42 protein-coding genes, 2 tRNA genes and 1 riboswitch are annotated in these 42,809 nt (G+C 70.7%); of the genes, 23 read left to right on the top strand and 21 right to left on the bottom strand.

Annotation, left to right across the window (positions count from 1 at the left end):
* The first annotated feature begins 106 nt into the window (after positions 1-106).
* Entirely contained in the window at positions 107-748 is a 642-nt protein-coding gene (locus tag DEJ25_RS15790) for a hypothetical protein (protein ID WP_110905029.1), read from the top strand.
* Positions 749-802: 54 nt separating this feature from the next.
* Here the strand turns inward: DEJ25_RS15790 and DEJ25_RS15785 are convergent, their stop codons facing one another.
* Positions 803-2,209, bottom strand: a complete 1,407-nt coding sequence (locus tag DEJ25_RS15785) for a serine hydrolase (protein WP_111045277.1) — start codon at positions 2,207-2,209, stop codon at positions 803-805.
* A gap of 33 nt (positions 2,210-2,242) precedes the next feature.
* Here DEJ25_RS15785 and DEJ25_RS15780 point away from each other — a divergent pair, with 33 nt between their 5' ends.
* Together DEJ25_RS15780 and DEJ25_RS15775 are read left to right on the top strand one after the other, a co-directional pair.
* A complete protein-coding gene (locus DEJ25_RS15780) occupies positions 2,243-2,896 on the top strand; it encodes an FMN-binding negative transcriptional regulator (RefSeq protein ID WP_111045276.1) in 654 nt (217 codons plus the stop codon).
* The gene (locus tag DEJ25_RS15775) at positions 2,893-4,371 is read left to right on the top strand and encodes an amidohydrolase (RefSeq protein WP_111045275.1); all 1,479 of its coding nucleotides are present in this window, start codon (positions 2,893-2,895) and stop codon (positions 4,369-4,371) included. The genes DEJ25_RS15780 and DEJ25_RS15775 overlap by 4 nt, the downstream gene beginning before the upstream one ends.
* Positions 4,372-4,452: 81 nt before the next feature.
* On the opposite strand, the gene DEJ25_RS15770 is transcribed toward DEJ25_RS15775, so the two are convergent.
* The 3 genes from DEJ25_RS15770 to DEJ25_RS15760 form a co-directional block, all read right to left on the bottom strand.
* Complete coding sequence (locus DEJ25_RS15770; protein WP_110905032.1) at positions 4,453-5,484, bottom strand: Fpg/Nei family DNA glycosylase; 1,032 nt, start codon at positions 5,482-5,484, stop codon at positions 4,453-4,455.
* Positions 5,485-5,503: 19 nt separating this feature from the next.
* The gene (locus DEJ25_RS15765) at positions 5,504-5,992 is read right to left on the bottom strand and encodes a ribose-5-phosphate isomerase (protein WP_110905033.1); all 489 of its coding nucleotides are present in this window, start codon (positions 5,990-5,992) and stop codon (positions 5,504-5,506) included.
* An 86-nt stretch (positions 5,993-6,078) separates the two neighbouring features.
* Positions 6,079-6,783, bottom strand: coding sequence for an XRE family transcriptional regulator (locus DEJ25_RS15760; RefSeq protein ID WP_111045274.1), 705 nt, complete (start codon positions 6,781-6,783; stop codon positions 6,079-6,081).
* On the opposite strand from DEJ25_RS15760, the gene DEJ25_RS15755 reads away from it, so the two are divergent.
* A complete protein-coding gene (locus DEJ25_RS15755) occupies positions 6,782-7,300 on the top strand; it encodes a GNAT family N-acetyltransferase (protein WP_110905035.1) in 519 nt (172 codons plus the stop codon). The genes DEJ25_RS15760 and DEJ25_RS15755 overlap by 2 nt on opposite strands.
* 255 nt (positions 7,301-7,555) lie before the next feature.
* On the opposite strand, the gene DEJ25_RS15750 is transcribed toward DEJ25_RS15755, so the two are convergent.
* Complete coding sequence (locus tag DEJ25_RS15750; RefSeq protein ID WP_258366113.1) at positions 7,556-8,206, bottom strand: DsbA family protein; 651 nt, start codon at positions 8,204-8,206, stop codon at positions 7,556-7,558.
* 124 nt (positions 8,207-8,330) lie between these two features.
* Here DEJ25_RS15750 and pepN point away from each other — a divergent pair, with 124 nt between their 5' ends.
* The 3 genes from pepN (at position 8,331) to DEJ25_RS15735 (ending at position 12,585) form a co-directional block, all read left to right on the top strand.
* The gene (gene pepN / locus DEJ25_RS15745) at positions 8,331-10,910 is read left to right on the top strand and encodes an aminopeptidase N (RefSeq protein WP_111045273.1); all 2,580 of its coding nucleotides are present in this window, start codon (positions 8,331-8,333) and stop codon (positions 10,908-10,910) included.
* A gap of 77 nt (positions 10,911-10,987) precedes the next feature.
* Positions 10,988-12,058 carry a mechanosensitive ion channel family protein gene (locus DEJ25_RS15740; RefSeq protein WP_258366114.1) on the top strand — a complete coding sequence of 357 codons (1,071 nt, stop codon included), beginning with the start codon at positions 10,988-10,990 and terminating at the stop codon, positions 12,056-12,058.
* Positions 12,055-12,585: a globin gene (locus tag DEJ25_RS15735; RefSeq protein ID WP_111045272.1), complete on the top strand. Its 531-nt coding sequence runs from the start codon at positions 12,055-12,057 to the stop codon at positions 12,583-12,585. The genes DEJ25_RS15740 and DEJ25_RS15735 overlap by 4 nt, the downstream gene beginning before the upstream one ends.
* 161 nt (positions 12,586-12,746) lie before the next feature.
* Here DEJ25_RS15735 and DEJ25_RS15730 read toward each other — a convergent pair whose 3' ends face one another.
* Complete coding sequence (locus DEJ25_RS15730) at positions 12,747-13,448, bottom strand: hypothetical protein (protein WP_110905039.1); 702 nt, start codon at positions 13,446-13,448, stop codon at positions 12,747-12,749.
* A 163-nt stretch (positions 13,449-13,611) separates the two neighbouring features.
* Between DEJ25_RS15730 and DEJ25_RS15725 the strand changes: the two genes are divergently transcribed.
* The 3 genes from DEJ25_RS15725 to DEJ25_RS15715 all read left to right on the top strand — a co-directional run bounded on the left by DEJ25_RS15725 (position 13,612) and on the right by DEJ25_RS15715 (position 15,374).
* Positions 13,612-14,058 (top strand): Hsp20/alpha crystallin family protein, encoded by a 447-nt coding sequence (locus DEJ25_RS15725; RefSeq protein ID WP_110905040.1) that lies wholly within the window; start codon positions 13,612-13,614, stop codon positions 14,056-14,058.
* Between the two features lie 105 nt (positions 14,059-14,163).
* Positions 14,164-14,445, top strand: a complete 282-nt coding sequence (locus DEJ25_RS15720; RefSeq protein ID WP_110905041.1) for a hypothetical protein — start codon at positions 14,164-14,166, stop codon at positions 14,443-14,445.
* Positions 14,446-14,516: 71 nt separating this feature from the next.
* Positions 14,517-15,374, top strand: coding sequence for an acyl-CoA thioesterase (locus DEJ25_RS15715; RefSeq protein WP_375334569.1), 858 nt, complete (start codon positions 14,517-14,519; stop codon positions 15,372-15,374).
* A 159-nt stretch (positions 15,375-15,533) separates the two neighbouring features.
* On the opposite strand, the gene DEJ25_RS15710 is transcribed toward DEJ25_RS15715, so the two are convergent.
* The 5 genes from DEJ25_RS15710 to msrA all read right to left on the bottom strand — a co-directional run bounded on the left by DEJ25_RS15710 (position 15,534) and on the right by msrA (position 19,246).
* Entirely contained in the window at positions 15,534-16,016 is a 483-nt protein-coding gene (locus DEJ25_RS15710) for a thioesterase family protein (RefSeq protein ID WP_110905043.1), read from the bottom strand.
* Between the two features lie 5 nt (positions 16,017-16,021).
* Positions 16,022-17,707: an energy-dependent translational throttle protein EttA gene (ettA, locus tag DEJ25_RS15705; RefSeq protein ID WP_110905044.1), complete on the bottom strand. Its 1,686-nt coding sequence runs from the start codon at positions 17,705-17,707 to the stop codon at positions 16,022-16,024.
* 53 nt (positions 17,708-17,760) lie between these two features.
* Positions 17,761-18,339, bottom strand: coding sequence for a single-stranded DNA-binding protein (locus DEJ25_RS15700; protein WP_111045270.1), 579 nt, complete (start codon positions 18,337-18,339; stop codon positions 17,761-17,763).
* Positions 18,340-18,452: 113 nt separating this feature from the next.
* On the bottom strand, positions 18,453-18,680 hold the full coding sequence (locus tag DEJ25_RS15695; protein WP_110905046.1) for a methyltransferase: 228 nt from the start codon (positions 18,678-18,680) through the stop codon (positions 18,453-18,455).
* A gap of 38 nt (positions 18,681-18,718) precedes the next feature.
* A complete protein-coding gene (gene msrA, locus DEJ25_RS15690) occupies positions 18,719-19,246 on the bottom strand; it encodes a peptide-methionine (S)-S-oxide reductase MsrA (RefSeq protein WP_110905047.1) in 528 nt (175 codons plus the stop codon).
* Between the two features lie 159 nt (positions 19,247-19,405).
* Here msrA and DEJ25_RS15685 point away from each other — a divergent pair, with 159 nt between their 5' ends.
* Together DEJ25_RS15685 and DEJ25_RS15680 are read left to right on the top strand one after the other, a co-directional pair.
* Entirely contained in the window at positions 19,406-19,672 is a 267-nt protein-coding gene (locus DEJ25_RS15685) for a hypothetical protein (protein ID WP_110905048.1), read from the top strand.
* Positions 19,673-19,764: 92 nt separating this feature from the next.
* On the top strand, positions 19,765-20,967 hold the full coding sequence (locus DEJ25_RS15680; protein ID WP_111045269.1) for a hypothetical protein: 1,203 nt from the start codon (positions 19,765-19,767) through the stop codon (positions 20,965-20,967).
* A gap of 59 nt (positions 20,968-21,026) precedes the next feature.
* On the opposite strand, the gene DEJ25_RS15675 is transcribed toward DEJ25_RS15680, so the two are convergent.
* A tRNA-Arg gene (locus DEJ25_RS15675) sits at positions 21,027-21,099 on the bottom strand.
* Positions 21,100-21,113: 14 nt separating this feature from the next.
* Positions 21,114-21,674: an AAA family ATPase gene (locus DEJ25_RS15670; protein WP_111045268.1), complete on the bottom strand. Its 561-nt coding sequence runs from the start codon at positions 21,672-21,674 to the stop codon at positions 21,114-21,116.
* A gap of 536 nt (positions 21,675-22,210) precedes the next feature.
* Here DEJ25_RS15670 and DEJ25_RS15665 point away from each other — a divergent pair.
* From DEJ25_RS15665 to DEJ25_RS15655, 3 genes are read left to right on the top strand one after another with little or no spacing between them, the layout of a single operon-like run.
* Complete coding sequence (locus tag DEJ25_RS15665) at positions 22,211-23,152, top strand: cytidylyltransferase domain-containing protein (protein ID WP_258366534.1); 942 nt, start codon at positions 22,211-22,213, stop codon at positions 23,150-23,152.
* Positions 23,149-24,027 (top strand): N-acetylneuraminate synthase family protein, encoded by an 879-nt coding sequence (locus tag DEJ25_RS15660; RefSeq protein WP_111045267.1) that lies wholly within the window; start codon positions 23,149-23,151, stop codon positions 24,025-24,027. The genes DEJ25_RS15665 and DEJ25_RS15660 overlap by 4 nt, the downstream gene beginning before the upstream one ends.
* A complete protein-coding gene (locus tag DEJ25_RS15655) occupies positions 24,024-25,454 on the top strand; it encodes a DUF6716 putative glycosyltransferase (protein WP_146240710.1) in 1,431 nt (476 codons plus the stop codon). The genes DEJ25_RS15660 and DEJ25_RS15655 overlap by 4 nt, the downstream gene beginning before the upstream one ends.
* On the opposite strand, the gene DEJ25_RS15650 is transcribed toward DEJ25_RS15655, so the two are convergent.
* Positions 25,395-25,658, bottom strand: a complete 264-nt coding sequence (locus DEJ25_RS15650; RefSeq protein ID WP_110905066.1) for a thioredoxin family protein — start codon at positions 25,656-25,658, stop codon at positions 25,395-25,397. The genes DEJ25_RS15655 and DEJ25_RS15650 overlap by 60 nt on opposite strands.
* Positions 25,659-25,753: 95 nt before the next feature.
* Positions 25,754-26,044, bottom strand: a complete 291-nt coding sequence (locus DEJ25_RS15645; RefSeq protein ID WP_110905054.1) for a hypothetical protein — start codon at positions 26,042-26,044, stop codon at positions 25,754-25,756.
* A 129-nt stretch (positions 26,045-26,173) separates the two neighbouring features.
* Here DEJ25_RS15645 and DEJ25_RS15640 point away from each other — a divergent pair, with 129 nt between their 5' ends.
* From DEJ25_RS15640 to DEJ25_RS15620, 5 genes are all read left to right on the top strand, one after another.
* A complete protein-coding gene (locus tag DEJ25_RS15640; protein ID WP_110905055.1) occupies positions 26,174-26,608 on the top strand; it encodes a MarR family winged helix-turn-helix transcriptional regulator in 435 nt (144 codons plus the stop codon).
* On the top strand, positions 26,605-27,864 hold the full coding sequence (locus DEJ25_RS15635; RefSeq protein WP_111045265.1) for an MFS transporter: 1,260 nt from the start codon (positions 26,605-26,607) through the stop codon (positions 27,862-27,864). The genes DEJ25_RS15640 and DEJ25_RS15635 overlap by 4 nt, the downstream gene beginning before the upstream one ends.
* Positions 27,865-28,738: 874 nt before the next feature.
* On the top strand, positions 28,739-29,413 hold the full coding sequence (gene orn / locus DEJ25_RS15630) for an oligoribonuclease (protein WP_111045264.1): 675 nt from the start codon (positions 28,739-28,741) through the stop codon (positions 29,411-29,413).
* Positions 29,414-29,486: 73 nt separating this feature from the next.
* Positions 29,487-29,562: transfer RNA gene (locus DEJ25_RS15625), tRNA-His, on the top strand.
* A 125-nt stretch (positions 29,563-29,687) separates the two neighbouring features.
* Positions 29,688-30,032, top strand: coding sequence for a metallopeptidase family protein (locus tag DEJ25_RS15620; RefSeq protein ID WP_110905059.1), 345 nt, complete (start codon positions 29,688-29,690; stop codon positions 30,030-30,032).
* An 8-nt stretch (positions 30,033-30,040) separates the two neighbouring features.
* On the opposite strand, the gene DEJ25_RS15615 is transcribed toward DEJ25_RS15620, so the two are convergent.
* From DEJ25_RS15615 to DEJ25_RS15590, 5 genes are all read right to left on the bottom strand, one after another.
* Positions 30,041-30,649, bottom strand: coding sequence for an ATP-binding protein (locus tag DEJ25_RS15615; protein ID WP_258366117.1), 609 nt, complete (start codon positions 30,647-30,649; stop codon positions 30,041-30,043).
* Complete coding sequence (locus tag DEJ25_RS15610) at positions 30,642-31,361, bottom strand: energy-coupling factor transporter transmembrane protein EcfT (RefSeq protein ID WP_258366533.1); 720 nt, start codon at positions 31,359-31,361, stop codon at positions 30,642-30,644. Before DEJ25_RS15610 ends, DEJ25_RS15615 begins: the two co-directional genes overlap by 8 nt.
* An 83-nt stretch (positions 31,362-31,444) precedes the next feature.
* Entirely contained in the window at positions 31,445-33,397 is a 1,953-nt protein-coding gene (locus DEJ25_RS17180) for an ATP-binding cassette domain-containing protein (RefSeq protein WP_309146923.1), read from the bottom strand.
* Positions 33,394-34,041 carry an ECF transporter S component gene (locus tag DEJ25_RS15595; RefSeq protein WP_110905070.1) on the bottom strand — a complete coding sequence of 216 codons (648 nt, stop codon included), beginning with the start codon at positions 34,039-34,041 and terminating at the stop codon, positions 33,394-33,396. Before DEJ25_RS15595 ends, DEJ25_RS17180 begins: the two co-directional genes overlap by 4 nt.
* Positions 34,036-34,146: riboswitch (TPP riboswitch) on the bottom strand. Its footprint overlaps the gene before it by 6 nt.
* A gap of 64 nt (positions 34,147-34,210) precedes the next feature.
* Positions 34,211-34,540 (bottom strand): hypothetical protein, encoded by a 330-nt coding sequence (locus DEJ25_RS15590; protein ID WP_110905060.1) that lies wholly within the window; start codon positions 34,538-34,540, stop codon positions 34,211-34,213.
* 213 nt (positions 34,541-34,753) lie between these two features.
* Between DEJ25_RS15590 and glgX the strand changes: the two genes are divergently transcribed.
* Genes glgX through treZ form a run of 3 tightly spaced genes read left to right on the top strand, consistent with a single transcriptional unit; the run spans position 34,754 to position 41,435 of the window.
* Complete coding sequence (gene glgX / locus DEJ25_RS15585) at positions 34,754-37,159, top strand: glycogen debranching protein GlgX (protein ID WP_258366119.1); 2,406 nt, start codon at positions 34,754-34,756, stop codon at positions 37,157-37,159.
* Positions 37,156-39,684, top strand: a complete 2,529-nt coding sequence (gene treY / locus DEJ25_RS15580; RefSeq protein ID WP_111045263.1) for a malto-oligosyltrehalose synthase — start codon at positions 37,156-37,158, stop codon at positions 39,682-39,684. The genes glgX and treY overlap by 4 nt, the downstream gene beginning before the upstream one ends.
* A complete protein-coding gene (gene treZ, locus DEJ25_RS15575; RefSeq protein ID WP_110905062.1) occupies positions 39,681-41,435 on the top strand; it encodes a malto-oligosyltrehalose trehalohydrolase in 1,755 nt (584 codons plus the stop codon). Before treY ends, treZ begins: the two co-directional genes overlap by 4 nt.
* Before the next feature lie 97 nt (positions 41,436-41,532).
* On the opposite strand, the gene DEJ25_RS15570 is transcribed toward treZ, so the two are convergent.
* Entirely contained in the window at positions 41,533-42,537 is a 1,005-nt protein-coding gene (locus DEJ25_RS15570) for an aldo/keto reductase family protein (RefSeq protein ID WP_111045262.1), read from the bottom strand.
* Between the last annotated feature and the right edge of the window lie 272 nt (positions 42,538-42,809).

The raw sequence follows: 42,809 nt of genomic DNA, 5'->3' as shown, positions 1-42,809 counted from the left end.
CCCCACCCCGTCCTCCCCACCCCGTCCTCCCGACCCTTCCCCGCCGCGGCCGGTGATGTGTAGAGTGCCGACACTGCACGGATGCAGGACAGCGCGAGGGGGAACCATGCACGACACCACACGCGACCGACTGACGGCACTCGCCGCGGTCATCGCCGCACTCGTCCCGGCGCTCGCCGTCGTCGCCAGCTGGCTGCAACTCGCCCTCGCCTGGCCGGAGCAGTACGCGGTCGGCTTCCGCGCCGTCATGGGCATCGGCCTCGTCGCGGCGATCGTGGTGACGGTCCGGGCGCTCCGCAGTCGTGACCACGTCCTGCTCGCCTTCGCCCTGGCCGTGCTGGCCTACGCGCTCGCCGGACTCGTGCCCAGTGCCGTGTGGGCGGTCGGAACCGTGCTGTTCATCGCGGCCCGAGTGCTGCTGTTCGTCTTCGGGGTGCTGCTCGTCCTGCGCACCAGGCCCAGCACCACAGCAGACACCACCGCCGGCGCTGCGAGCGGTCCGTTGCACCGCGTCGCTGCCTGGGCTGTGCTGGTCGGCGCCGCGGTGTGGCTCGCGTGGACGGTCGTCGAGCCGGTCCTGTTCGGGTTCTGGATGCCGCCGCAGGACGCGCTGACCACCCTGTTCGCGGTCCCGCTGACCGGACTGTTCGTCGCGTGCGTCGGTGCCGAGCTGGTGTTCGCGCCGCCGCTCCTCCGCCCGGTCGGCGACGGTGCCCGGCGGTTGTGGGAGACGGCCGACGTCCGCTGACGTCGACCGCCCGAGCCCCGGCCGCAGGGCTGCGTGTGCTGACGAGCGCAGTGATCAGACGAGCGCGGCCGCGACCTCGGGTGACTCCTCCGGCACGGACCACGGACGCTGCGTCATCCCGCTGTCGCCCCGGACGGACACGATCGCGCCGGAGTCGTCGCGCGTGAACACGATGTCCTCGTCGATCGACCCGAACCGGTTGCCGGACGCCATCCGCAGCGTGTCCGCGTCGACGACCTCCAGGCGGACGGGCGACTCGGTCGGCACCGGCTGCGTCGGGTCGATCGCCAGCAGCCGCTCCCCCACGCGGGCGATGTCGGTGATCCCCTCGAAGGTGGTGAAGCGCCCGGTGTAGCGGTCGGTGTCGACGTCAGCCGGCACCGGCGCCCCGGGGGCGTGCTCGTCGGCGGCGGCATCGAGCAGGTGGACGATGCCGTAGGCCAGCATCGTCGCGGGACCCGTGGCGCTGCTCGTCAGCACCGACACGACCAACGAGGACGCGGGGTCGAACACCGACTGCGTGATCTGCCCGGGGAACCCGCCGGAGTGGCCACGGACCTCCCGGCCGTTGATCCGGTCGACGACGAACCCGGCGCCGTAACCGCGGGCGGCGGGGTCGCTGTCGAGCGCGCTCCACGCCTTCCGCTGGGCCAGCCGCTCGGCATGGTCGGAGAGCAGCGTGCCGCGGCCGGGCACGTGTGCCGAGAAGTACCGGACCAGGTCCGAGGCGGTGCCGTGGAACCCGGTGGCCGCGGCGAGCGCCCCCGTCGTCACGTGCGGAACGCGCTGCCGGGTGCGGGCGGTGTGCAGGCCGGTGTAGCCGATGACGTACTCGTCCTCCCGCGCCGGGTCGAACTCGGCGCCGGTGCCGGTGAGCCCGAGCGGCTCGGTGATCGCCGTGCGGACGTGGTCGGCGTAGCGGGTGCCGGTGACCGCCTCGATGACGAGGCCGAGCAGGCCGTAGCCCAGGTTCGAGTAGTTGAAGGCCGACCCGACGGGCACCTTCGCGCCGCCCGCGACGACGAGCGCGACGAGTTCCGCGGCGTCCGGGAACGGGTGTGCCAGCGCCCAGTGGTCGCCGTCGGCGCCGTCGCGGACGACTCCGGCGCCCATCTCCATGAGCTCGCGGACGGTGGCGTCGGCGATCGGTGAACCGGCCTCGACCAGGGCGGGGACGAACGTGCCGACGGTGTCGTCGAGGCGCAGGGCGCCCTGGTCGGCGAGCTGGAGCAGCGCCGTCGCGGTGAACGTCTTCGAGTGCGAGGCGATCCGGAACAGGTCGGAGGTGGTCAGGCGACGCCCGGCCTCGACGTCCGCGTAACCGAAAGCGTCGGCGAACAGTTCCTGCCCCTCGAACCCGACGGCGACCTGCACGCCGGGCAACCGCAGCTGCCACACCTTGTAGGCGATCCACTCCCGGACGTAGGGCAGGACGGACTCGTAGGCAGCGCGCTTCTCCATGCCGACCAGCCTGGCATGTGCCACGCTCGTCGGATGCGGCACACACCATCCTTCCTGATGACCGAGGTCGACGAGGTCCGACGACTCGTCGACGGGAACCCCTGGGCGACGATCGTGTCGCACACGGCCACCGGGCTAGTGGCGTCGCACTACCCGTTCCTGCTCGAAGCGAGCGCTGACGACGAACTCGTCCTGGTGTCGCACGTCGGCCGTCCGGACGAGGTCGCGCACGAGCTCGGCCAGCACGAGGTCCTGGTCATCGTGCAGGGCCCACACGGCTACGTCTCCCCCGCCTGGTACCCGCCGGAGCAGTTCGTCCCGACCTGGAACCACACCACCGCGCATCTGTGGGGCACGCCGGAGATCCTGTCCGACGACGAGAACTTCCGCGTCCTCGGGGACCTCGTCGACCACTTCGAACGGGAGATGCCGTCCCCGGTGTCGCTCGACGTCGACCAGGACACCGCCCGCCGCATCGCCCGTGGCACCGTCGGCATCCGGCTGCGCGTCACCCGGTTCGACGCGCGCGCGAAGCTCAGTCAGAACAAGGCACCCGAGGTCGTCGACCGGGTGATCGAGGGTCTCCGCGCCGACGGGCCCTACGCGGCGCCGGCGCTGGCGGACGAGATGGAGCGCGTGCGCGCGCGTCGTGAGGACCTGGGCGACGCCGGACGGGAGGCACGATGACATCTGTCCTGCTCCGCACCGTCCGCCGTGTGGGCACGTCCGGCGCCCCCTCCGACGTCCTGGTCATCGACGGACGGGTCGCCGCGATCGGACCAGCCGGGACGATCGACGCGCCCTCCGGCAGCGAGGTCACCACCGAGGTCGTCGAGGCGGACGGCGCCTGGCTCGGACCGGGGCTCCGTGACCACCACGTGCACTTCGACCAGTGGGCACTCATGCGGCAGCGCATCGACGTGCAGGACTGCGCCTCCGCCGAGGAGACCGCCGACCGCCTCGCCGAGGCCGCCCGCACTGCGCTCCCGGACCGCGTCCTGGTCGGGCACGGCTACCGGGACGGACTCTGGCCGGCCCCGGCGCGACGCGAGTTGCTCGACCGAGCCGCCCCCGGCCTCCCGGTCGTCGTCGTGGCCGCGGACCTGCACGCCGTCTGGTGCAACACCCGCGCCCTCGCGCACTTCGCAGCTGCGCTCGGCCGTGCCCTGCCGGCGGGCGAGGACGGCGTCCTCCGCGAACAGGATGCCTTCGACGTCACCGGTGCGCTGTCCCGGGTGCCCGACGAACTGCTCGACGCCGCCGTCGAGGAAGCGGTCGACGCCGCTACCCGACGCGGGGTGACAGGCGTCGTCGACCTCGAGATGGTGTTCGGACTCGACCGATGGGCGCGCCGGATCGCCGCCGGCACGGGCGCCATCCGCGTGGCGTCCGGCGTCTACCCGGGCGAGCTCGACGGCGTGCTCGCCCGCGGCCTCCGCACCGGCGACGTCGTGGCGGGCACCCGCGGCCTGCTGACGATGGGGCCGTTCAAGGTGATCACCGACGGGTCCCTCGGCACCCGGACCGCCGCGACCTCGGACGGCGAAGGGCTGCTCACCTGGACGCCGGAGGACCTCGTCCCGGTCCTCCGCCGTGCCGTCGCCGCCGGACTCGTCCCCGCCGTCCACGCCATCGGCGACCGCGCCGTCACGCTGGCACTCGACGCGTTCGAGACCGTCGGCACCCGCGGCACCATCGAGCACGCCCAACTGCTGCAGCCCGACGACGTCCCACGGTTCGCGCGGCTCGGCGTCATCGCCTCCGTCCAGCCCGAGCACGCCATGGACGACCGCGACATCGCCGACCACCACTGGGCGGGCCGCACCGACCGGGCCTTCCCGTTCGCCGCACTCGAGCGAGCCGGAGCGCGAATGCAACTCGGATCGGACGCCCCCGTCGCGCCACTCGACCCGTGGGTGGCGCTGGCCGCCGCCGTCGGCCGGGACCGCGACGGACGGGATCCGTGGCACCCGGAGCAGCGGATGTCGGCACTCGCCGCGTGGCGGGGCAGCACCGACGGCCGCGTCGGCGTGGCCGTCGGCGACGTGGCCGACCTGGTCCTCGTGCCGTCCGACCCGCTCACCGCCTCGTCGGCCGCACTCCGCACCATGCCGGTCCTGGCCACCGCCGTCGCCGGCCGCTGGACCCACCGGGCTCTGTGAGGCCTCGGAACGCAACGGTCGCGCCGTCGCGGAAGGCAGTATCCCTGCGGAGCGCCACCACCGTTGCGTGTTGCGGGAAGGCTACTTCTGGTCCTTCGGGCACCAGTAGAGCTTCCGACCGGCCATGTCGGCGACGCGGATCTCCGTCCCGCAGACCCGGCACGGCTCCCCCGCGCGGTGGTACACCCAGTGCCGGTCGGCGCGGGAGCGCATCGCCTTCTCGTACTCCGCGTCGGTCAGGCCGTCCATCGTCATCATCTGGCCGATACGGACGCCGTCGTGCAGGAGCTTCGACCAGTCCTGCCACAGCGCCTTCGCCTGCTTGACGGTGATCTTCTTCCCGGGCTTGTACGGGTCGATCCGCTGCCGGAACAGCAGCTCCGCCCGGTACACGTTGCCGATGCCGCTCACCACGGACTGGTCCATCAACAGCTGCCCGATCGCCACGTTGCGCTTCCGGACGTTGTCCACGAACGCCTTCTCGGCCTCGGGCCCGTCGTCGTTCATCGGGTCCGGGCCGAGCTTGTCGAGCGCACGCTGCACGCCGGCCGGGTCCTCGACCACACACGCCGTCGGCCCGCGGAGGTCTGCCACGGCGGTCTCGGTGAGGATCCGCACCCGCACCTGGCCGACCGGGTCCGGCGGGAACGCCTCGATCGGGTCCTCGACCTTCTCCTGCTCGGCCATCCGGTAGCGGGAGCGTCGCGGGGCACCGATGGACCGGAGCGAGTCCTCGCCGGCATCGTCCGGGACATGGGCGTCGGTGCCGGTCGTGGTGGTCTCGTCGGCGTCACCCGTGTCGTCGGTGACCGTGCCGCGCTGGTTCGTCTGGCCGATCCGCCCGTTCGCGCTCCGCATCGTCGCGTCGGTCGAGATCTCACCCGCGAAGTCCCAAGCGCCGTACAGGCCCAGGTGGACGCGGAGGAACAGGTCGCCCTCGAACTCGAGGAACATCTGCTTCGCCACGGCTCGTGCGGCGATCATCCTCCGGCCGTCGAGCTGCGCGGCTCCGGCAGCGAACCGCCCCTGCGGGCTCGAGACCTCGCAGACCTGGCCGACGAAGTGCAGCTCGAACTGGCGGGCGATGCGGTGGACGGAGTGACCCTCGGGCATTGCTCTTGTCTACTCGGCCCTACTGGTCGATCTGCTTGCCGGCGATGTGCCCCGTGGTCTCGTACTCGGCGAGCTGGGCGATCCGACGGGCGTGACGCTCCTCACCGGAGAACGGCTCGGCGATGAACAGGTCGACGAAACGGATGGCTTCGTCCTCGGTGTGCTGACGGGCACCGATCGAGATGACGTTGGCGTCGTTGTGCTGGCGGGCGAGGACCGCGGTCGACTCGTTCCACACCAGCGCCGCCCGGATGCCCTCGACCTTGTTCGCGGCGATCTGCTCGCCGTTGCCCGAACCGCCGAAGACGACGCCGAGGGCCTGGACCCCCGCGCGCTGGTCCTGCACCACGGCGTGCGCCGCGTTGATGCAGAACGAGGGGTAGTCGTCCAGCGGCTCGTACTCGGTCGGACCGTGGTCCACGACCTCGTGGCCGGCTTCGGTCAGGTGCCTGGCGAGGGTCTTGTTGAACTCGAGGCCGGCGTGGTCCGTTCCGAGGTGGATGCGCATGGACCGATCCTATTCCTGCACCCGCAGCGGGCCTCCCGTCCGCTCCGGCTGGGAGGCGCGGTGCCGGACCCGGGGCGGGCCTCCCGTCAGCGCTGGCGAACCACCACGACGACGTACCGGCACGGCTCGGCGCCGGCGTTGCGGTAGACGACGTCGGCCGGTTCGCCGAGTTCGATCCGGTCCCCCGCACCGAGGCGCGTCGTGGTCGCACCCACCTGCAGTTCGAGGGCCCCGTCGACGACCCAGATGCAGTGCCGCAGGAAGGCGTACGCGCTGGCGGGGTAGGCGACCTCGCGGCCGGCGGGCAGGCGCACCTCGGTCACGTCGGCGGGGAAGTCAGCGCTCGACAGGGGGCGGCGGCGGTACCCGGTCTCCGGGTCGGTCCACGAGTCGGCCGAGGCGGCACGCTGCACCCCGCGGGCCTCGTCCGGATCGCTGGTCCGGGGCGCCTCGTGCTCGAGGGCCTCGTCGAGGAGCTGCGAGACGGTGAGCCCGAACGCGCCGGAGAGGCGGCCGAGGATCGTCGCGGTCGGGCTCGAGACACCCCGCTCGACGCGGTTGATCATGGCGCGGGAGACGCCGGACTCCTCGGCGAGTTCCGTGAGGCTCCAGCGGCGCTCGGTGCGGAGGCGCTGCAACCGCTCCCCCAGCCGGCGCTGGTCGGCGTCGTCCGGGTGATCGCTGTCCCCGCGCTCACTGTCCCCGCGCTCGCTGACCTTCCGCTCGTGGTCCGTCCGCTCCCGGTCTGGGGTTGCATCGGTGCCCTCGGGCTCGTCTACGATGTGAGACATGGCGACAGCATATGCGACGGATGCGGTTCGGGTCCGCGACTGCACTCCCGCGGACCTCGACGTCGTGCACGCACTCCACGTCGACGCGGTCCTGCACTCGACGGCGATCTGGCAAGAGGTCCCGCACCCCCGCGCCTGGTTCGACACGTGGCTGGCAGAGCGGCAGGGCGACGGCTGGCCCGTCCTGGTCGCCGAGGTCGACGGGGTCGTCGCCGGGTACGCGACCTACTCGCAGTGGCGGCCCCACCAGGGCTACCGGCTCACCGTCGAGCACAGCGTCTACGTCGTCGAGTCGTTCCGCGGGCGGGGTGTCGCCTCGACGCTCATGCGCGCCCTCGTCGCCCGCGCCACCGAGGAGGGACGGCACGTGATGATCGCCGGCATCTGCAGCACCAACACGGGTTCGATCGCGCTCCACGAGCGACTCGGGTTCGCGACGGTCGCGGTCGTCCCGGAGGTCGGCCGCAAGTTCGACCGATGGCTCGACCTGACGCTGATGCGGTTGCCGCTGGCCTGATCTGGCCTGGTCTCGGCCGTGCTGCACCCCCGCACGGACATCGCGGCCCGTCAGAACGGGGCGCAGTGCAAGCGGCGGTGCGCGGACCGGGAGGCCCGTGGCGGGGCCGACCCACGCCTCCCGTCCGCCCCGCACCACGCGAGCCCGCGGGACCGCGACGGCATCGGATGTGCTGGGCCCCCGCACCGACACCGCGCCCGTCAGGACGGGGCGCGGTGCACGCGGCCCGGCACGACCGTCGTGGTCGCGCCGGGGTCAGTCCTCGACCGTGTCGAAGACCGGACCGGTCGTGCGCGAGCGCTTGAGCTCGAAGAAGCCCGGGTAGCGGGCCGCGGCGACGACGCCGTCCCAGAGGTCGAGTGCCTGCTGGCCCTTCGGCGCCGGCGAGATGACCGGTCCGAAGAAGGCGACACCGTCGACGGCGATGACGGGCGTGCCGACGTCCTGGCCGACCCGCTCGATGCCGTCTCGGTGACTCTCACGCATCGCGACATCGGTCTCGTCGGTCCATGCGGCGTCGGCGAGGTCGGCCTCGAGGCCGAGCTGCTCGAGGACGGCCGGTACGACCTGCTGCGGGTCCTTCTGCTGGCGGTGGTGGATCTGCTCGCCGAGCGCGTCGTAGAGGCGCTTCACGACCTCCTGGCCGTGTCGGGCCTTCGCAGCCGTCACCAGGCGCGAGTACACCTGGTTCCGCTCCATCGCCTCGCGGTACTCCGCGGGCATGCCCTCGTTGTGCTCGTTGAGGACGAAGAGGCTCATCACGTTCCAGGTGACGTCGAGGTCGCGGTGCTGCTCGACCTCACCCACCCAGCGGCTCGTCATCCACGCCCAGGGGCAGGTCGGGTCGAACCAGAACTCCACAGCAGTCCGGGTCGCAGGGGTGTTCTCCACAGTGGTGTCAGTCACAGGTCGTGAGCGTACGCCCGCTCGCTAGGCTGGTCACGAGCCGTCCCGCCGGCGCACGACGCCGAGCGGGACCACCGACACGCGGACATCGATCGTCCGCGTCCGCAGCGAAGATGGAGCGTCCGTGCCCGGAGAGAACCTCACCAGAACCGAAGCCCAGGAACGTGCCGGCATCGTCAGTGTCCAGACGTACGACGTCGAACTCGACCTGACCCGCGGCGCCGAGAGCTTCGGCAGCACCACCCGTGTGCGCTTCACGGCCACGCCCGGCGCCAGCACGTTCATCGACGCCATCACGAAGACCGTGCACTCGGTCACCCTGAACGGCGTGGCGCTCGACGTCGCCGCCGTGAACGACGGCGTCCGCATCCAGCTCGCCGACCTGCAGGCGCAGAACGAGCTCGTCGTCGTCGCCGACGCGCTGTACACGAACACCGGGGAAGGCCTGCACCGCTTCGTGGACCCCGTCGACGACGAGGTCTACCTGTACTCGCAGTTCGAGGTCCCGGACAGCCGGCGCATGTTCGCCGTGTTCGAGCAGCCCGACCTCAAGGCTGAGTTCAGCTTCACCGTGACCGCACCGGCACGCTGGCAGGTCGTCTCGAACGCTCCCACGCCCGAGCCGCACGTCGACGGCGACCACGCCACGTGGACCTTCCCGCCCACGGCGAAGATCTCGAGCTACATCACCGCGCTCGTCGCCGGCCCGTACGAGGTCGTCCGCAGCGAGCTCACCAGCCGCGACGGCCGGACCATCCCGCTCGGGGTGTTCGCGCGGAAGTCGCTGGCCGAGTACCTCGACCCCGAGTACGTCTTCGACATCACCCGCAAGGGCTTCGCGTACTTCGAGGAGAAGTTCGACGTCGCCTACCCGTTCGAGAAGTACGACCAGCTCTTCGTGCCGGAGTTCAACGCCGGCGCGATGGAGAACGCGGGTGCCGTCACCTTCACCGAGACGTACGTGTTCCGCTCGAAGGTCACGGACGCCATCAAGGAGCGCCGGGTCGTCACGATCCTGCACGAACTCGCCCACATGTGGTTCGGCGACCTCGTCACCATGAAGTGGTGGAACGACCTGTGGCTCAACGAGTCGTTCGCCGAGTGGGCGTCGACCATCGCCACGGCCGAAGCCACCGAGTGGACCGAAGCGTGGACCACGTTCCAGGCGATGGAGAAGTCCTGGGCCTACCGCCAGGACCAGCTGCCCTCGACGCACCCGATCGTCGCGACGATCAACGACCTCGAAGACGTCCAGGTCAACTTCGACGGCATCACCTACGCGAAGGGTGGCTCGGTCCTCAAGCAGCTCGTCGCGTGGGTCGGTATCGATGCGTTCTTCGCGGGCGTCTCGGCCTACTTCAAGAAGCACCACCACTCCAACACCGAGCTGAAGGACCTGCTCGTCGAACTCGAGTCCACCAGCGGCCGTGACCTGTCCGAGTGGTCGAAGCTGTGGCTCGAGACCGCTGGCGTGAACACCCTCCGCCCGGAGATCCAGACCGACGCCGACGGTGTGATCACCTCGTTCGCCGTGCTGCAGGAAGCCCCGGCCGACCACCCGACGCTGCGACCGCACCGACTGGCGATCGGCGTCTACTCCTTCACGAACGACGCCTCGGCACCGTTCGGCGCCGACACCGCGTCGTCCGGCGGCAAGCTCGAGCGGGCCCACCGCGTCGAGATCGACGTCGACGGAGCCCGCACGGACGTGCCCGAACTCGTCGGCGTGCACCGCGGCGACCTCGTGTTGCTCAACGACGACGACCTGGCCTACGCCAAGATCCGTCTCGACGAGCAGTCCCGTCGCACTGCGATCGAGCACCTCGCCGCGATCGCGAACCCCCTCGCGCGTTCCATCGTCTGGGGTGCCGTCTGGGACGCCACACGCGACGCCGAGTCCCCCGCCAGCGACTACGTGTCGCTCGTGCTCGGCAACATCGCGACCGAGACCGAGTCCACGACGATCCGGACCACGCTGTCGCAGCTGTTGCTCACCGCGCGCAACTACGTCGCGCCGGCGAAGTCCGACAGCACCGTCCGTACCGTCGGTGACACCCTCTGGCAGCTCGCGTCGTCGGCCGAGTCCGGCTCCGACGCGCAGTTCCAGTTCGTGAAGTTCTTCGCGCAGATCCCCTCGACGCCCGAGCACGTGGCGACGCTCCAGGGGCTGCGTGACGGCTCGGTGACGCTGCAGGGGCTCGAGGTCGACACCGATCTCCGCTGGGAGCTGCTCGAGGGCCTCGTGCTCGCCGGCGCTGCGGGCAACGACGAGATCGACACCGAGCTCGCCGCCGACCGCACGGCCTCGGGTGAGCAGGCCGCCGCGCGTGCCCGGGCGACGATCCCCACGGCCGAGGGCAAGCTCGCCGCGTTCTCGTCGCTCGTCGACAGCGACGACGCGCCGAACGCGATCGTCCGTCAGACCACGATCGGGTTCCAGCACGTCAACTCCCCGGTCGTGCTCGAGGGCCTCGTGTCACGGTACTTCGACGTGATCACCCGCATCTGGGACGAGCGTAGCTACCACATCGCGGACACCGTCGTCACGGGGCTCTACCCCGCGCCGCTGGCGTCGACGGAGCTGCGCGACGCGGCCGTGGCGTGGCTCGAGGCACACCCGGAGACGCCGGCACTGCGCCGCATCGTCACCGAGAACCTCGCGGGCACCGAGCGGGCCCTCCGGGTCCAGGCAGCGGACGTCTGACCCTGATGTGACGAGCGGCGAGGCCTCGGCGTTCCTCCAGGGAGGCCGAGGCCTCGCCGCTTAGCATCGATCGGATCATGCTCTTGGCTGCAGACACCACCGACGTCTCGAAGTGGGCGTCGAACACGTTCACCCAGTTCGTCGACACCTGGCACGTCCCGATCACCATCGTCATCGTCCTGCTCGCGGCGGTGGTCCTCCGGCTCATCCTCCGCCGGACGATCAAGCAGGTCGTCGACCGCATCGTCAACGGCGTGAAGAAGCGGCAGGGTGCCGCGGACACGCAGGCGCTCGTCGCCTCACCGCTGCAGACGGCCCGGGTCGTCCAGCGCACCCGGACCCTCGGCAGCGTGCTCGAGAACCTGGCGACCGTCGTCGTCGCGGTCATCGCGTTCGCCATCATCATCTCGACGGTGTTCCCCACCGCCGCCGTCGGCATCGTCGGTGGCGCCTCGGTGGTCGCCGCCGGCCTGGCGGTCGGTGCCCAGAGCATCGTCCGCGACATCCTGTCCGGCATCTTCATGATCCTCGAGGACCAGGCCGGGGTGGGTGACGTCGTCGACACCGGGCAGGCGACCGGCGTCGTCGAGAGCGTCGGCCTACGCGTCATGCAGATCCGCGATGTCAACGGGATCCTCTGGTTCGTGCCGAACGGCCAGATCCTGCGCGTCGGCAACCTGTCCCAGGGGTGGTCCCGCGTCCTGGTGGACATCACCGTCCCCTACGACACCGACATCGACGCGGTGCAGGACGCCCTCCTGCACGCTGCCGTCACCATGTCGCAGGAGTCCCGGTGGCGTCAGCGCATCGTCGAGAAGCCCGAGATCTGGGGCCTGCAGTCGATCACGGACACCGGCATGGTGTTCCGCCTGGTCGTGAAGACCCGCGCCTCCGAGCTCGACGTCGTCGGCCGCGAGCTCCGCATCCGGCTCAAGCACAGCGTCGACGAACTCGGCGTCACCCTGCCCGCGATGGCGATGATCATGCCCGCCGGGTGGGAGAACGCCACCTCCGTGAACGGCCTGCGCCCGGTGCGGACCGCGCCGGTCCCGACACCCGCCCGGTCCCGCAGCGCACGACGGAACGTCTTCGGGCGGGCCATCCGCACCGGGGAAGAACCCAGCACCGACCACGAGGACTCGCCATGACCGGACCGTCCCTGCCGATCGTGCCACCGGCCGGAGCCGCTGGTCGGCCCGACAGCAGCGCCCCCGCAGACAGCAGCGGCCACGCCGACGGTGCCGGCGCGGTTCCGGCGCAGCCCGTCACGCTCCGTGTCGGACTCGGCGGCGCCGCGGCGAGCGGCTCGCTCTTCGACCGCATCGGCGGCGCCCCGACGTTCGACCGTCTGGTACGACGCTTCTACGAGGGAGTGCAGCACGACGAGGTCATCTGGCCGATGTACCCGGCCGACGACCTCGAGGGGGCGATCTGGCGGCTGTCGCAGTTCCTCCAGCAGTACTGGGGTGGACCGTCCATGTACAGCGAACAGCGCGGACACCCCCGCCTGCGGATGCGGCACAACCCGTTCCGCATCACGCCCGAGGCGCGCGAGCACTGGCTCCAGCACATGCACGACGCGGTGGAGTCGCTCGGACTCGCTCCGCTCGACGAGGCCGAGCTCTGGGGGTACCTGGACCGCGCGGCCCACGCGATGACGAACGCGTTCGACTGAGTCGGGGGGGACGTTCGGCATCGTCCGCCGTCCGGTCGCCCCCGCCCAGGCAGGTCAGTCGGGTGACCGCCGGGGTCGGGACTCGGGCCGGGATCGGGGTCGGGCCGGGATCGGGGCCAGGCGTCGCGTGTCGAGGCCGGCCGTCGGCGGTCGAGACCGGGCTAGGAGCTCAGCGTCCAGGCGCGCCGCTTGACGAGCACGTGCCCACGCGAGGTCGTGAGCCGACTCCACGGACCGGTCTCGAACAGGCGCACCGGTTCGGTGCCGAGGAACCCGAGGCTCTCGGCAGCGAATCCCGCGCCGGCAGGCAGGTGCTCGACGCCGGTGATCGGCCGACCCCACACCTCGGAGCGGACGCGTCGGACGATCGACTCCCCCGAGCTCGCCGGCACGGCAGCCGCGACCTCGTCGATCCCCTGCCGCGCCGCGCGGTGCAGGAGCTCCGCGGAGACGTCCGGCAGCGGGGCCCATCCACCGCGGGGCGGCGAGATCGCTGCCCACGTCACGGTGTGGACCTCGAGGGGCAACTCGACCTCGATCGGGGTGGCACGCGTCGGGTCGGCGCTGTCGGCCTGGTCGGCGTCCTGGGCCTCGGCGAGCAGCCGCAGGCGTTCCTGGAACGACCGCAGCGGCACGACGACGTCGATGTGCTCCGGCTGCGTCAGCGCGAAGGTCCGGAGGCCGAGGACGGTCGGCAGCTCGTCGAGCAGACCGAGCGGGTAGAGGATGGCGGTGTAGACCGCCAGGACGCCCGAGTCGGCGATGAGTCGGACCGACCCGTCCTCGATGCGAGCGGCCCGCCCGAGGTAGGTGCGGAGGTCACCGAGCGAGGCGGCGTCGGGAAGGGTGAACGAGCTGCTCATGTCGCCTCCGATCCTAGCCGCGACCGTCCGGAGACCCGCTGGTCGACCTCTCGGCGTCCTCTCGGCGTCCTTTTGGCACTCTCCGGGTTCGAGTGCTAAAACCGGATGCAGTTGAGTCACAGCGACTCAACCGACAACCATCCAGTGAAGGAGTTGATGTCAGATGGCCATGAACTTCGACCCGTTCCGCGAGCTCGACCGTCTCGCCGGGTCCCTCCTCGCCGGAGCAGGAGCGGGCCCACGCTCGATGCCGATGGACCTCTACCGCGCCGGTGACCACTACGTCATGGACGTGGACCTGCCCGGCGTCGATCCGGGCTCGGTCGACATCGACGTCGACGGTTCCGTGCTGACCATCCGGGCTGAACGGACCCTCGGCGCCCCCGACGGTGCACAGTGGCTCACGCGGGAGCGGCAGCCCGGTTCGTTCGTCCGGCAGCTCACGCTCGGCGACGGCCTGGACGTCGAACGGATCGCCGCGCACTACGACAACGGCGTGCTCAGCGTGACGATCCCCGTCCAGGAGTCGTCGAAGCCGCGCAAGATCGCCATCAGCACGGGTGACAGCACCGGGGCACTCGCCGTCGAACGCGCCGCGTCGAGCAGCTGACGCACCAGCCAGTCAACCGTGGGGTCGGTCCCATGCGGACCAACCCCACGGTCGACTCCCCGACACCCCTCACCCCGCGCTCGCCTGTCGATCCCCCACACGCCCATGCCACATCTGTTCAACGCCCTGTCGTCCGTCCTCGTCGTCGCCGGCCTGTTCGCCGCCCAGAGCCTCCGCCCAGGTCTCGGTCTGCTGCTCTCGCTGGCGGGATCGGTGATCGCCAACCAGCTCGTGTGGATCATCTCGCCGACAGCCTGGTCACACCTCGTCACTCCCTGGCTGGCCAGCGCCAGCGGGACGCTCGTCGCCGTGATCGTATGGAGCGTGCTGAGGACATCCCCGCGCGTCCTCGACCTGCTCGGCGCGACTGCGACCGGAAGCGACTGAGGACACCCCGGTCAGGACCCCTGGACAGCACCTCTGGCACGCGCATGCAGTCTTCGTAGACTGATGGCGTGATCCGCGAACCCGACTTCCTCTCCACGCTGCGTCTCGAGGACACCGGAGCGAGCACCAGGGAGACGATCCTCACCGGAGCGAGTCACTGGTCGCCGGGCGGCCGGATCTTCGGAGGGCAGGTCCTGGCGCAGTGCATCGTCGCCGCGCAGGCCACCATCGAGGGCCGGGACATCCACTCCGTCCACGGCTACTTCCTCCGGCCGGGAGCGATCGACGTCCCGATCACGTTCGGCGTGGAGCGGATCCACGACGGCCGATCGTTCGCCACCCGCCGGGTCCAGGCGTACCAGAACGGCACGCCGATCTTCTCGATGATCGCGTCGTTCCAGACGCCGGACGCCGGAGCCGAACACCAGGACCCGATGCCCCTCGACGTCCCCACGCCGGAGTCCCTGCCCTCCGCAGCCTCCGTGCTGGCGGGCATCGACCACCCGACCGCACAGGCGTGGGCGGAACGATCGATCGACATGCGACACGTCGACGGTCCGGTCTACGTGGACGTACAGGGCGCGCAGGTCGCACACCAGGCGGTCTGGTTCCGCGTCGAGCGTGACATGCCGGACGACCCCGCCCTGCACCGTGCCGTCCTCGCCTACGCGAGCGACCTGTCCCTCCTCGAACCGATCATGCGTCGGCACGGCATGGCCTGGGGCACGCCCGGCGTGAAGCTGGCGAGCCTCGACCACGCCATGTGGTGGCACCGTGACGGTCGCGCCGACGAGTGGGTGCTGTACGCGCAGGAGTCGCCGAGCGCCCAGGGTGGCCGGGGCCTCGCGCTGGGCCGGATGTTCTCCCACGACGGCCGCCTGCTGGCCACCGTCGCCCAGGAGGGCATGATGCGCGTTCCGACCGCCTGACGGAGTGTCGAGCTGACGCTGTGACGCTGTGCCGCAGTGTCAACCTGCGCGCGGACTGGCGTGTCCGGCGGCCCGACGCACTGACGAGCTGACGTGTCCGACGGGCCGAGAACTCGAGAGCCCGAAGAGCCTACCGCCGGCTACACGATCGAGGGATCGTCAGGGTCGCGAGAACGTCACCGGCGGTTCGACGTACTGCTGGCAAGCGGCCCGCTCGACGTCGGTGAGGCGTCGTGGGCGGTTCGTCTCCGCGTCGACGAGCACCAGCGTGGTCGTAGCCCGCGTGTAGAGCTCGGCGGGATCGTGCCCGATCGGCGACCACACCTCGTACGAGATGTCGAGGCTGGCCCCACCCATCCGCCCGATCCAGAGCTGGATGTCGAGCGGCCGACGGAAGTACGGCGTCGATGCGAGGTACTCGAGGCGCTGCGCCGCGATCACCGTCATCGTCCCCGAACCCGGGCGGCCGTCGATCACCGGCTCGGGCGCGGACCCCGACTCATCGATCTCGTCGGGGTCCGGCGCCCAGAACGCCAGCACGCGTGCTTCTTCGAGCAGCCGGAGCATCGCGGAGTTGTTCACGTGCCCGTAGGCGTCGATGTCACTCCACCGGATGCGGATCGGAGCGTGCAGGCGTGCCACCGGGACTAGTCCCGGGTGAGCTTGCGGTACGTCGCGCGGCCGGGCTTCGCAGCGTCGGCTCCGAGGCGCTCGATCTTGTTCTCTTCGTACGCCTCGAAGTTGCCCTCGAACCAGTACCAGATCGGCGTGCCGTCCTCGTTCAGGCCTTCCCAGGCGAGGATGTGCGTCGCGATGCGGTCGAGGAACCACCGGTCGTGGGTGATGACCACGGCGCAACCGGGGTACTCGAGCAGCGCGTTCTCGAGGCTGCCCAGCGTCTCGACGTCCAGGTCGTTCGTCGGCTCGTCGAGGAGCAGCAGGTTGCCGCCCTGCTTGAGCGTCAGCGCCAGGTTCAGACGGTTGCGCTCACCACCGGACAGGATGCCGGCACGCTTCTGCTGGTCCGGGCCCTTGAACCCGAACTGCGACACGTACGCACGAGACGGGATCTCGGTCTTGCCGACCTGGATGTAGTCGAGTCCGTCGGACACGACCTCCCACAGGTTCTTGTTCGGGTCGATGCCACCACGGCTCTGGTCGACGTACGAGATGTCGACGGTGTCGCCGATCTTCAGCGTGCCACCATCGAGCGGCTCGAGGCCGACGATCGTCTTGAAGAGCGTGGTCTTGCCGACACCGTTCGGGCCGATGACGCCGACGATGCCGTTGCGGGGCAGCGTGAACGACAGGTCGCCGATGATGACGCGCTCGCCGAACTGCTTGTGCAGCTTCTCGGCGTCGATGACCTGCGAGCCCAGACGCGGTCCGACGGGGATGACGATCTCCTCGAAGTCGAGCTTGCGCGTGCGCTCGGCCTCCGTGACCATCTCCTCGTAGCGCGCCAGACGCGCCTTTGACTTGGCCTGGCGCCCCTTCGTGTTGCTGCGGACCCAGTCGAGCTCGGACGTCAGTCGCTTGGCGAGCTTGGCGTCCTTCTTGCCCTGGACCTCGAGGCGGGCGCGCTTCTTCTCGAGGTAGGTCGAGTAGTTGCCCTCGTACGGGTAGAGGCGACCGCGGTCGACCTCGGCGATCCACTGGGCGACGTGGTCGAGGAAGTACCGGTCGTGGGTCACGGCCAGGACGGCACCGTGGTACTGCTGCAGGTGCTGCTCGAGCCACTGCACGCTCTCGGCGTCCAGGTGGTTGGTGGGCTCGTCGAGGAGCAGCAGGTCCGGCTTCTGGAGCAGGAGCTTGCACAGTGCCACGCGACGCTTCTCACCACCGGAGAGGTGCGTGACGAGCTCGTCCCCGGGCGGGCACTGGAGGGCGGCCATGGCCTGCTCGAGCTGCGAGTCGAGGTCCCACGCGTCAGCCGCGTCGATCTCTTCCTGCAGGGTGCCCATCTCGGCCAGGAGCGCGTCGAAGTCGGCATCCGGCTCCGCCATCAGCGCGGAGATCTCGTTGAAGCGCGCGAGCTTCCCGTGGATCTCGCCGACGCCTTCCTGGACGTTCTCGAGGACCGTCTTGGTCTCGTCGAGCTCCGGCTCCTGCATGAGGATGCCGACGGTGAAGCCCGGGGTCAGCTTCGCCTCGCCGTTCGAGGGCTGGTCGAGCCCCGCCATGATCTTCAGGATCGTCGACTTGCCCGCACCGTTCGGCCCGACGACGCCGATCTTGGCGCCGGGCAGGAACGACATCGTGACGTCGTCGAGAATCAGCTTGTCACCGACCGCCTTGCGGGCGCGGACCATCTGGTAGATGTACTCAGCCATATTGCTCCAAGTGTAGTGATGACACCGGTCACTCGTGGGCTCGGGTGCCGAGATCAGGCCGCATCGAGCCCGACCGGGTGGTCCGGCGGCTCGTCGGCGGGGGTCAGCATCGCGGCGAGGGAGTCGTCGGCGCCCTGGCGCTCGTCGGGGTGGGTGTCGTCCGGCACTGCCTCGACGGGTGGGTGCGCAGCGTCCGGGATGTCTTCGTGGACCTCGCCGGTGTCGTGGTCGACGCGTGGCGAGGAGCCGGGGGCGGCGGTCGCCTCGGTGACGTGGCGCGGCAGTCGCATCCAGTTGCTGATCCCCCAGGCGAGGTCGTGGCCGATCCCCTCGGCGTCGATCTCCACGCTCGTCCCGCCACGGCCGTCGCGCTCCCAGTTGCGGATGCGCACGCGTCCGGTGACGACCACCCGGTCCCCCTTGCTGAGCGATCGGTTGACGTTGGCGGCGAGGGAACGGAAAGCGGTGACGGTGTACCAGTTGGTCGGACCGTTGCCCCAGGTCGAGGTCTGGCGGTCCCAGCGGCGGGACGGTGAGGCGAGCCGGAGGCTCGTGATGGCGATGCCCGTCTCGGTGACGAGGTGGCGGGGTTCGGTGGCGACGATGCCGCAGACCGTGATCGTGTCGTTCATGGCTCGATCGTCGGACAGCGCGAGCCCCCGCCCGCTCGTGGCGCCGAGGATGTGGAGAGGAGGCGCCGATCACGCTCCCTGTGCAGGAAGGTGATCGGAGCCTCCCGTCCCGATCAGTGTGCGCGGAACTCGGGCCGGTCCGCGAGCGGACCCATCGCCTTGTGCACCGCGCCCTTGGCGGACTGGAGCGACGGGTACGTCCCGCCCGGGCCACGTCGCCCGTACAGCTCCACACGGAACCCGTCGGCATCGCGGTGGATGGTGCCCACCGCTCCTGCCGGTCCGACGGCGACCCAGGTCCCCGTCGTCGCGTCCGCGTTCTGCAGCGTGTCGTTCGTCATCGTGCGACCACCTCCTCGTGGCCCCGACGCCCCGTCGTTCAGGACGCCAGGATGTACTGACTGTATGCCTTGCGGACCTTGTTGACCTTGGGCAGTGCGACGGCGAGGCAGTAGCCCTGCCCCGGGTTCTTCGCGAAGAAGTCCTGGTGGTACTCCTCCGCGCGGTGGAACTCGCCGAGCGGCTCGATGCTGGTGACGATCCCGCCGTCCCAGATGTCCGAGGCCCGCCTGATCGCCTGCTCGAACAGCGCACGCTGCTCGCCGTCCGCGGGGAACATGGCCGACCGGTACTGGGTACCGACGTCGGCACCCTGACGGTTCAGCTGGCGCGGGTCGTGGAGGGTGAAGAACACGTCGAGGACGACCTGCGCCGGCAGGACGGTCTCGTCGAAGGTGACGGCGACGGCCTCGGCATGGCCGGTCGTGCCGGTGCACACCTGCTCGTACGTCGGGTGCGGGTCACTCCCGCCGATGTAGCCGGACACGACGTCCTGCACGCCCTGCAGCGTGCGGTACACCGCGTCGAGGCACCAGAAACATCCACCTGCGAGCACGAACGTGGTCATGGTCAGGACCTGCCTTCCGAGGCTCGGGAGAGCCGTTGAGGGAACGTTCCTCCACAACGCCGGGAGGCCCGTGCGTGTTCCCCGGGTCGGGCTGCGGCCGGCCGCGGTGTCGGTGGCCGAACGTACATTCGAGTCACACCCGCCGACCAGGAGGCCCACATGCAGACGACGACGGACGCCCGGCTCAGCATCCACTCGCCTCGACCGGTCGCGCGCTCCCGCGGCGATCTCCGGATCCTGGACGTACGCGACGACCTGAGCCGTGTCACGCGGGCGAACGGTGAGATCGTCGGGTACGTGGACCGGGTCGACGTCGCCGGGGACACCGCGTACCGCGCCCGTCGCTACATCGCGGCCGAACGCCGGTTCGTCGAACTCCCCAACGTCTGGGACGCGGACGACGCCGTCGACACCCTGCGCTGGTGATGATGTTCCACATCGGAATCAGATGCGATGGATGTGCGGTTCCTCCGCCTGTCATCCCCAGACCCTGACCGATCCCGACGTAGGGTGCGCGCATGCAGTGGTGGAACGACCTGAACGACTGGACCTCGTCGGACGACGGCTGGCGCGTGTTGTCGGGGGCGATCATCCCCTTCATCGCGATCGTCGTCGCGGGCATCGTCGCGGCACTGATCGGCCGCGGAGCGACGAAGCGCGTCGTCTCGCTGCAGGAGCGTGAAGCGAAGAACGCTGCCGTCGCCGGACTCATCTCGGCAGCGCGGAAGGCCGCCAACTGGGGTTCGCTCGGGCACGATGAGCGCGCCTACGCGGACCATCTCGCCGAGGACGCCGACATCCGACTCCGTCTGCTCCCCGTCACCGGCGCACCGACTGCCGCGAACTGGGCGCAGCACGAGATCGCGGACATCAAGAAGAACTCCTCGACCTTCAGCTTCCAGGCAGAGCAGTCGCTGACAGAGTTCCGTGACCGAATCCTCGAGTGGCAGGCCCGGCCCGGTCGCGCGCGCAAGCTCTTCAAGAGCGACCTCGAGCGCTGGAAGTTCGATTCCCCGGACCCCGACGCGGACCTCATCAAGCGCCAGCAGGACTGGAACGCCGACAAGGTCGACTCGGCCCGCACGCCGGAGCCGGCGCCCACTCCGACCACCACTTCGCTCCGCCCCGCCCAGCCGCCGGTCACGCCGGACGCCGGCGCTCGCGCCGGTTCGGCCGCCGGTACCGGTGACAGCTCGTACGACTCCGACGCGACGGTCCCGATCTCGGACAACGCGACGCGCCCCTACTCCGACGGGGAAACCACGCCGATCCGTCCGACCCTCGGCTCGCCTGCCTTCGGGTCGCCCAACCGCGGCTGGTCAGCCTCCCGAGAGCACGACACCGCCGACGCCGACCAAACCGACGCTGACAACGAGGACGCCGTGGACGACGTCCCCGTGAGTTCTCTCCGCCCCGGCTCCGCGGACCGTGCACCGGTGGTGCGCGACGAACGGAACGGTCGCAACGACCTCCCGGCGTCGTGGACCGCGCGCAGCTTCTCACACGACGACAACGAGCGTGACGACGGCCGCGGTGCCAGGAGCGACAGGACCGACGTGCCTGTCGGCGCTGCCGGCACCGCCAGCACGACGTCGATCCCGACGCGGATCGCCGATGCCCCCGCCGAGCCCGCTGACGCGAACGAGACGTCTGAGTCCCCGTACTCGAATCCCGTCAGCGCGAGCGAACTGCGTCGACGCGCTGTGGACGACGACGAGTGAACTGACACCGCCTGACGACGAAGGCCGCCATCCCCGAGGATGGCGGCCTTCGTCGTCGGTGCCCCCGGCAGGAATCGAACCCGCGGCACGGTGGGTAGAAACCACCTGCTCTATCCACTGAGCTACGGAGGCGGACGCCGACGATCTTATTCGGTGCGCGTGCTGAGCTGCCCGACGAACCGCTCGACCTCCCGCTGCGAGCGCAGGCGCACGATGCGCAGGTGCGGAGCGTCGTCAGCCAGCGAAGGCACCCGCTCCCGCATCTCGTTCCGCTTCGCGATGCCCCAGCGGAGGATGTGCTCCTTCCGGGTGAAGAACGTCCACAGCGGCGGTTCGACGTTGCCGTTCCACAACTCCGTACGGTGCAGGCGTCGTCGGACTGTCCGTCGGAGGAGGCGCAGGAACGCCACCGACCTCGGCAGGTCGAGCCAGACCAGGGTGTCCGCACGCTCGACCAGCAGATGCCGCACGCCTCGGTACTGCCACTCGCAGACCCAGCTCGGGGTCGCGGTCATCTCGTCCACCCGAGCTTCGAAGTCCGGCAGCACCGTCCATCCGGGCCCGTGGTACATCCCGTCGAGCTTTGTGTGCGGTGCGCCGATCGCCCGGGCGATCCGGCGCGCCGTCGTGGTCTTGCCGACGCCGGCCGTCCCCGCCACGAGGACCCGTCGTGGCGGAGGATCGAGGACGTCTTCGGCGTCGAGCATCTCTCCACCATAGGACAAGCCCCCGCCCGCCCCGCGGCGCGAGCGGGCGGAGTACCAGGGACCATCCGGGCGGACCCGGGTACTCCGCCCGCTCACGCGCCACGCACCTCCCGGCACCGTCCCATTCGCCCCGCCCCGCGCCCTCACCCTCGCCCTCGCCCTCGCCCTCGCCCTCGCCCAAGGCGAGCGGGCGGGCGGGCGGAAGACCCTGGACGCACCCAGGCAGACCCGGGTACTCCGCCCGCTCACGCGCCACGCGCCTCCCGGCCCCGCCCCGTCCATTGCCTGCGCCCGCGCTTCCGCCCGTCGCCCTCGCCCTCGCCCTCGCCCTCGCCGAGGCGAGCGGGCGGAAGACCCGGGACGCACCCAGGCGGACCCGGGTACTCCGCCCGCCCGCGCGCCACTCCGCCCGCCCGCGCGCCAGCGCCGCTCGCATCGCCGCCCCGCCAGCCCGCGCGGCCCCCTTCCGGAACGGTTCGCCAGCCGTCTCCCTGCCGTTCCGCTCAGCGTCATCGCTGCTCCCTACGTTTCCCCTCATGAGCTCCACGCCCCGCGTCCTCGCGGTGATCCCGGCGAGAGCGGGCTCGAAGGGCATCCCCGGCAAGAACCTCCGCCAGGTCGCCGGTCGCACCCTCGTCGCCCGCGCCGTCAGGGCGGCACTCGCCGCAACCTCGGTGGACGAGGTCATCGTGAGCACCGACGGCGATGCGATCGCCACCGAGGCAGTCGCAGCCGGAGCGCGGGTGGTGCGGCGGCCGGAGGGTCTCTCGGGAGACCAGGCCTCGTCGGAGTCCGCGCTCCAGCACGCCCTCGACGCGGTCGCGACCGGGCACGACGCGCCGGAGGTCCTCCTCTTCCTCCAGGCCACGTCGCCCTTCATCGACCCCGCCGATCTCGACCGGGCCGTCGCTCGCGTCCTCGATGGTGCCGCCGACTCGGTCCTCGCAGCCGCTCCCTCGCACGCGTTCCTCTGGCGCGTCGCCGAGGACGGCTCGGCCCTCGCCGTCAACCACGACGCCGCCACCCGCCCGCGCCGGCAGGACCGCGCGCCGGAGTACCGCGAGACCGGCGCGTTCTACGCCGTACGGGTCGTCGCCTTCCGGGAGGCCCGCCACCGCTTCGTCGGGCGCGTCGAGTTGGTGGTCGTCCCGGCCTCGACCGCGATCGACATCGACGAGCCGCATGACCTGGCCCTCGCGTCGGCCTTGGCTCCCCTCCTCGAGGTCACAGCCGCGGCCGATGCCGGAGCCGAAGAGGTCACAGCCGCGGCCGATGCCGGAGCCGAAGCCGGTGCCGGTGCCGGTGCCGAGCCTGCGACCGAGGTCACACCCGCCGCCGCTGCGCGAGCGGGCGAGATGCCACGCCCCGAAACAGCCGCACCCGACGTTCCCGCCCGCTCGCGCAACAGAACCCACGCACCCGCATCCACCGACCCCCACCCCGCGCGGGCCTCCGCCGCGGAGAACGGAGCACCATGAGCGTCCGCATCGGCCTCTCCACCATCGGCGCGGGCAACCCCGCGTACCTCGTCGGCGAGATCGGCCTGAACCACAACGGCGACGTCGAGATCGCCAAGCAGCTCATCGACATCGCCGCAGACGCCGGCATGCAGGCGGTGAAGTTCCAGAAGAGGACGCCGGAGATCTCGACGCCGGAGCACATGAAGTCGATGCCGCGCAGCACCCCGTGGGGCGACATGACCTACCTGGACTACCGCTACCGCGTGGAGTTCGACCGTGACCAGTACATCGAGATCGGCGACCACGCGACACTCCGCGGCCTCGACTGGTTCGCGTCGCCGTGGGACGAGCCCTCGGTGGCGTTCCTCGAGGACCTCAACGTCGTCGCGTACAAGATCGCTTCGGCGTCGGTGACGGACCTCGGGATGCTCGCCGTCGTCGCCGCGACCGGCAAGCCGGTGATCCTGTCGACCGGCATGTCGACGCTGGAGCAGATCGACCGCGCCGTCTCGACGCTCGGCACCGAGCGTCTGGTGCTCATGCACGCGACGTCGACGTACCCCCTCCCTGCCGAGGAGGCGAACCTCCGCATGATCGAGACCCTCGCCACCCGGTACGCCTACGCGGGCGTGCCGGTCGGCTACTCGGGACACGAGCCGGGCCTCCAGATCTCCCTCGCGGCCGTCGCGCTCGGTGCGACGGCCGTCGAACGCCACATCACGCTCGACCGCACCATGTGGGGCTCGGACCACGCGGCGTCGCTCGAGCCGCACGGCCTCCGCACGCTGGTCCGGGACATCCGCATCATCGAGACCGCGATGGGCGACGGCGTCAAGCGCATCTTCCCCGGCGAGCAGGCCCCCCTCGCCAAGCTCCGTCGGGTGGGTGCGTGAGCGCTCCAGCGCACGACGCCGACGGGACCGGTGACGACCGGGAGGCTCGCCACCCCTCCACCACACCGCCTCACCGCCGACGGGTGGTCGGCCTGGTCGACACGGACTCGTTCGCGAAGTGGGGCGCGCACCTGCTCTCGGCGACGCCGGCGCACTGGTCGCTGGAGCTGCTGACGGTGGCGACGCCCCGGTCGGCGAGTCCGGCGCAACTGCGGGCGGCGTTCCGGGGCGTCGATGCTCGTCTCGGCCCGATCGACCTGGCTCCTCCCGGGCCGGTGGGCGTGGACGAGGTGGTGGCGCGCCTCCGGGCCGACCCACCGGACGCGGTCCTGGTGTCGTGCATCGGTCCGGTGGCCGAGGTCATCGTCGACCAGGTGCTGCGGTCGTTCCCCCGAGGGTCGGTCCCGCCGCGGCCGGTGCTGCTCAGCGGCCTGCCGGGCATCTCGTTCCCGGCGAAGTGGAAGGGCGTGTTCCTCCGGGCGCGCGCTGACCTGTTCGTGCTGCACAGCCACCGCGAGGTCCGGGAGTACCGGGCCCTGGCGACCGCCGGTGGGGTGGAGCCGTCGTTCGCCCTCGCGACGCTGCCGTTCGCCCGGGCTGTCGGTTCGACGCGCACCGGGGTGGTCCGCGACTCCGTGGTGTTCGCCGCGCAGCCGAGCGTGCCCGTCGCGGAGGAGGACCGTCGCCGCGTCATCGGATGGCTCGTCGACACGGCTCGGGCACACCCGGAGTGGCGTGTCGTGGTGAAGACCCGCGCAGCGGCCGGTGAGCAGCAGACGCACCGCGAGACCTTCCCCTACGCCGACCTGGTCCCCGTCGACGCCCCGTCGAACCTGGTGGTCGAGGCCGGTCCGATGTCCGCGCACCTCGACCGGGCGGTGGCGCTCGTGACGATCAGCTCGACCGCGGTCCTCGAAGCCGCTGCCCGAGGAGTGCCGGCGCTGACGCTGACGGACTTCGGCACGTCCCGCTCCCTCATCAACGAGGCCTTCGTCGGCAGCGGGCTCGAGGGTACGGCCGACGACCTGGTGCACGGCCGGTTCGGGACGGTCCGCCCGGACTGGATGACGGACAACTACTTCCACCCGGCATCGGATGACGACTGGGCGGACCGTGCCGAGGAGTCGATGCGCCTCCGCGACGCCGGACTGCTCGTCGACCGACCCGCAGCTCGGCGGAGTCGCGGCGGCGCGTTGCGGCGGGCCTGGGAGCGGCGGAACGCACTCGGCGACCACGACCGGTCGGTGACCGGCCGGGCGGCGGCGCTGATAGGGACACCGATCCGAGCGGTGAAGCGGTCGTGGCGGGCGCTCCGATCGGCGCTGCGTCCGGCGACGACGACGGTCCCGGCCCCCGTCACGACGGTGTCAGTCGAGCGCCTTCGCGACCGCGACGAGGAACTGGTCGCGGGTCGGGACGCCCGCTGAGCGGAAGACCTCGGACCCGTCGTCCTTCCTGACCAGGACGGTCGGGGTCGATCGGATCCCGAGCTCCTCGACGCGCTCGGGGTCGCTCGCGACGTCCCGTTCGGTGACGACGAGGCCCGGCACGAGTCGGGCGGCGTCACCGACGACGCGCCGGGCAGCGGCACACGGCGCGCAGAACGCGGACGTCCAGAGATCGACCTGCATGGTGTCGTGCAACGTCAGCCGCGACCCGGGCACTCCCGATCGGGACGACAGTGCCCCCGGCCGTCCAAGACGACCGGGGGCACCATCGACGGCTGCTACTCGCGGTCGAACTCGCCGGAGCGGTCGCCGCGGTCCTGCAGGTCGTCGACCGGGTCGGACTCGTCCGGCGCGAAGGTGTAGTCGACCGAGATCTGGTCGAGGACCTGACGGGAGCCGGTGGCCTTGTAGGTGAAGGCGGTCTGGAGGCCCTCGACGTCCGCGAACACCGTCACCTCGTCGTCCAGCGCGTCGCTCGTGGCGGTGCGGGTGTCCGTGGTCCCGTCGAAGGGGCCCTCGTGGAAGATGGCGGTGAACTCGTCGCCCTCGTGGATGGTGATGTCGGTCATGGGTCCCTTCTACCAGGACAGGGGGCACCGCCGTCCAGCGCATCGTGAGCGCCCGGCGGACAGGAGCAGCTCGGCGGAGGTGTGTCGGGCCTCCTTGCCGAATCCATAGCCGTGCTATATAGTCCGGCTATGGAACGAACGCGGGAACAGACCATCGAGACCCTCCTCGTCTCCGTCAACCGGCTCATCCGGTCCGCGCTCCAGGCCACCGGGCACACCACGTCCACCGCCGTCTGGCGGACCCTCGGGATCCTCGAGACCGAGGAGTCCCTGCGACTCGGCGAACTCGCCAAGGCGTCGCGGGTGTCCCAGCCGACCATGACCCGCCTGGTCGCCGGAATGACCGCCGACGGACTCGTCTCGCGGACCGTCGACCCCGACGACTCGCGCGGCCAGCTCATCGAGATCACCGACGCCGGCCGCGAGCGACTCGTCGCGTGGCGAGCCGCACTCACCAGCACCGTCGGCCCCCTCTTCGAGGACCTCACCGACGACGACTGGGACATCCTGCACGAAGCATCGGCCCTCATCGCAGCGAGGACCAGAACGGAGACCACCGCGTGAACGCGCACGCACCCGCCGGCCAGTCCGGCACCGCCGGCTCGTCCGGTTCGATCCTGAAGCAGTCCTCCGCGGTGTGGGCCATCGCGTTCGCCTGCGTCGTCGCCTTCATGGGCATCGGCCTCGTCGACCCGATCCTCCCCGCCATCGCCGAGTCGCTCCGCGCCACGCCCGCGCAGACCGAGCTGCTCTTCACCAGCTACCTCGCCGTCACCGGCATCGCGATGTTCTTCACCAGCTGGGTGTCCAGCCGCATCGGCGCGAAGAAGACCCTGATGATCGGCCTCGCCCTCATCGTGCTGTTCTCGGTCCTCGCCGCCGTGTCGAACGACGTCTGGACGATCATCGGCTTCCGCGCCGGCTGGGGCCTCGGCAACGCGCTCTTCATCTCGACCGCGCTGGCCACGATCGTCGGCGCAGCGTCGGGCGGGACCGCGTCGGCGATCATCCTGTACGAGGCCGCGCTCGGCCTCGGCATCGCGGTCGGCCCCCTCGTCGGCGGCCTGCTCGGATCCGTCAGCTGGCGCGGACCGTTCTTCGGCGTCACCACGCTGATGGCCGTCGCGTTCATCGCGATCCTGGCGTTGCTGAAGTCCGGCTCGCTCGAGAAGCCCACCCCGACGAAGCTCTCCGCGCCGTTCCGTGCCCTCGGCCGACCGGCTCTGGCCGCCCTCGCCGCGACCGCCCTCTTCTACAACATCGGCTTCTTCGTGCTCCTCGCCTACACGCCGTTCCCACTCGGCTTCGGGGCGCTCGGCATCGGGTTCACGTTCTTCGGCTGGGGCGTCGGACTCGCCATCACCTCGGTGTGGGTCGCCCCGATGCTCACGGCGCGGATGCGGCGCACCAGCGTCCTCAAGCTCGCGCTGCCGCTGCTCGCACTCGACCTGTTCGCCGCAGCCGTCGTCGTCCGGTCGTCGGCCGGGCTGATCGTCTGCGTCGTCATCGGCGGACTCGTGCTCGGTGTCCTCAACACCGTGCTCACCGAATGCGTCATGGAGGCGACCGACCTGCCCCGCTCCGTCGCGTCGAGCGCGTACTCTGCGGTCCGCTTCATCGGTGGCGCCATCGCCCCGCCCGTCGCGACGCTGCTCGCCGACGCGTACTCGCCGAGTGCCGCCTACGTCTTCGCGGGGGTGTCCGTCGCGGTCGCGTTCCTGGTCGTCGTGCTCACCACGAAGGTGCTGCGGCGCGTGGACGACGGGGAGGAGCCCGAGCGCGTCGAAGCCGAGGCGATCTCGGCCGGCGAGATGGCGTAGTTCCTGCTGCCGACGATGGCCGGGTCCGCGGTGCGGGCCAGGCCATCGGTGTCGGTGGCGGGCTGCTCGCGTTGCTGGCTGCTCTCGTGCTGGCTGCTCTCGTTGCTGGCGCTCGCGCGGCTGTCGGTCGGGGCGCGCGGGCGGGCTCCGCTCGCGGCTACCGGTCGGGGTGAGGTGTGAGCGGCCTCGGCTCGCGCATGCCGCTCGCAGCGCGTGAGCGGGCGGAATGCCAGGGCGTGACGCGCCAGCCACGTGGGATCCCGCCCACTCGCGGTGGCGCCGTGGTCGGGAGGCGCGTGACGCGACCTGCGGACTGGAGCGGGGCCTCCCGTCCGGCGAGGCTCGCTCGTCCACCCCGCGAGTGGGCGGAACACCAGGGTGCCGCGCGTCGGTCCGGTGGGATTCCTCCCGTTCGCGGTCAGGTGACGAGCGAGACGGACCTCCTGCGGCACGCCGCGTGGCGATCGGAAGGGAGCTGCTGGCCGGCGAGCGGAAGGGAGGTGCTGGCCGGCGAGCGGGCGGAACACCACGGGCTCCAGCAGAAGATGACGGGGGAATCCGCCTGCTCAACCTCGCCGACCCGGACGGGAGGCCGGCAGCGGTCCCGCGAGCCGGTTGCGGGCCTCCCGTGGCGACACCACGGCCGCGAGCGGGCAGAAGACCAGTCGTGCCGGCGACACCACGCCGGCACTCCGCCCGCTCGCGCTCGCCCGCTCCCTCATCGGCATCCCGGCTCGCGGCTTCCCGCTCGCCCCCGGCTCGCTGCCCCGCCCGACCGCCCGCGCGTGCGTTCGTCCGACCACTCGCCGCCGGCTGCCGGACCTCCGGTCCGCAGGGAGCCCGGGGCGTCGGCGCACGGAAGTAGGATCGCGGTATGTCTGCCGCGAATGACCGCCTCGTCTGGATCGACTGTGAGATGACGGGCCTCGACGTCGAGGTCGACGAGCTCGTGGAGGTCGCTGTGGTCATCACGGACTTCGACCTCAACCCCGTGCACCCCGGGTTCGACATCGTCATCAAGCCGGACCAGTCGGCACTCGACAACATGAACGACTTCGTCACGAAGATGCACACGACGTCGGGCCTCATCGACGAGATCCCGAACGGTGTGTCCCTCGCGGACGCCGAGTACCAGGTCCTCGAGTACATCCTCGCCCACGTCCCGACCGAGGGGTCCGCTCCCCTGGCCGGCAACACGATCGGCACGGACCGCGCGTTCCTGGCGAAGTACATGCCGCGGATCGACAACCACCTGCACTACCGGAGCGTCGACGTCTCGAGCATCAAGGAACTCTGCCGTCGCTGGTTCCCGCGCGTGTACTACAACTCGCCCGAGAAGCACGGGGGGCACCGCGCCCTCGCCGACATCCTCGAGTCGATCCGTGAGCTCGAGTACTACCGCCGCGCCGGCTTCACCCCGGAGCCGGGCCCGGCGAGCGACGACGTGAAGGCCGTCGCGGCCGAGGTCGTGGCGAAGTGGGAGTCGCGCCTGGCCCCGCAGTCCAGCGCCGAACCGCAGCCGGAGCCGACCCCGCAGGCCGGCGAGTAGCGACGGTGGTCCGGGCAGGCGTCCGGATGTACTACAATCGAGTGGTTGCTCCGGCTCGCCGGATTGACTCATGGTGGGTATAGCTCAGCTGGTAGAGCGCCTGGTTGTGGTCCAGGAGGTCGCGGGTTCAAGCCCCGTTACTCACCCCAGTTCCGCGAAGGCCCCCGTCCGCAGGACGGGGGCCTTCGTCGTGCGGACGTCGTGTGGAGGGTCGTGCCGGCGTGTCCACGCCGACCAGGACACGTCCGGGCAGCTGTGCCACGATCCTCCCGTGATGGAGATGTCGACCGAGGCCTTCGAACAGCTCGTGACCGACGAGCTCGACCTCCTGCCCGACGACATGGTCGACGGGCTCGACAATGTCGTCTTCGTGGTCGAGGACGAGCCCGAAGACGGCTCCGACCTGTTCGGCGTCTACGACGGCGTCGCCCAGACCGAGCGCGGCCAGTACGGCTTCGGGGAGCTCCCGGACCGGATCGTCGTGTTCCGCAAGCAACACCTGCTCGAGTGCGACACCCTGGAGGACCTCAAAGACGAGGTGCACACCACGCTCGTGCACGAGATCGGTCACTTCTACGGCATCGACGACGAACGGCTGCACGAACTCGGCTGGGCGTAGCACCGTCCCTACGACCGGAGCACCTCGTCGGCGAGGGTCTGCGGCATCTCGGCAGCGATGAACGCCTCCTCCTGCCGGGCCCACCGTTCCCACTGCCGCGCGAACGTCTCGCCGTCCCGGTCGAGTGCGCGGCGACGACGCTCGCCCTCCTCCGCGGTCAACCACACTCGGAAGGTCGCCAGCGGTGCCGACGCGCGGGACAACGCCCCGCACCCTTCGATGACGATCGGCGCGGCGGGGTCCACCGGAACCCAGTCCGCAGGCGCAGAAGTCGCCCAGTCCCACCGCCGGTACCCGGAGGGGGCCCCGAGCACGTCCCGAACGACGCTGTCGGCAGCAGCCTGGAGGCCGTCCCACCCCGGGTAGACATCGTCCAGATGGACGATGGTCGCGTCGAGTTCCGCCGCGAGAGCGTTCCCGAGCGTCGTCTTGCCGGTCCCCGAGCGTCCGTCCACGAGGACCACGAGACGGTCGTTCCGAGCCGTCCGGGAGGGGGCGTTCCGTGCCGTCCGGAAGGCCGACCGCGCGCGGGAAGCGAGCGCCCCCGTCGAGGCGATCCGGGCCTCCAGGCCGTCGGCGTCCGCTCCCGACGCAGCCGGTGCGTCGACGTCAGGCACGCCAGGTGCCCGCGAGGAGGGCAGCGACGACCGCGAACGCGCCGATGCCGACCAGGACCGCCACCATCGCCCACTCGGGACCGGCGAACCGGACTGGACGTGCCCAGGTGCGTCTGCCGGGCGCACCGAATCCGCGGGACTCCATGGCCACCGCGAGCGTTGTCGCTCGACGCAACGCGACCACGAGCAACCCGAATGCCATCGACAGGCCGCGACGCATGCGACCACTGTCCGCGACACCCCGGGCGCGCCGTGCCATCGCGAGCTGCCGCCAGTCGTCGCCGAGCAGGGTCATCATGCGGACAGCGGCCAGGGCACCGAGGACGAACCGAGCCGGAAGGTGGAGGATCTGCGCGAGCCCGTCCGCCAGGTCCGTGACGTCCGTCCTGATGAACAGGACGATGCCCGGCACGCCGACGGCGAGGACACGCAACACCGTCGCGAGCGCCAGCTGCAACGACCCGTCGGTGACGTGCGCGAAGGCCAAGTCGAACCAGACACGCCCGGACGGCTGCCCGTACAGGGCGATGCTCACGCCGGTCAACGGGACAGCGACCAGGACCGGGGACGTGCGCAGGAGGAGGGTGCGGACGGGGATGCGGAGCAACGGCAGGAGCGCGAGTTCGAGCAGCAGCGCGACCGTCGCGGACACCAGGTCGAGGCTGAGGACCAGCACGACACCCAGTGCGATCACCCCGAGCAGCGATGCCACCGGTTGCACGGAGGCAACACCACGCCCGGGACGGACGGGAGGCTCGGCACCGGTCCGACCACTCAGTGCGGTCGACGGGGCGGTCACCGTGGTTCCCCCGTGGAAGTGACGACCGGCGCTGCCGGGATCAGGCCGTCCGCGTGGAGGACGACCTCGTCAGCGTCGAGCGCTCGGACGAGATCTCGATCGTGTGTCACCACGACGACGGCGGTCCCGGCATCGGCGAGGGCGCCGAGCTGCTCGACCACGGCACTCCAGGTGGCTCGGTCCTGGCCGGAGGTCGGTTCGTCGAGCACGAGGACCGGCGGGCGTGTCGCGATCACCGCTGCGATCGCGAGCCGCCGTTGCTCACCGCCGGAGAGCGTGAAGGGGTTCGCGTCGCCCAGGTGGTCGAGCCGGAACCTGTCGAGCAGTTCAATGACCCGCTCGTCGATCGCGGCAGCGGGCATCCCGAGCGCGGCCGGGCCGGCGACGAGTTCCTCGCGGACGGAGCGCGCGATGAACTGGTGTTCCGGGTCCTGGAAGACGGTACCGATCCGGGCGGCGAGCTCGCGGCTGGACCAGGAGTACGGAGCCGTTCCGGTCGGGGCGGTTCCGGTCGGCGCCGGGCTCGCTGTTCCGACCAGGACCGGGGTGGCCTCCAGCGTTCCGGCAGCGGGGCGGAGGAGCCCCGCGAGAGTGAGCCCGAGGGTGCTCTTGCCGACGCCGTTCGCCCCGGTGACAGCGAGCACCCGTCCGCTCCGGACCTCGAGGTCGATGTCGTGACCAACGTGGAGCGCCTGGTCGAAGCCGCGCCTGCGTCGTCTGCTGCTCCGGCTCGCGCTCCGACTGGTCGCCAGGCCGCGCGCGCGGAGCAGTGCGGTCCCGCCCGTCGTGGGGTGGGCCTCCTGTCCGGCCGCTCCCGCGCCGAGCGGGCGGAACACCACGGTCTCGGGGACTGCGTCCCCTGGCATTCCGCCCGCTCGCGCGGGACGTGGGGCTTCCGGCTCCCCCACGGCGCCGAGCGGGCGAGATCCCCCGGCGTCCGCGTCGCCCGACCCTGGCATTCCGCCCGCTCGCGCTGGCCGTGCGGCTTCCGGCCCGCCCGCGCCGCCGAGCGGGCGAGATCCCCCGACGTCCGCATCGCCGGACCCTGGCATTCCGCGCGCTCGCGTAGCGCGGCGGAGGGCGACTCCGCGCGACGCTCCACCGGAGGACGCACCGCCACGGGGTGCACTCCGCGCCGAACCGACTGCGGGTTCGCTCCCCGGGATCCACACCCCGCCGCGCTCGAGCGCGTCCCCGTGGGCAGCGAGCACGACGTCGGGGGGGCCGTCGGCGGCGACTCCGCCCCCCGGCTCGAGCAACACGAGCCGGTCGACCAGGTCGAGCCACGTGCCGATGCGGTGCTCGACCACGAGCATCGTCGCTCCGGTGTCGTCGAGGAGCGCCCGGACAGCGTCGTGCACCTGGCCGACGCCCGCGGGGTCGAGGTTGGCGCTGGGTTCGTCGAGCACGAGGGCGCCCGGACGCATCGCGAGCACCCCGGCGAGCGCGAGCCGCTGCCGTTGCCCACCGGAGAGCTGCGTGGTGGACCGGCCGAGCGGGAGGTCGAGCCCGACGATGTCGAGCGCGTGCTGCACCCGCGGCCAGATCTCGTGGCGTGGGACGCCGAGGTTCTCGCAGCCGAACGCGACGTCGTCGCCGACCCGCGACATCACCGTGTGCGCTTCGGGGTCCTGCATGACGAGGCCGACGCGTCCTCGGACGGTCCGCGGGTCGGCACCGTCGATCAGGACGACACCCTCGACCGAGGCCGCGGTGTCGTCGCCGTCGTCGGGGTCGTCGGCGAGGACACCGGCCGCAGCACGGAGGAGTGTCGACTTGCCGGCGCCGGACGGACCGACGACGGCGACGCGCTCGCCCGGGAGGATGTCGAGGTCGACGTTCCGGACGGCCCAGGTCTGCCGCTCGGGGTACCGCCATCCCCAGCCCTGGAACACGAGGTGCGCCGGACGGGCCACCGACGACGCGCCGGATCCCGCGTCGGTCGTCACGCTGCGGAGGATCGTGGCCGGCGCCCGTGCTCCCGTCCGGCCGCGAAGGAGGAGAGCACCCCGGTCCGGGCGAGTGCGCGGACGAGCAGCCAGGACCCGATGCCCGCGATCACCACGCCGGAGATGATCGCGCAGATCACGTACGTCACCTGGAACGAGGCGGTCGCTCCCGCGTAGTACCGGAACGCGTCGTTCAGGCCGAGCGCGAGACCGGTCGCGGCTCCGGCGAGCATGACCACGGGCAGCTTCCACACCCGGTAGAGGAACAGCGCGAGGACGATCTCGGCGCCGACGCCCTGGACCAACCCGGAGAGCAGTGTCCCCCAGCCCCACTGCGTGCCGAGCATGGCCTCGACCGATGCGGCGACGATCTCGCCGAAGAGCGCTGCACCCGGCTTGCGGACGACGATGGCGACGAGCGGTCCGGCGAGCAGCCAGACGCCGCCGACCAGTGCCTGCGAACCCGGGAGGACCAGGCCGAGACCCGCGCCGATCGGCTCGTAGGCGAAGTCCCAGAGCTTGAAGACGACGCCGACCGCGACCGCGAGGACCGCGGCGACGACGATGTCGACGACACGCCAGCGGAGCGAGCGCTTCGAGACGGGGCGTTCGATGGACGTTTCGGTAGGTGCGCCAGTGGACATCGCGATGACTCCTCCCTGCGCCGGCATGATCCGGATCAGGTTCGACGGTCGGAGCGCGGTTCGCTCCCTCTCAGCCCGCTCTGGCGGACTCCCGTGTGTGTCCCAGCAGTGTACCCATCGGACAGGAGGCCCGTGGTCCGTCACCACGAGCCTCCTGTCCGTCAGGTGGTCACTTCTTGAGCGCGCGGATGAGCTTGACGAGCACCTTGCCGGCGACCCAGATCACCGGGATGCTGATCGTGAGGAGCGAGATGACGTTCGGCTCGAAGGCGAGGTCCTGTCCGGGACGACGGACGTAGGCGCCGACGGGGAGCGAAACGGCACCGCCGCCGCCACCACCGGCCCCGTCTTCGTCGGCGTCCGAGCCGCCGCCGAAGCCGTACCAGTTGACGGAGACGGGGATCAGGGTGCTGTCCCCGACGTCCACCGGGTCGCCGTAGTTGGAGGCGACGCCGACGGGCCGCACCTTGTCTGCGATCTGCGTGACGATGTTGGTCATGGCGGCGACGCTACTCCGCGCGCACTGGCTGGCGGACGGGCCGTGACGAACTGTGGAGGAGTTCGACTCGACGTCCGTCCTGTGCAGGACTGAGCAGGCCTGTCCGACCAACGCTTGTGGAGGGCCGCAACGCTCCACAGTGCGCGTCTCGGGCCCGGACATCACAGGGGCCCGCCGATACGTTGGCCCAGTTCATCTCTTCTGGAGGCACGTTTGCACACCTGGCCCGGCAACCCCTACCCGCTCGGCGCGACCTACGACGGCAGCGGCACGAACTTCGCTGTGTTCAGCGAGGTCGCCGAAGGGGTCGAGCTCTGCCTGTTCGATGCCGACGGGACCGAAGAACGGGTCCGACTCGTCGAGGTCGACGCCCACGTGTGGCACGCCTACCTGCCCACCGTCGGCCCGGGCCAGGAGTACGGCTTCCGCGTCCACGCCCCGTACGACCCGACGAACGGCGTCCGCTCGAACCCGGCGAAGCTCCTCCTCGACCCGTACGCGAAGGCGACGAGCGGCGACATCGACTGGGACCAGTCCCTCTTCTCGTACACGTTCGGCGACCCGGACTCGACGAACGACGAAGACTCGGCTTCCCACATGGTCAAGGGCGTGGTCATCAACCCGTTCTTCGACTGGCAGGGCGACCGCGCACCCCGCATCCCGTACGGCGAGACCGTCATCTACGAGGCGCACGTCAAGGGCCTCACCGAGACGCACCCCGACGTACCCGAAGAGCAGCGCGGTACCTACGCTGGCGTCTCACACCCGGCCGTCATCGAGCACCTCAAGCGCTTGGGCGTGACGACGCTCGAGCTCATGCCGGTGCACCAGTTCGTGAACGACTCGACGCTGCAGGACAAGGGGCTGTCGAACTACTGGGGCTACAACACCATCGGGTTCTTCGCGCCGCACTCGCACTACTCGTCCTCGGGCGACGGCGGGCAGCAGGTGCAGGAGTTCAAGACGATGGTGCGCGAACTGCACCGTGCCGGTATAGAGGTCGTCATCGACGTCGTCTACAACCACACCGCCGAGGGCAACCACCTCGGCCCGACGCTGTCCTTCCGCGGTCTCGACAACGCGGCGTACTACCGCCTGATGGACGACGACAAGCGGTACTACATGGACGTGACGGGCACCGGCAACTCGCTCAACGTCGGGCACCCGCACTCGCTGCAGCTGATCATGGACTCCCTCCGCTACTGGGTGACCGAGATGCACGTCGACGGCTTCCGCTTCGACCTCGCCGCAGCCCTGGCCCGGGAGTTCTACGAGGTCGACCGGCTCTCCGCCTTCTTCGAACTGGTGCAGCAGGACCCGATCGTGTCGCAGGTGAAGCTCATCGCCGAGCCGTGGGACGTCGGCCCCGGCGGCTACCAGGTGGGCAACTTCCCGCCGCAGTGGTCGGAGTGGAACGGCAAGTACCGCGACACCGTGCGCGACTTCTGGCGGGGCGAGCCGTCCACCCTCGGCGAGTTCGCATCGCGCATCTCGGGATCCGCCGACCTGTACGAGCACGACGGCCGCACGCCCAAGGCGAGCATCAACTTCATCACCGCCCACGACGGCTTCACGCTGTACGACCTGGTGGCCTACAACGAGAAGCACAACGACGCCAACGGTGAGGACAACAACGACGGCGAGAGCCACAACCGCTCGTGGAACTCCGGCATCGAAGGCCCCACGGACGACCCGGAGGTCACCGCACTCCGACTGCAGCGCCGCCGCAACTTCATCGCCACGCTCCTGCTGAGTCAGGGTGTGCCGATGATCGCCCATGGCGACGAACTCGGCCGCACGCAGCAGGGCAACAACAACGTCTACGCGCAGGACTCCGAACTGAGCTGGATCGACTGGGCGACCGCCGACGACGAGCTCATCCAGTTCACCGCTGACGTCGTGAAGCTCCGGCACGACCACCCGACCTTCCGACGGACCCGGTACTTCAACGGTCGACCGGTGCGCCGTGGTGAGGGCGAACCGTTGCCCGACGTGGTCTGGCTGACCCCGGCCGGCGACGCCATGCAGCCCGAAGAGTGGGACTCCGGCTTCGGCAAGAGCGTCGGGATGTACCTGAACGGCGAGGGCATCCGCGGACGTGACGCCCGCGGGGAGCGCATCACCGACGTGGCCTTCCTGACGTACTTCAACGCGCACGACGGTGTCGTGACCTTCACGCTCCCCCCGGAGGAGTACTCGCCCGGGTGGACCGTCCGCATCGACACCGCTGAACCCGGAGCGCGGGACGAGGTCCTCGAAGCCGGGGACGCGCTCGACGTCCCCGCCCGCTCGATGATCGTCCTCCGTGCCGAGCCCGAGCACGAGATCCAGCGCACCCCGGTCGACACGGCGCACGAGGACGAGCCGGAGCACCCAGCAGCCACCCCGACGAACCCGGCCGGATCGGCCGCGCCGAGCGCGGTCGGGACGACCGGATCCGGGGCCGACACGGCGCCGGACGCGACGGCGCCGACGTCCGTGTCCGCCCGCCCCGACATCGATGACACCGCAGCTGCGCCCAGCGACGCCCCGGCTCCCGGGGCCCTCTCGCCCGACGGCGACGCACCCGCCGTCCCCCGTACCCAGACCGATCACGACACCATTGGGGACACCGAATGACCCGCCGAAACCCGACCTCCACATACCGTCTCCAGGTCACCGCCGAGTTCGACCTGAGGGCCGCGCAGGACGTCGTCGACTACGTCCGCGACCTCGGTGCCGACTGGCTCTACCTCTCCCCCGTGCTGCAGGCGGAGCCCGGCTCCGGTCACGGGTACGACGTCGTCGACCACACGCACGTCGACACCGAGCGTGGCGGCGACGACGCGCTCCGCGCCCTCGCCGAGGCAGCACACGCCGCGGGACTCGGCGTCCTCGTCGACGTCGTCCCGAACCACGTCGGCGTCGCGACCCCGGCCGTGAACCCGTGGTGGTGGTCGCTCCTCGAGCACGGCCAGGAGTCCCCCGTGGCCTGGGCGTTCGACATCGACTGGGCCGCCGGCTCGGGACGGATCCGCATCCCCGTGCTCGACGACCGGTTGCTCGATGCAGTCACCCTCGACGCCGGGAGCCCGGACGGCAAGGCCCCGCGGCTGCTCGTCGGTGAGACCGAGTACCCGACGGCTCCCGGCACCGTGCACGACGGTGACGACGTCGAGACCGTGCACGCCCGACAGCACTACGAGTTCGTCCACTGGAAGCGCGCCGACTCCGAGCTGAACTACAGACGGTTCTTCGCGGTCAACACGCTCGCCGCGATCCGTGTGGAGGAGCCCGAGGTGTTCGCCGCTTCGCATGGGGTCATCGGCTCCTGGTTCCGCGACGGCCTGGTCGACGGTCTGCGCATCGACCACCCGGACGGCCTCTACGACCCGGCGGGGTACCTCGACGACCTCGCCGACCTGACGGGCGGTGCGTACACGCTGGTGGAGAAGATCCTCGAGCCGGGCGAACTGCTGCCCTCGTCCTGGCCGGTGGACGGGACGACCGGCTACGACGCCCTCGGGTTCATCGACCGGGTGTTCGTCGACCCCGCCGGCGAAGCGCCCCTCACGGCGCTCGAGGACCGGTTGCGCGGCGAGCACGTGTCGTGGCAGGACCTGACGCACCGGACCCGTCGTGGGATCGCCGACGGCATCCTGAACAGTGAGGTCCGACGCTTGGCACGCCTCCTGGTCGTCGACCCGGCCGTGCAGGGCGATGCCACCTCCGTGTCCGCCTCTGGATCCGTCTCCGAGGACCGGATCGTCGATGCTGTCGCAGAGATCGTGGCGAGCTTCGAGGTCTACCGCACCTACCTGCCGGAGGGCATCCACCACTTGATCGAGGCACTCGAGGTCGCGGCGGAAGCCCGCCCCGACCTGGCCGACGTCATCGACCGCATCGCACCGGCACTGTGCGATGCGGACAACGCCGCCGCGATCCGCCTCCAACAGACCAGCGGCATGGTGATGGCCAAGGGCGTCGAGGACACCGCGTTCTACCGGACCTCGCGCCTGTCGTCCCTGAGCGAGGTCGGCGGCGACCCGAGCGTGTTCTCGGTCACCCTCGACGAGTTCCACGCCGCACAGCGCGAACGTCTCGCCAGCTGGCCGCATGCCATGACGACCCTGACGACGCACGACACGAAGCGCAGCGAGGACACCCGTGCTCGCATCGCTGTCCTCGCTGAACTCGGCGAGGAGTGGACGGCGACGTTCGACCGTCTCAACGCGCTCGCTCCGCTCGAGGACGGGGTGTTCGCCAACCTGCTCTGGCAGGCGATCGTCGGGGCCCGCCCGGCCTCACGCGAGCGTCTGCACGCCTACGCCGAGAAGGCGTCGCGAGAGGCCGGCAACAGCACGACGTGGACCGAGCCGAACGAGTCGTTCGAGCAGCAGATGCACGCGATCGTCGACGCCGCCTTCGACGACCCCGCGGTGGTCGCCGAGCTCGACGCGATCGACGAGCGGATCGACGCCGCCGGCTGGTCCAACGGTCTCGGGGCGAAGATCCTGCAGCTCACGGCGCCCGGCGTCCCGGACGTCTACCAGGGCACCGAGGCCTGGGACCGCTCGCTCGTCGACCCGGACAACCGTCGGCCCGTGGACTACGCCGAACGGCGGCACGTCCTCGCCTCGCTCGACGGTGCCGACGACGACGGCCCCGACGCGTTGCCCGGCATCGACCTGGGCGCCGCCGCGAAGACCCTCGTCACGAGCCGCGCACTCCGCGTCCGTCGCGACCACCCGGAGCTGTTCACCCGGTACGTCCCGCTCGACGCCACCGGCCCCGCAGCGGACCACGTGGTCGCCTTCGACCGCGGCGGGGTCGTGACGGTGGCCACGAGACTGCCCCTGGGCCTCCAGACCGTCGGCGGATGGGCGGACACGCTCCTGCACGTCGTGCCGGTGGAGCGCGTGGACCTGCTGACCGGGAGGCATTTCCCGGCTGACCGGGACCTCCTGCTCGACGAGATCCTCACCGACTTCCCCGTCGCACTGCTGGTGCCCGCGGACGTCGTCGACGGCGGTGGTCATGACGCCACGGACACGAGCACGTCCGACAGCACGAACCCCACCGCCGCGAACACCACCACCAGCAGCACCGAAGACAACGAGACCGACGCGCAGGCCGAGGTCGAGATCCTGGAGGGTCACGCATGACCAGTCCCGACCGCTACGGCGTCTGGGCCCCCGAGCCCGAGAACGTCCGCCTCGTCGTCGACGGCACCGAGTTCCCGCTCACCCGCGGGGACGACGGCTGGTGGACGACCGACGAGGTCCTCCCCGTCGTCGGAGCCCGGTACGGCTTCCGCATCGACGAGGATGAGTCCGTCCGGCCCGATCCGCGCAGCCGCTTCCAGCCCGAGGGCGTCCACGGGCCGTCCGAGGTCGTCGACCCGGCACGCTTCGCTTGGACGGACGACGCCTGGACCGGTCGACCGGTGCGGGGCGGTGTCATCTACGAGATGCACGTCGGCACTTACACGCCAGAGGGCACCCTCGACGCCGCTGCCGCCAAGCTCGAGCACCTGGTCGAGCTCGGGGTCGAGTTCGTCGAGCTGCTGCCCGTGAACGGCGTCAACGGTGAGTGGAACTGGGGTTACGACGGGGTCGCGTGGTACGCCGTGCACGCTCCCTACGGCGGCCCGGATGCCTACGACCGCTTCGTCGACCGCGCCCACGCCCTCGGTCTCGGCGTCATCCAGGACGTCGTCTACAACCACCTCGGTCCGAGCGGGAACTACCTGCCGCTCTACGGCCCGTACCTCGTGCAGGGGCTGGCCAACACCTGGGGCGACTCCGTCAACGTCGAAGAGCCCGAGGTCCGCCGGTACGTCCTGGACAACGTCCGGATGTGGTTCCGCGACCACCACGTCGACGGTCTGCGACTCGACGCCGTGCACGCGATCCGTGACACGACGCGACCGCACATCCTCGCCGAGATGGCCAGCGAGACCGACGCGTTCTCGGCGTTCACCAGCAAGCCGCTGTCACTCATCGCGGAATCGGACCTCAACGACCCGATCATGTTCCGCCCGCGCGAAGCCTCCGGCTACGGGCTCGCCGGCCAGTGGTCGGACGACTTCCACCACGCCGTGCACGTCGCCGTCACCGGGGAGACGAACGGCTACTACGCCGACTTCGCCCCGCTGACCGCCCTGGCGAAGGTGCTCGACCAGGGTTTCTTCCACGACGGAACCTGGTCGTCCTTCCGCGGCAAGCGTCACGGTCGGCCGATCGACCGCGGCACGTCGCCGACGACCGCCCTCGTCGTGGCGAACCAGAACCACGACCAGATCGGCAACCGCGCCGCCGGTGACCGTCTCGCCGCAACCGTGTCGGACGAAGGTCTCGTCATCGCCGCAGCGCTCACGCTGCTCGGCCCGTTCACCCCGATGCTCTTCATGGGTGAGGAGTTCGCCGCCACGACCCCGTGGCAGTTCTTCACCTCGCACCCGGAGCCGGAACTCGGCAAGGTCACCGCCGAGGGCCGGATCAAGGAGTTCGCCGAGCACGGTTGGGACGAGTCCACGGTCCCCGACCCGCAGGACCCGACGACGTTCACCAACTCCAAGCTCGACTGGTCTGACGTCGAGTCCGAGCGTGGAGCACGAATCCTCAACGCCTACCGGGTGCTCGTCGCCCTCCGGCGCACCGACGAGGCGTTCGTCGACCACCGCTACGAGGCGAACGCCGTCCGCTTCAGCGAGGACGAGCGATGGCTCGTGCTGACCCGCGGGCTGCTCGGCCCGACGGCAGCACCGGTCCACGTCGTCGTCAACCTGTCCGACGACCCTGCGGAGGTTCCGCTCGTCGGTGCCACCGGCGAGGTGCTGTTCAGCTTCGGCGACGCCGACTTCGACACCGACGGCGTCCGTTTCACGGGCCGAGGGCTCGTGGTGGTGCGCTGACCAGTTCAGCCGGCTGACCCAGCTCAGCCCCGTGACGGACGGGAGGCCCGGTACCAGCTGGTACCGGGCCTCCCGTTCGTCACGCGGCGCGTTCCGCTCAGGCGGGACGCTGCGTCGGAGAGACGTTCTTCGAGGCGTCGCGCTCCGGGATGTCCCCGAGGGCCTCGTCGATGCGCGCCATCGTGTCGGCGTCGAGCTTCACGCCTGCTGCCTTCACGTTGTCCTCGACCTGTGACGGACGCGAGGCACCGACGATCGCCGAGGCGACGTTCTCGTTCTGCAGGGTCCAGGCGACGGCGAGCTGGGCAAGGGTGAGCCCGGCCTCGTCAGCGACCGGCTGGAGACGCTGGACGGCCTCGAGGACCTCGTCGCGCATGTACCGCTTGATCATGTCCGCGCCGCCCTTCTCGTCCGTGGCGCGGGAGCCCTGCGGCAGCGGCTGGCCCGGCTTGTACTTGCCGGTGAGGACGCCCTGCGCGATCGGCGAGAACACGATCTGCGACAGACCGAGCTGCTTCGACGCGGGGACGACCTCGCCCTCGATGACGCGCCACAGCATCGAGTACTGCGGCTGGTTCGAGATGAGCTGGAAGCCGAGTTCCTTCGCGAGGGCAGCACCGGCACGGATCTGCTCGGCGGACCACTCGCTGACGCCGATGTACAGCGCCTTGCCCTGACGCACCACGTCCGCGAAGGCCTGCATGGTCTCTTCGAGCGGGGTCTCGTAGTCGTAGCGGTGGGCCTGGTACAGGTCGACGTAATCGGTCTGCAGACGCTCGAGCGAGCCGTTGATGGACTCCATGATGTGCTTGCGGCTGAGGCCGACGTCGTTGTGCCCCATCGGGCCGGTCGGCCAGTAGACCTTCGTGAAGACCTCGAGGGACTGACGACGCTCACCCTTGAGTGCTTCGCCGAGAACGGTCTCTGCTGCCGTGTTGGCGTAGGTGTCCGCGGTGTCGAACGTGGTGATGCCAGCGTCGAGCGCTGCCCGCACGCACTGTGTGGCGACGTCGTTCTCGACCTGCGAGCCGTGCGTCAGCCAGTTGCCGTAGGTGATCTCGGAGATCTTGAGTCCGGAGTTGCCCAGGTACCTGAATTCCATGGGTCCGACGCTACTGGAGTGAGCGCGCACGCGGGAGGCCGTGGCAGTACCTGTGTGCAGTCGGCTCCTCCGCTCCTCCGTTCCTCCGTTTGTCCCTCGGTCGCGCGCTGACCCGGCGCCAGCACGAGCGGGTGGCGCGAGCGAGCGGCGCGAGCGGGCGGCGCGAGCGGGCGGCGCGAGCGAGCGAAATGTCAGGCCCCCGGTGGCGCCCTCCCCGCGAGCGGGCGGAACCACGGTTGTGCGGCATGGGCTGCCCCGGCGTTCTGCCCGAT

This window comes from Curtobacterium sp. MCPF17_011 (assembly GCF_003234145.1).
Taxonomy (GTDB): domain Bacteria; phylum Actinomycetota; class Actinomycetes; order Actinomycetales; family Microbacteriaceae; genus Curtobacterium.
This window is presented reverse-complemented; position numbering and strand designations above follow the sequence as displayed.

Excerpts from the sequence above, each read along its gene's own strand:
- DEJ25_RS15790 (WP_110905029.1), top strand. The coding sequence starts at position 107 with ATGCACGACACCACACGCGACCGACTGACGGCACTCGCCGCGGTCATC.
- DEJ25_RS15785 (WP_111045277.1), bottom strand. The coding sequence starts at position 2,209 with ATGGAGAAGCGCGCTGCCTACGAGTCCGTCCTGCCCTACGTCCGGGAG.
- DEJ25_RS15780 (WP_111045276.1), top strand. The coding sequence starts at position 2,243 with ATGCGGCACACACCATCCTTCCTGATGACCGAGGTCGACGAGGTCCGA.
- DEJ25_RS15775 (WP_111045275.1), top strand. The coding sequence starts at position 2,893 with ATGACATCTGTCCTGCTCCGCACCGTCCGCCGTGTGGGCACGTCCGGC.
- DEJ25_RS15770 (WP_110905032.1), bottom strand. The coding sequence starts at position 5,484 with ATGCCCGAGGGTCACTCCGTCCACCGCATCGCCCGCCAGTTCGAGCTG.
- DEJ25_RS15765 (WP_110905033.1), bottom strand. The coding sequence starts at position 5,992 with ATGCGCATCCACCTCGGAACGGACCACGCCGGCCTCGAGTTCAACAAG.
- DEJ25_RS15755 (WP_110905035.1), top strand. The coding sequence starts at position 6,782 with ATGGCGACAGCATATGCGACGGATGCGGTTCGGGTCCGCGACTGCACT.
- DEJ25_RS15760 (WP_111045274.1), bottom strand. The coding sequence starts at position 6,783 with ATGTCTCACATCGTAGACGAGCCCGAGGGCACCGATGCAACCCCAGAC.
- DEJ25_RS15740 (WP_258366114.1), top strand. The coding sequence starts at position 10,988 with ATGCTCTTGGCTGCAGACACCACCGACGTCTCGAAGTGGGCGTCGAAC.
- DEJ25_RS15735 (WP_111045272.1), top strand. The coding sequence starts at position 12,055 with ATGACCGGACCGTCCCTGCCGATCGTGCCACCGGCCGGAGCCGCTGGT.
- DEJ25_RS15730 (WP_110905039.1), bottom strand. The coding sequence starts at position 13,448 with ATGAGCAGCTCGTTCACCCTTCCCGACGCCGCCTCGCTCGGTGACCTC.
- DEJ25_RS15725 (WP_110905040.1), top strand. The coding sequence starts at position 13,612 with ATGGCCATGAACTTCGACCCGTTCCGCGAGCTCGACCGTCTCGCCGGG.
- DEJ25_RS15720 (WP_110905041.1), top strand. The coding sequence starts at position 14,164 with ATGCCACATCTGTTCAACGCCCTGTCGTCCGTCCTCGTCGTCGCCGGC.
- ettA (WP_110905044.1), bottom strand. The coding sequence starts at position 17,707 with ATGGCTGAGTACATCTACCAGATGGTCCGCGCCCGCAAGGCGGTCGGT.
- DEJ25_RS15700 (WP_111045270.1), bottom strand. The coding sequence starts at position 18,339 with ATGAACGACACGATCACGGTCTGCGGCATCGTCGCCACCGAACCCCGC.
- DEJ25_RS15695 (WP_110905046.1), bottom strand. The coding sequence starts at position 18,680 with ATGACGAACGACACGCTGCAGAACGCGGACGCGACGACGGGGACCTGG.
- msrA (WP_110905047.1), bottom strand. The coding sequence starts at position 19,246 with ATGACCACGTTCGTGCTCGCAGGTGGATGTTTCTGGTGCCTCGACGCG.
- DEJ25_RS15685 (WP_110905048.1), top strand. The coding sequence starts at position 19,406 with ATGCAGACGACGACGGACGCCCGGCTCAGCATCCACTCGCCTCGACCG.
- DEJ25_RS15680 (WP_111045269.1), top strand. The coding sequence starts at position 19,765 with ATGCAGTGGTGGAACGACCTGAACGACTGGACCTCGTCGGACGACGGC.
- DEJ25_RS15670 (WP_111045268.1), bottom strand. The coding sequence starts at position 21,674 with ATGCTCGACGCCGAAGACGTCCTCGATCCTCCGCCACGACGGGTCCTC.
- DEJ25_RS15665 (WP_258366534.1), top strand. The coding sequence starts at position 22,211 with ATGAGCTCCACGCCCCGCGTCCTCGCGGTGATCCCGGCGAGAGCGGGC.
- DEJ25_RS15660 (WP_111045267.1), top strand. The coding sequence starts at position 23,149 with ATGAGCGTCCGCATCGGCCTCTCCACCATCGGCGCGGGCAACCCCGCG.
- DEJ25_RS15650 (WP_110905066.1), bottom strand. The coding sequence starts at position 25,658 with ATGCAGGTCGATCTCTGGACGTCCGCGTTCTGCGCGCCGTGTGCCGCT.
- DEJ25_RS15645 (WP_110905054.1), bottom strand. The coding sequence starts at position 26,044 with ATGACCGACATCACCATCCACGAGGGCGACGAGTTCACCGCCATCTTC.
- DEJ25_RS15640 (WP_110905055.1), top strand. The coding sequence starts at position 26,174 with ATGGAACGAACGCGGGAACAGACCATCGAGACCCTCCTCGTCTCCGTC.
- orn (WP_111045264.1), top strand. The coding sequence starts at position 28,739 with ATGTCTGCCGCGAATGACCGCCTCGTCTGGATCGACTGTGAGATGACG.
- DEJ25_RS15620 (WP_110905059.1), top strand. The coding sequence starts at position 29,688 with ATGGAGATGTCGACCGAGGCCTTCGAACAGCTCGTGACCGACGAGCTC.
- DEJ25_RS15595 (WP_110905070.1), bottom strand. The coding sequence starts at position 34,041 with ATGTCCACTGGCGCACCTACCGAAACGTCCATCGAACGCCCCGTCTCG.
- DEJ25_RS15590 (WP_110905060.1), bottom strand. The coding sequence starts at position 34,540 with ATGACCAACATCGTCACGCAGATCGCAGACAAGGTGCGGCCCGTCGGC.
- treY (WP_111045263.1), top strand. The coding sequence starts at position 37,156 with ATGACCCGCCGAAACCCGACCTCCACATACCGTCTCCAGGTCACCGCC.
- treZ (WP_110905062.1), top strand. The coding sequence starts at position 39,681 with ATGACCAGTCCCGACCGCTACGGCGTCTGGGCCCCCGAGCCCGAGAAC.
- DEJ25_RS15570 (WP_111045262.1), bottom strand. The coding sequence starts at position 42,537 with ATGGAATTCAGGTACCTGGGCAACTCCGGACTCAAGATCTCCGAGATC.